General features: G+C 73.7%; 56 protein-coding genes (2 of these 56 cut by a window edge). 14 read left to right on the top strand and 42 right to left on the bottom strand.

The annotated features are described in order from the left end of the window. The 3 genes in view from H4O22_RS06570 to H4O22_RS06560 are tightly spaced (each overlapping or abutting the next) and all read right to left on the bottom strand, a layout consistent with a single transcriptional unit that may run on beyond the window. Positions 1 to 383 carry the start of an ABC transporter permease gene (locus H4O22_RS06570; RefSeq protein ID WP_182526216.1) on the bottom strand. Its footprint begins 580 nt before the window's first position, so only the first 383 of its 963 coding nucleotides appear in the window; its start codon is at positions 381 to 383; the stop codon falls past the left edge of the window. Continuing rightward, a complete protein-coding gene (locus tag H4O22_RS06565) occupies positions 383 to 1,537 on the bottom strand; it encodes an ABC transporter ATP-binding protein (RefSeq protein WP_244963133.1) in 1,155 nt (384 codons plus the stop codon). The genes H4O22_RS06570 and H4O22_RS06565 overlap by 1 nt, the downstream gene beginning before the upstream one ends. Then, positions 1,530 to 2,675 carry a polyamine ABC transporter substrate-binding protein gene (locus H4O22_RS06560; RefSeq protein ID WP_244963132.1) on the bottom strand — a complete coding sequence of 382 codons (1,146 nt, stop codon included), beginning with the start codon at positions 2,673 to 2,675 and terminating at the stop codon, positions 1,530 to 1,532. The genes H4O22_RS06565 and H4O22_RS06560 overlap by 8 nt, the downstream gene beginning before the upstream one ends. Before the next feature lie 214 nt (positions 2,676 to 2,889). Between H4O22_RS06560 and H4O22_RS06555 the strand changes: the two genes are divergently transcribed. From H4O22_RS06555 to ddaH, 3 genes are read left to right on the top strand one after another with little or no spacing between them, the layout of a single operon-like run. Further along, positions 2,890 to 3,363 carry an Lrp/AsnC family transcriptional regulator gene (locus H4O22_RS06555; protein WP_182526213.1) on the top strand — a complete coding sequence of 158 codons (474 nt, stop codon included), beginning with the start codon at positions 2,890 to 2,892 and terminating at the stop codon, positions 3,361 to 3,363. Beyond that, positions 3,348 to 4,751: an NAD(P)/FAD-dependent oxidoreductase gene (locus tag H4O22_RS06550; protein WP_220451308.1), complete on the top strand. Its 1,404-nt coding sequence runs from the start codon at positions 3,348 to 3,350 to the stop codon at positions 4,749 to 4,751. Before H4O22_RS06555 ends, H4O22_RS06550 begins: the two co-directional genes overlap by 16 nt. 44 nt (positions 4,752 to 4,795) lie before the next feature. Continuing rightward, positions 4,796 to 5,572, top strand: a complete 777-nt coding sequence (gene ddaH, locus H4O22_RS06545; protein WP_280530187.1) for a dimethylargininase — start codon at positions 4,796 to 4,798, stop codon at positions 5,570 to 5,572. Positions 5,573 to 5,685: 113 nt separating this feature from the next. Here ddaH and H4O22_RS06540 read toward each other — a convergent pair whose 3' ends face one another. Further along, positions 5,686 to 7,116 (bottom strand): M1 family metallopeptidase, encoded by a 1,431-nt coding sequence (locus H4O22_RS06540; RefSeq protein ID WP_182526211.1) that lies wholly within the window; start codon positions 7,114 to 7,116, stop codon positions 5,686 to 5,688. A 186-nt stretch (positions 7,117 to 7,302) separates the two neighbouring features. Between H4O22_RS06540 and H4O22_RS06535 the strand changes: the two genes are divergently transcribed. Both H4O22_RS06535 and H4O22_RS06530 read left to right on the top strand, forming a co-directional pair. After that, entirely contained in the window at positions 7,303 to 8,205 is a 903-nt protein-coding gene (locus H4O22_RS06535) for a serine protein kinase RIO (RefSeq protein WP_182526210.1), read from the top strand. A 9-nt stretch (positions 8,206 to 8,214) separates the two neighbouring features. Beyond that, the gene (locus H4O22_RS06530; RefSeq protein WP_220451307.1) at positions 8,215 to 9,327 is read left to right on the top strand and encodes an LOG family protein; all 1,113 of its coding nucleotides are present in this window, start codon (positions 8,215 to 8,217) and stop codon (positions 9,325 to 9,327) included. Here the strand turns inward: H4O22_RS06530 and H4O22_RS06525 are convergent. The 13 genes from H4O22_RS06525 to H4O22_RS06465 all read right to left on the bottom strand — a co-directional run bounded on the left by H4O22_RS06525 (position 9,297) and on the right by H4O22_RS06465 (position 22,845). Beyond that, a complete protein-coding gene (locus H4O22_RS06525) occupies positions 9,297 to 9,653 on the bottom strand; it encodes a hypothetical protein (RefSeq protein ID WP_182526209.1) in 357 nt (118 codons plus the stop codon). The genes H4O22_RS06530 and H4O22_RS06525 overlap by 31 nt on opposite strands. 73 nt (positions 9,654 to 9,726) lie before the next feature. Continuing rightward, positions 9,727 to 10,500, bottom strand: coding sequence for a GNAT family N-acetyltransferase (locus tag H4O22_RS06520; protein ID WP_182526208.1), 774 nt, complete (start codon positions 10,498 to 10,500; stop codon positions 9,727 to 9,729). Positions 10,501 to 10,510: 10 nt separating this feature from the next. Beyond that, a complete protein-coding gene (rlmN, locus tag H4O22_RS06515) occupies positions 10,511 to 11,662 on the bottom strand; it encodes a dual-specificity RNA methyltransferase RlmN (protein ID WP_182526207.1) in 1,152 nt (383 codons plus the stop codon). Positions 11,663 to 11,715: 53 nt separating this feature from the next. Then, positions 11,716 to 12,078, bottom strand: a complete 363-nt coding sequence (locus H4O22_RS06510; RefSeq protein WP_182526206.1) for a hypothetical protein — start codon at positions 12,076 to 12,078, stop codon at positions 11,716 to 11,718. Continuing rightward, complete coding sequence (locus tag H4O22_RS06505; protein ID WP_182526205.1) at positions 12,075 to 12,599, bottom strand: histidine phosphatase family protein; 525 nt, start codon at positions 12,597 to 12,599, stop codon at positions 12,075 to 12,077. The genes H4O22_RS06510 and H4O22_RS06505 overlap by 4 nt, the downstream gene beginning before the upstream one ends. Before the next feature lie 15 nt (positions 12,600 to 12,614). Beyond that, positions 12,615 to 13,481 carry a phosphatidate cytidylyltransferase gene (locus tag H4O22_RS06500; RefSeq protein WP_182526204.1) on the bottom strand — a complete coding sequence of 289 codons (867 nt, stop codon included), beginning with the start codon at positions 13,479 to 13,481 and terminating at the stop codon, positions 12,615 to 12,617. 25 nt (positions 13,482 to 13,506) lie between these two features. Continuing rightward, on the bottom strand, positions 13,507 to 14,061 hold the full coding sequence (gene frr, locus H4O22_RS06495) for a ribosome recycling factor (protein WP_220451374.1): 555 nt from the start codon (positions 14,059 to 14,061) through the stop codon (positions 13,507 to 13,509). Positions 14,062 to 14,126: 65 nt separating this feature from the next. Continuing rightward, entirely contained in the window at positions 14,127 to 14,840 is a 714-nt protein-coding gene (gene pyrH / locus H4O22_RS06490; protein ID WP_182526202.1) for a UMP kinase, read from the bottom strand. A gap of 126 nt (positions 14,841 to 14,966) precedes the next feature. Next, on the bottom strand, positions 14,967 to 16,088 hold the full coding sequence (locus H4O22_RS06485; RefSeq protein ID WP_182526201.1) for a hypothetical protein: 1,122 nt from the start codon (positions 16,086 to 16,088) through the stop codon (positions 14,967 to 14,969). 10 nt (positions 16,089 to 16,098) lie between these two features. Then, positions 16,099 to 17,220 (bottom strand): SPFH domain-containing protein, encoded by a 1,122-nt coding sequence (locus H4O22_RS06480; RefSeq protein ID WP_182526200.1) that lies wholly within the window; start codon positions 17,218 to 17,220, stop codon positions 16,099 to 16,101. A gap of 340 nt (positions 17,221 to 17,560) precedes the next feature. Beyond that, entirely contained in the window at positions 17,561 to 18,373 is an 813-nt protein-coding gene (gene tsf / locus H4O22_RS06475) for a translation elongation factor Ts (protein ID WP_182526199.1), read from the bottom strand. A 99-nt stretch (positions 18,374 to 18,472) separates the two neighbouring features. Continuing rightward, positions 18,473 to 19,468, bottom strand: coding sequence for a 30S ribosomal protein S2 (rpsB, locus tag H4O22_RS06470; protein ID WP_182526198.1), 996 nt, complete (start codon positions 19,466 to 19,468; stop codon positions 18,473 to 18,475). 305 nt (positions 19,469 to 19,773) lie between these two features. Next, positions 19,774 to 22,845, bottom strand: a complete 3,072-nt coding sequence (locus tag H4O22_RS06465; RefSeq protein ID WP_182526197.1) for an efflux RND transporter permease subunit — start codon at positions 22,843 to 22,845, stop codon at positions 19,774 to 19,776. An 80-nt stretch (positions 22,846 to 22,925) separates the two neighbouring features. Between H4O22_RS06465 and H4O22_RS06460 the strand changes: the two genes are divergently transcribed. Both H4O22_RS06460 and H4O22_RS06455 read left to right on the top strand, forming a co-directional pair. Next, positions 22,926 to 23,387 (top strand): MarR family winged helix-turn-helix transcriptional regulator, encoded by a 462-nt coding sequence (locus H4O22_RS06460; protein WP_182526196.1) that lies wholly within the window; start codon positions 22,926 to 22,928, stop codon positions 23,385 to 23,387. Between the two features lie 99 nt (positions 23,388 to 23,486). Then, positions 23,487 to 24,074, top strand: a complete 588-nt coding sequence (locus H4O22_RS06455) for a murein hydrolase activator EnvC family protein (RefSeq protein WP_182526195.1) — start codon at positions 23,487 to 23,489, stop codon at positions 24,072 to 24,074. A gap of 33 nt (positions 24,075 to 24,107) precedes the next feature. Here H4O22_RS06455 and H4O22_RS06450 read toward each other — a convergent pair whose 3' ends face one another. From H4O22_RS06450 to rpsP, 12 genes are all read right to left on the bottom strand, one after another. Beyond that, on the bottom strand, positions 24,108 to 25,037 hold the full coding sequence (locus H4O22_RS06450) for a tyrosine recombinase XerC (protein WP_182526194.1): 930 nt from the start codon (positions 25,035 to 25,037) through the stop codon (positions 24,108 to 24,110). 28 nt (positions 25,038 to 25,065) lie between these two features. After that, the gene (dprA, locus tag H4O22_RS06445; RefSeq protein ID WP_244963131.1) at positions 25,066 to 26,220 is read right to left on the bottom strand and encodes a DNA-processing protein DprA; all 1,155 of its coding nucleotides are present in this window, start codon (positions 26,218 to 26,220) and stop codon (positions 25,066 to 25,068) included. Further along, entirely contained in the window at positions 26,217 to 27,818 is a 1,602-nt protein-coding gene (locus H4O22_RS06440) for a YifB family Mg chelatase-like AAA ATPase (RefSeq protein ID WP_182526193.1), read from the bottom strand. The genes dprA and H4O22_RS06440 overlap by 4 nt, the downstream gene beginning before the upstream one ends. Next, positions 27,818 to 28,183 (bottom strand): YraN family protein, encoded by a 366-nt coding sequence (locus H4O22_RS06435; protein WP_182526192.1) that lies wholly within the window; start codon positions 28,181 to 28,183, stop codon positions 27,818 to 27,820. Before H4O22_RS06435 ends, H4O22_RS06440 begins: the two co-directional genes overlap by 1 nt. Before the next feature lie 111 nt (positions 28,184 to 28,294). Beyond that, positions 28,295 to 28,603, bottom strand: a complete 309-nt coding sequence (locus H4O22_RS06430; RefSeq protein ID WP_182526191.1) for a DUF2469 domain-containing protein — start codon at positions 28,601 to 28,603, stop codon at positions 28,295 to 28,297. Next, entirely contained in the window at positions 28,600 to 29,277 is a 678-nt protein-coding gene (locus tag H4O22_RS06425) for a ribonuclease HII (protein ID WP_182526190.1), read from the bottom strand. Before H4O22_RS06425 ends, H4O22_RS06430 begins: the two co-directional genes overlap by 4 nt. 37 nt (positions 29,278 to 29,314) lie before the next feature. After that, entirely contained in the window at positions 29,315 to 30,136 is an 822-nt protein-coding gene (lepB, locus tag H4O22_RS06420) for a signal peptidase I (protein ID WP_244963130.1), read from the bottom strand. Positions 30,137 to 30,164: 28 nt separating this feature from the next. Beyond that, a complete protein-coding gene (gene rplS, locus H4O22_RS06415; protein WP_182526189.1) occupies positions 30,165 to 30,515 on the bottom strand; it encodes a 50S ribosomal protein L19 in 351 nt (116 codons plus the stop codon). Between the two features lie 190 nt (positions 30,516 to 30,705). Next, positions 30,706 to 31,860, bottom strand: coding sequence for a tRNA (guanosine(37)-N1)-methyltransferase TrmD (gene trmD / locus H4O22_RS06410; RefSeq protein ID WP_182526188.1), 1,155 nt, complete (start codon positions 31,858 to 31,860; stop codon positions 30,706 to 30,708). Continuing rightward, positions 31,860 to 32,417, bottom strand: a complete 558-nt coding sequence (gene rimM / locus H4O22_RS06405) for a ribosome maturation factor RimM (RefSeq protein WP_220451306.1) — start codon at positions 32,415 to 32,417, stop codon at positions 31,860 to 31,862. The genes trmD and rimM overlap by 1 nt, the downstream gene beginning before the upstream one ends. A 75-nt stretch (positions 32,418 to 32,492) precedes the next feature. Next, positions 32,493 to 32,735: an RNA-binding protein gene (locus tag H4O22_RS06400; RefSeq protein WP_182526187.1), complete on the bottom strand. Its 243-nt coding sequence runs from the start codon at positions 32,733 to 32,735 to the stop codon at positions 32,493 to 32,495. Positions 32,736 to 32,740: 5 nt separating this feature from the next. Then, the gene (gene rpsP, locus H4O22_RS06395) at positions 32,741 to 33,292 is read right to left on the bottom strand and encodes a 30S ribosomal protein S16 (protein WP_182526186.1); all 552 of its coding nucleotides are present in this window, start codon (positions 33,290 to 33,292) and stop codon (positions 32,741 to 32,743) included. A gap of 181 nt (positions 33,293 to 33,473) precedes the next feature. Between rpsP and H4O22_RS06390 the strand changes: the two genes are divergently transcribed. Continuing rightward, the gene (locus tag H4O22_RS06390) at positions 33,474 to 34,007 is read left to right on the top strand and encodes a hypothetical protein (protein ID WP_182526185.1); all 534 of its coding nucleotides are present in this window, start codon (positions 33,474 to 33,476) and stop codon (positions 34,005 to 34,007) included. A gap of 108 nt (positions 34,008 to 34,115) precedes the next feature. On the opposite strand, the gene H4O22_RS06385 is transcribed toward H4O22_RS06390, so the two are convergent. Both H4O22_RS06385 and H4O22_RS06380 read right to left on the bottom strand, forming a co-directional pair. After that, complete coding sequence (locus tag H4O22_RS06385) at positions 34,116 to 35,195, bottom strand: amidohydrolase family protein (RefSeq protein ID WP_182526184.1); 1,080 nt, start codon at positions 35,193 to 35,195, stop codon at positions 34,116 to 34,118. A 40-nt stretch (positions 35,196 to 35,235) separates the two neighbouring features. Next, positions 35,236 to 37,227, bottom strand: a complete 1,992-nt coding sequence (locus tag H4O22_RS06380) for a glycoside hydrolase family 3 protein (RefSeq protein ID WP_182526183.1) — start codon at positions 37,225 to 37,227, stop codon at positions 35,236 to 35,238. A gap of 173 nt (positions 37,228 to 37,400) precedes the next feature. Between H4O22_RS06380 and H4O22_RS06375 the strand changes: the two genes are divergently transcribed. Further along, the gene (locus tag H4O22_RS06375; RefSeq protein ID WP_182526182.1) at positions 37,401 to 38,567 is read left to right on the top strand and encodes an ROK family transcriptional regulator; all 1,167 of its coding nucleotides are present in this window, start codon (positions 37,401 to 37,403) and stop codon (positions 38,565 to 38,567) included. 4 nt (positions 38,568 to 38,571) lie between these two features. On the opposite strand, the gene H4O22_RS06370 is transcribed toward H4O22_RS06375, so the two are convergent. The 5 genes from H4O22_RS06370 to H4O22_RS06350 form a co-directional block, all read right to left on the bottom strand. Further along, a complete protein-coding gene (locus tag H4O22_RS06370; RefSeq protein ID WP_182526181.1) occupies positions 38,572 to 38,940 on the bottom strand; it encodes an NYN domain-containing protein in 369 nt (122 codons plus the stop codon). 152 nt (positions 38,941 to 39,092) lie between these two features. After that, on the bottom strand, positions 39,093 to 40,676 hold the full coding sequence (ffh, locus tag H4O22_RS06365) for a signal recognition particle protein (protein WP_182526180.1): 1,584 nt from the start codon (positions 40,674 to 40,676) through the stop codon (positions 39,093 to 39,095). Between the two features lie 42 nt (positions 40,677 to 40,718). Beyond that, positions 40,719 to 42,938, bottom strand: coding sequence for a [protein-PII] uridylyltransferase (locus tag H4O22_RS06360; protein ID WP_182526996.1), 2,220 nt, complete (start codon positions 42,936 to 42,938; stop codon positions 40,719 to 40,721). Positions 42,939 to 43,022: 84 nt separating this feature from the next. Beyond that, positions 43,023 to 43,361, bottom strand: coding sequence for a P-II family nitrogen regulator (locus H4O22_RS06355; protein ID WP_182526179.1), 339 nt, complete (start codon positions 43,359 to 43,361; stop codon positions 43,023 to 43,025). Continuing rightward, positions 43,358 to 44,650 (bottom strand): ammonium transporter, encoded by a 1,293-nt coding sequence (locus H4O22_RS06350; RefSeq protein WP_244963129.1) that lies wholly within the window; start codon positions 44,648 to 44,650, stop codon positions 43,358 to 43,360. The genes H4O22_RS06355 and H4O22_RS06350 overlap by 4 nt, the downstream gene beginning before the upstream one ends. 274 nt (positions 44,651 to 44,924) lie before the next feature. On the opposite strand from H4O22_RS06350, the gene H4O22_RS06345 reads away from it, so the two are divergent. From H4O22_RS06345 to H4O22_RS06330, 4 genes are read left to right on the top strand one after another with little or no spacing between them, the layout of a single operon-like run. Continuing rightward, the gene (locus H4O22_RS06345) at positions 44,925 to 45,680 is read left to right on the top strand and encodes a class I SAM-dependent methyltransferase (RefSeq protein WP_182526178.1); all 756 of its coding nucleotides are present in this window, start codon (positions 44,925 to 44,927) and stop codon (positions 45,678 to 45,680) included. Between the two features lie 49 nt (positions 45,681 to 45,729). Then, the gene (locus tag H4O22_RS06340) at positions 45,730 to 46,740 is read left to right on the top strand and encodes a glycosyltransferase (RefSeq protein ID WP_244963128.1); all 1,011 of its coding nucleotides are present in this window, start codon (positions 45,730 to 45,732) and stop codon (positions 46,738 to 46,740) included. Continuing rightward, a complete protein-coding gene (locus tag H4O22_RS06335; protein ID WP_182526177.1) occupies positions 46,727 to 47,677 on the top strand; it encodes an NAD-dependent epimerase/dehydratase family protein in 951 nt (316 codons plus the stop codon). Before H4O22_RS06340 ends, H4O22_RS06335 begins: the two co-directional genes overlap by 14 nt. Next, positions 47,674 to 49,137 carry a hypothetical protein gene (locus H4O22_RS06330; RefSeq protein ID WP_182526176.1) on the top strand — a complete coding sequence of 488 codons (1,464 nt, stop codon included), beginning with the start codon at positions 47,674 to 47,676 and terminating at the stop codon, positions 49,135 to 49,137. The genes H4O22_RS06335 and H4O22_RS06330 overlap by 4 nt, the downstream gene beginning before the upstream one ends. A gap of 13 nt (positions 49,138 to 49,150) precedes the next feature. On the opposite strand, the gene ftsY is transcribed toward H4O22_RS06330, so the two are convergent. Next, positions 49,151 to 50,323 carry a signal recognition particle-docking protein FtsY gene (ftsY, locus tag H4O22_RS06325; protein ID WP_182526175.1) on the bottom strand — a complete coding sequence of 391 codons (1,173 nt, stop codon included), beginning with the start codon at positions 50,321 to 50,323 and terminating at the stop codon, positions 49,151 to 49,153. 44 nt (positions 50,324 to 50,367) lie between these two features. Then, positions 50,368 to 50,544: a hypothetical protein gene (locus H4O22_RS06320; RefSeq protein ID WP_182526174.1), complete on the bottom strand. Its 177-nt coding sequence runs from the start codon at positions 50,542 to 50,544 to the stop codon at positions 50,368 to 50,370. A gap of 163 nt (positions 50,545 to 50,707) precedes the next feature. Between H4O22_RS06320 and H4O22_RS06315 the strand changes: the two genes are divergently transcribed. After that, positions 50,708 to 51,169 (top strand): GtrA family protein, encoded by a 462-nt coding sequence (locus H4O22_RS06315; protein WP_182526173.1) that lies wholly within the window; start codon positions 50,708 to 50,710, stop codon positions 51,167 to 51,169. A 9-nt stretch (positions 51,170 to 51,178) separates the two neighbouring features. Here H4O22_RS06315 and H4O22_RS06310 read toward each other — a convergent pair whose 3' ends face one another. From H4O22_RS06310 to mutM, 4 genes are all read right to left on the bottom strand, one after another. Continuing rightward, on the bottom strand, positions 51,179 to 51,634 hold the full coding sequence (locus H4O22_RS06310; protein ID WP_182526172.1) for an acyl-CoA thioesterase: 456 nt from the start codon (positions 51,632 to 51,634) through the stop codon (positions 51,179 to 51,181). Continuing rightward, positions 51,631 to 55,200 (bottom strand): chromosome segregation protein SMC, encoded by a 3,570-nt coding sequence (smc, locus tag H4O22_RS06305; RefSeq protein ID WP_182526171.1) that lies wholly within the window; start codon positions 55,198 to 55,200, stop codon positions 51,631 to 51,633. The genes H4O22_RS06310 and smc overlap by 4 nt, the downstream gene beginning before the upstream one ends. A gap of 138 nt (positions 55,201 to 55,338) precedes the next feature. Then, positions 55,339 to 55,548, bottom strand: coding sequence for an MreC domain-containing protein (locus tag H4O22_RS06300; protein WP_182526170.1), 210 nt, complete (start codon positions 55,546 to 55,548; stop codon positions 55,339 to 55,341). A 77-nt stretch (positions 55,549 to 55,625) separates the two neighbouring features. Then, on the bottom strand, positions 55,626 to 56,206 hold the 3' portion of the coding sequence (mutM, locus tag H4O22_RS06295; protein ID WP_182526169.1) for a bifunctional DNA-formamidopyrimidine glycosylase/DNA-(apurinic or apyrimidinic site) lyase. The gene runs 346 nt beyond the window's last position; only the last 581 of its 927 coding nucleotides appear in the window; its start codon lies beyond the right edge, outside the window — the gene reads right to left on this strand; it ends in the stop codon at positions 55,626 to 55,628.

The following is a 56,206-nucleotide window of genomic DNA, read 5'->3' as shown; positions in this document are numbered from 1 at the left end:
GTGTACGCGAGGACGTAGCCGAGCACCAGGCAGATCAGCGTCGCGATCGCGCCGTACCCGAGCGAGCGCAGCAGCGGGACCTTGAACTCCGAGATCGCGTCCCAGTAGTTCGCCCAGTGGTAGGTCATGTCGTAGCCGCGGAAGTCCGACCCGGCGGGGTCGTACAGGCTGGTCGCCAGCAGGCTGTAGAACGGGATGACGAAGAAGACGATCAGCCACAGCAGGCCCGGGAGCAGCAGCAGGTAGCCGACCCTCCCCCGGCGCCGCCCGCTGCCGTCGGAGCCCGGGTCGGCGCCGGTGTCGACGCCCGGCCCGGAGCCCGGTCCGGAGCCCGGGTCTGGGTCCGTGACCGCGACCGGGGCGACGCCCGCCGTGCTCGACATCAGTGGTCGTCCCTCTGCGCCCCCGCCGACGCGTCCTGGGAGATGTCGAGGACGAAGGCGTACTCGGGCCGCCACGAGAGCTCGACCTGCTCGCCGGTGCGGAACATCCGGACCCGGCCGGTGTTCTGCTGGAAGACCTGCAGTTCCTGGCCCCACGGCATCCGGACGAGGTACTGGGTGCTGACGCCGTTGAAGCTGACGTCGCTGACCACGCCGCCCGGGATCGCGTTGCCGGGGGCGTCGAGCGCCTCGCCGACCTCGCCGATCAGCACCTTCTCCGGCCGGATGCCGATCCAGCCCTTGCCGCCGTCGGTGTGCGTGCGGGCCACCGGCACCGAGACCGCGATGCCGTGCATGTCGAGGGTCGTGAGGTCGGCGTCGCGCCCGGTGACGCTGCCCTCGATCAGGTTGGACTGGCCGAGGAAGTTCGCCACGAACGTCGACCGCGGGTTCTCGTACAGCTCGGCCGGGGCGCCGAGCTGCTCGATCACCCCGGCGTTCATCACCGCGACGGTGTCGGCCATGGTCATGGCCTCCTCCTGGTCGTGGGTGACGTGCACGAAGGTGAGCCCGACCTCGACCTGGATCCGCTTGATCTCGATCTGCATCGCGCGGCGCAGCTTGAGGTCGAGCGCGCCGAGCGGCTCGTCGAGCAGCAGCACCTCCGGCCGGTTGATCAGCGCCCGGGCCAGCGCGACCCGCTGCTGCTGGCCACCGGAGAGCTGCGCCGGCTTCTTCCGCGCCTGCGTCTGCAGCTCCACCAGCTCGAGCATCTGCTGCACCTGCGCGTCGACGTCGCGGACCTTGCGCCGCTTGAGGCCGAACGCGATGTTCTCGTGGATGTCGAGGTGCGGGAACAGCGCGTAGTTCTGGAAGACGGTGTTCACCGGGCGCTGGTACGGCTTGGCCCGGGTGATGTCCTGGCCGGCCAGCGTGATGGTGCCCGACGTCGGCGTCTCCAGCCCGGCGACCATCCGCAGCGTCGTGGTCTTGCCGCAGCCCGACGGGCCGAGCAGCGCGATGAACGACCCGCGCGGCACGTCGAGGTCGAGGTCGTCCACCGCGGTGAACGAGCCGAAGGACTTGGTCACCCCGCGCAGCCGCAGCCCGTCGTACGCCGTGTCGCCGGCTGGTGCGCCCGCCGTCTCAGCCACCTGTGACATTGGCCCAGTCTCCTTCGTACTCGATGCTCTGGCGGTCGTCGAGCGGCATGAAGTCGAACGTCGTCGCGAGCATCTCGTCGTCGGGGAAGATCAGCTTGTTGTCGACCAGCGACGGGTCGATCTTCTCCATCTCCTCGCGGGCGCCCTGGACGGGACAGATGTAGTTGACCCAGGCGGCGAGCTTGGCGGCGACCTCGGGCTCGTAGTAGTAGTCGATCCACGCCTCGGCGTTGTCCTGGTGGGTCGCGAGGTTCGGCACCAGCATGTTGTCGCTCCAGAGCGACAGCCCCTCCTCGGGCGCCACGAACCTGATGTCGGGGTTCTCGAACTGGAGCTGGATGACGTCGCCGGACCACGCCTCGCAGGCGTGGATGTTCCCGGCGGCGAGGTCCTGGGTGTAGTCGTTGCCGGTGAAGGCGCGCACCTGGCCGTCGGAGACGACCTGCCGGAGCCGGTCGATCGCCTGGCCCCACTCCGCGGAGGAGAACTGGTCGGGGTCGGCGCCCTCGACCCTGAGCATGAACGCCATGGTGTCGCGCATCTCGGAGAGCAGCGTGACGCGGCCCTTGAGGTCGGGGCGGGTCAGCAGCTCCTCGAAGCTGCGCACCTCGCCGGTCTTCGCGGCGTTGTAGGCGATGCCGGTCAGGCCGGTCTGCCAGGGAGCGTGGAACTCCAGGTCGGGGTCCCACTGCACCCCCCGCAGCGGCTCGATCAGGTTGGCGTGCAGGTTGGGGACCTTCGCCTTGTCCAGCGGCTGGATCCACCCGAGGCCGATCATCCGCGCGGCCATCCAGTCGGTGAGCATCACCATGTCGCGCTCGGTGGACTGGCAGTCGCCCATCTGGTTGCGGACCTTGGCGTAGAACTCGGCGTTGTCGTTGACGTCGTCGGAGTAGTCGACGCTGATGCCGGTGCGCTCCTGGAAGACCGAGAGCGTCGAGGTCGCCTTCTTGCGGGGGTCGATGTACTGCGGCCAGTTGGAGACGACCAGCTCCTTCTCCGAGGACGACAGGTCCCCCGCCCGGCAGGACGCCGGGTCCTGCTGGGCGCCCTCGGTGGCGAAGAACGGCAGCTTCAGCGCCCCCACGCTGGCCCCCGCGAAGGCGACGGCGCCCACACCGCGGAACACGGTCCGACGGGACACCCCGGACCGGGGTCCGGGCGACACGGACGACATGCGGCTCCCCTCGGGACGTCCCTCATGAATGCTCGGATCGTGCCACGCGGGGCGGGTCGCGACAAGCGATCCCGTCGATCGGAAACCTGTTCGCAACGAAATCGCTCGTGCGAAGGCGTGCGCGCCGATGCTTGGTCCAGTCCGCCGAGCCTGGGAGCATGAGCGCATGAGTCCCCAGCGGGAGCGCGGTGCGGTGCACCTCGACGACGTCTCCAAGGCCATCATCGAGCAGCTCCAGCAGGACGGACGGCGCTCGTACGCCGCGATCGGCAAGGTCGTCGGCCTCTCCGAGGCGGCGGTGCGCCAGCGCGTCCAGCGGCTCATCGACGGCGGCGTCATGCAGGTGGTGGCCGTGACCGACCCCCTCGAGCTGGGCTTCGCCCGGCAGGCGATGGTCGGCATCCGGGTCACCGGGCCGCTCGAGCCGGTCGCCGACGCCCTCGCGGAGCTGACCGAGGTCGACTACGTCGTCATCACCGCCGGCAGCTTCGACCTGCTCGCCGAGGTGGTCGCCGAGAGCGACGAGCACCTCCTGGAGATCATCTCCCGGCGGATCCGCGACATCGAGGGCGTGGTCGCCACCGAGACGTTCATGTACCTGAGCCTGCACAAGCAGACCTACTCGTGGGGTGTGCGCTGAGCGAGAGGTACGCCGGGCTGTCGCTCTGGCACGAGACCGCGGGCACCGACTGGGCCCCGCGGCCGGCGCTCGCGGGCGACCTCGACGTCGACGTCGCGATCGTGGGCGGCGGCCTCACCGGCCTGTGGACGGCGTACTACCTCATCGACGCCGACCCCACCCTGCGGGTCGCGGTGCTCGAGGCCGAGGTCGCCGGGTACGGCGCGTCCGGACGCAACGGCGGCTGGTGCTCGGCGCTCTTCCCGGCCTCGCTCGGCAGCCTCGCCGCGATGGCCGGTGGCGGCGCGGCCGGGAGGGCGGCGGCCCTCGCCCAGCACGCGGCGATGCGGGCCACGGTCGACGAGGTGGTGCGGGCCGCGGCGGCCGAGGGCATCGAGGCCGACGTGGCCAAGGGCGGCACGGTCGTGGTGGCGCGCAGCCGGGCGCAGCTGGCCCGGGCGCACGCCGAGGTCGAGGACGCGCGGACCTGGGGGCGCGGCGAGGACGACCTGCGGCTGCTCGGCGCCGACGAGGCGCGGTCGGTGCTCGCGGCCACCCGCACCCGCGGCGCGACGTACACGCCCGACTGTGCGGCGGTGCATCCCGCGCGCCTGGTGCGCGGGCTCGCCGACGTCGTGGAGCGGCGCGGCGTCCGCGTGCTGGAGCAGTCGCCGGTCACGCGGATCGAGCCCGGGGTCGCGCGCACCGAGCACGGCCGGGTCCGCGCCGAGGTCGTGGTGCGCGCCACCGAGGGGTACACCCCGCGGCTGCCGGGCCACCGGCGGGCGGTCGTCCCGGTCTACTCGCTCGTGATCGCGACCGAGCCGCTCCCCGCGGCCACCTGGGAGGAGATCGGGCTGGCCCGGCGCGAGACGTTCAGCGACCACCGGCACCTCATCGTCTACGGCCAGCGCACCGCCGACGACCGGCTGGTCTTCGGCGGCCGCGGCGCGCCGTACCACCTCGGCTCGCGGATCCACCCCGACCACGACCGCGACGAGCGGGTCTTCGCGAAGCTCTACGCCACCCTCACCGACCTGTTCCCGGTGCTGGCCGGCACCCGCGTCACGCACGCGTGGGGCGGCGCGCTCGGCATCGCCCGCGACTGGACCGCCTCGGTGGGGCTGGACCGGACGACCGGGCTCGCGTGGGCCGGCGGGTACGTCGGCGACGGGCTCTCGACCACCAACCTGGCCGGCCGGACGCTGCGCGACCTGGTGCTCGGCCACGACACCGAGCTGGTCGGCCTGCCGTGGGTCGGGCACCGCTCGCCGCCGTGGGAGCCCGAGCCGCTGCGTTGGCTCGGCATCAACGCCGGCCTGCGCGCGATGACGCTCGCCGACGCCGAGGAGACGCTCACCCGTCGACCCAGCCTGGTCGCCAAGGTCGTCGCCCCGCTCCTGCACTGAGATTTCACTCGGCGGCCACGCGCCGTCCGGTCCATGATGTGCCCGTGACCCTGCGCGCCCTCGTCCGCCGACCGAGCCCGCTCCTCGCCAAGGGGCTGCTCACCCATCTCCCCCGCACGTCTGTGGACGTCGCGTTGGCGCAGCGCCAGTGGGAGGGGTACGTCGCCGCGCTGCAGGCCGAGGGCTGGGAGACCGTCGAGGTGCCGCCCGCGGAGGACTGCCCCGACGCGGCGTTCGTCGAGGACACCGTCGTGGTGCTGGGCGACCTCGCGGTCGTGACCCGTCCCGGCGCCGTGGAGCGGCGGCCGGAGACGGCCGGGACCGAGGAGGCCCTGCGCGGCCTCGGCTACCGGATCGCCCGCATCGAGGCGCCCGGCACGCTCGACGGCGGCGACGTCCTCAAGCACGTGACACCACACGGGGTCACGGTCTGGGTCGGTCAGGGCGGCCGCTCCAACGCGGCGGGGCTCGAGCAGCTGACCGCCCTCCTGGCGCCGCTCGGGGCGGAGGTGATCGGCGTGCCGGTGACCAAGGTGCTGCACCTGAAGTCGGCCATCACCACGCTCCCCGACGGCACCGCGATCGGGTTCGCGCCCCTCGTCGACCACCCCGACGCCTGGGACCGCTACCTCCCGGTCCCCGAGGAGGCCGGCTCCCACGTCGTCCTGCTCGACGACAGCACGGTGCTGATGTCCGCCGCCGCCCCGCTCACCGCCGCGCTCCTCGAGGAGCGCGGCCTGCGCGTGGTGCCCGTCGAGATCAGCGAGTTCGAGAAGCTCGAGGGGTGTGTGACCTGCTTGTCGGTGCGGTTGCGGGGCTGAGGGGTCGCCCGCGGGGGGACGATTCACCGGTCGACCGGTGAATCGTCCGCTTGACCGACGGAGCTTCGTCGGTCAAGCGGAAGGTTTCTCGGTCCAGTACGCCGTCCCGCGGGTCAGAAGCCGTTCGCGGCGGTCCGGGCCGGCCGCTCGGGGGTACGCAGCCAGGCGTCGAAGAACTCGTCGAGGTCCTCGCCGCTGACCTCCTCGGCGAGCGCCGTGAACTGCGCGGTCGACCCGGTGGTGCCGGCGCGGGTGCGCAGCCAGGTGCGCAGCAGCGCCATGAAGTCGCGGTCGCCGATCCGGTGCCGCAGCGCCTGGAAGGTCATCCCGCCGCGCAGGTAGACCTCGAAGGAGAAGAGGTCGCGCCGGCCCGGGTGGTCGATCCGGAGCCTCCAGAAGTCGGGGTCCCTCGACAGCCCCGCGTGCGTGGTCTCCAACCACTGCTGGCCGCTCTGGCCGCCGTGCGTCTCGCGCCAGAGGGCCTCCATCCAGGTGGCCGCGCCCTCGTTGAGCCAGACGTCGCGCCACCGCTCCACCGACACCGAGTCGCCGAACCACTGGTGGGCGACCTCGTGGACGACGATCGAGCGGCCGCCGCGGCCCAGCACGGGGTACGTCGGCCGCGTCTGGTTCTCCAGCGCGAAGCCGGGGTTCAGCGAGGTGGTGATCCCGCCGGTGCTCTCGAACGGGTAGCGGCCGAGCCGGCGCTCGGCCCACGCGGTGATGCCCGGCGTCCTGCGCATCAGCCGCATGCTCCGCTGCTGCTGCGGCGCGGTCAGCCGCTCCGAGACCGCGACGTACCAGGGCAGCCCGCGGTGCCGGCCCTGCTTGACCCGGAAGTCCCCCGCCGCGAAGAAGGCGAGGTAGGGCACCATCGGGTCGCTCGAGCGCCAGTGCGTGGTCGCGCGCTCCCCGCGGACGGTGCGGCCGACGCGGCGGCCGTTGCTCACCACCTGCTTCTCGCGCGGCACGGTGACGTGCACGTCCATCCGGGCGCGGTCGGTCGGGTGGTCGTTGGCGGGGAACCACCACGGCGCCATGTGCGGCTCGGCCATCGTGACCACCTCGTGCCGGTCGGCGAGCCACGGGCGGGACCCGGCGTACGACACCGAGCCGGGGCGGCCGCCGTACTCCACCACGACGTCGACGGTGCGCCCCGCGCGCAGCGGCCGCCGCGGCGTCACCTGCAGCTCGTGGGGGTCGGGCTTGCGGTACGCCGCGGGCCGCCCGTCGACGCGCACCGAGCGCACCGGCAGCACCAGGTCGAGGTTGAACCGGCTCAGGTCGCGCTCGGCGGTGAGCGTGACCCGGGTCCGGCCGCGCAGCTCGGCGCTCTCGAAGTCGTAGGAGACGTGCACCTCGTAGCGGCGCACGTCGATGCCGCCGTTGCCGTCGAGGGGGAAGTACGGGTCGCCGACGCCGCTCGCGCCGGGTCGCGGGTCCGCGGGTGCCGGACGCGCGGTCGCGGACGGCGACCCGAGGAGCGTGCCCCCCAGCGCCACCGAGACCAGCAGGACCAGGCCACGGCGGGCGGGCGTCAGCACCGGGGCAACCTAACGGACCGGGGCGGTACGCCGTAATCCGGTTGCCGCGGTCCCGGGCCGGGCCCCAGCATGGCGGGAGCCGGCCGCGTCCGCAGCCCGCCCGTCGAGAGGAGCGTGACATGTCCATGACCGTCCCTGGCCTGTCCGCAGACCACCCCCTCACCTCTCGATGGAGCACCGTCACCCATGACCCACCACCCGCCCGACGCCCACGCCCCTGACCGACCCGACGACCCCGACCCCGATCCCCTCGCCGGGATCGACGAGCGCTTCGTCTTCGACTTCCGCGCCTACGACGAGGTGGGCGAGGGCCAGCGCTGGACGACCTGGTACGACGTCGAGCCGCTGTCGCGCGGGCCCGAGCCGCGGCCCGCGTGGGTCGTGACCTCGCGCGGCGCCGTCGACACCGAGCTCGGCATCCTCAAGACCGGCAAGGAGGCCGACGTCTTCCTCGTGGAGCGGGCCGACCCCCTCGATCCCGGCGGCGGCGTCGTGATGGCGGCCAAGCGCTACCGCAGCAGCGAGCACCGCACCTTCCACCGCGCCGCGGCGTACACCGAGGGCCGCAGCATGAAGCGCTCCCGCGACGAGCGGGCCGTCAAGCGCAACAGCACCTTCGGCCGGCAGGTCGCCGCCGGCGAGTGGGCGGTCTCGGAGTGGGACGCGCTGCGGCGGCTCTGGAAGCTGGGGTTGCCGGTCCCCTACCCCGTCCAGGTCGACGGCACCGAGATCCTGATGGAGTGGATCACCGTCGAGTCCGAGGACGGCGTGGACACCGCGCCCCGGCTGGCGCAGACGCGACCGGAGCCGGCGCTGCTCGCGTCGTACTTCGACCAGCTGCGCGAGGCGCTGGCCACGATGGCCCGGCACGGGATCGTCCACGGCGACCTCTCGGCGTACAACCTCCTGGCGGCGGGCGACCGGCTGGTGATCATCGACCTCCCGCAGATCGTCGACCTGGTCGGCAACCTCCAGGGGATGGACTTCCTGATGCGCGACTGCGCCAACGTCTGCTCTTGGTTCCGCGCGCGGGGGCTCGCGGCCGACGAGCACGCGCTGTTCGGGGAGCTGGTGGCCCAGGCGTTCTAGGGTGCCCGGGTGAAGCGCACCCGGGGCCGCATCGTCCACGTCGAGTCGCTCGACGACCTCGACCACCGGCTCGCGGCCGGCGCGACCTCGATGTCGGGGTGGCGGGTGCGGTCGGTCGACCTGACCGGCCGCTCCGCCGAGCTCCGGCGGAGCCGGGTCGACGGCGCGACGTTCCTGGGCTGCACCTTCGCCTCCGGCGACGCGGAGCGGGTCGCTGCCGCCGGCGCGCTGGTGCTGCCCGCCATCCCCGACGTGCCGGTCGACGTGCACCGCTCCGCGCTCTACACGGCCGAGGAGCTGGTCGACGCCCCGGCGTACGAGGACTCCCTGGACGCCCGCGCCTACGCCTGGTCCCAGCGGCCCTGGGAGCCCGAGCAGGAGCTCGCCCAGACCCTGCACGACCACGCCGTCGACCAGGCGCTGCAGGAGTGGGTGCGCGGCCGGCGGCTCGTGGGCGTGATGGGCGGGCACGCCGCGCTGCGCGGCGACCCGACGTACGCCGCGGCCGCGCGCCTGGGGCAGCTCGTCGGGGCCGGGCTCACCGTCGCGACCGGCGGCGGACCCGGCGCGATGGAGGCCGCCAACCTCGGCGCCCGGCTGGCCGACCGCCCGGCGGCCGACCTCGACGACGCGCTGGCCGAGCTCGCGGAGGTGCCGTCGTTCCGCCCGTCCGTGACCGACTGGGCCCGCTCGGCGCTCACCGTCGCCGCCCAGTTCCCCGACGGCCCGGAGTCCCTCGGCATCCCGACCTGGCACTACGGCCACGAGCCGCCGAACCTGTTCGCCAGCGCGATCGCGAAGTACTTCCGCAACGCGGTCCGCGAGGCGGTCCTCCTCGAGACGTGCGACGCGGGCATCGTCTTCCTCCCCGGTGCCGGCGGCACCGTCCAGGAGGTCTTCCAGGACGCCTGCGAGAACTACTACGCCGACGAGTCGTCGGTGGCGCCGATGGTGCTGGTCGGCGAGGAGTACTGGACCCGGGTGCTGCCCGTCTGGCCGCTGCTCCGCGCGCTCGCCGCGGGCCGGGTGATGGAGCCGCACGTGCACCTCGTCGACACCGTCGAGGAGGCGGCGGCGCTTGTCGGCGGCGGTCAGCTCCACCACTTGCCGAGCGAGACGTAGCCCCGGACAGCCTCCTCCCCCATCCGGTAGCCCACGCAGAGCGGGCGCCGATCCACCAGCGAGCGGGCCGAGCAGTCCTCGGTCGACGGCAGGCGGGCGAGGATCGACGCGGGCGCCTCGCCGGGGGCGCCCACGACGTCGAACTCACGGAAGCAGTTCCCGGAGCCGCAGCCATCGGTCTCGTTGACGATCTCGAGCCCGGACGGCAGCTGCGGAAGCTCGTCCCTCGGCGGGACGGAGGCTTCCAGGTAGACCGTGAGGTTCAGCAGGGCGACGACAGCCAGCACGCCGACGACCACGCCGGCAGCGACACCCAGTGCGCGCACGAGCCGCCTTCTCACGGCGCCAGCGTGGCACACGTCGGACGGGAACGCGGTCGGACGCAAGCGCCGACGTCGGTCAGAGCGACAGCCGGTAGGACCTCTCCTGCCCGTACGGCGCGAACCCGGCGCGCCGCAGGATCGGCCCGGAGGTCTCGACCCGGCCCTTGACCAGGGCGACCGACGCGCCGTGCGCCGCGGCGTACTCCAGCCGGGCGGCGAGCAGCGCGCGGTAGACCCCGCGCCCGCGGGACGCCTCGAGGACGGCACCGCCCCAGAGCCGGGCCACGCCGTCCGCGACGGTCAGGCCGCCCGAGCCGACCGGCTCGCCGTCGACGTAGGCCACCATCCGCGCGGCCCGGCCGGCCGCCAGGTCGGCGGCGGCGCGGACGGACTCCGCCTCGACGTGCTCCTCCGGCGGGAGCTCGCCGCCGAAGACCTCGACGTTGACCGCGTCGAAGTCACGGAGCAGGTCGGGACCGTCGACGGGACGCACCTCCGAATCCGGGGGTACGCCGAGGTCCGGAGTGCCGGGGCGCAGGTCGAGGGCCAGCACGTCGAGGGTCTCGACCGGTGTCGCGCCGCGCGACCGCAGCAGGTCCTCCCATCCCGGCGGGGCGTCGAGGCGCACCCAGCACAGCAGCTCGGGCCAGTCCAGCGTGCGGGCGGCCGTGAGCGCCGCAGCGAACGCCTCGCCGAGCGGGCGGCGCGGGGTGAACCGCGCCAGCACGAGCGGGGTGAGGAACCAGTCCGGGTAGCGCACGAGCAGCAGCTCGTCGTCCTCGACCGTGCGCGCCTCGTCGGGGACCCACACCCACGCGGCCGAGGCCGCGGCGACCCGCTCGGGAGTCATCCAGCCGGGCTCAGGACTCGGTGGCTGCCAGCTGGCCGCAGGCGCCGTCGATCTCGCGACCGCGGGTGTCGCGGACGGTCGTCGGGACGCCCTTGGCCTCCAGGCGCCGGACGAACTCGCGCTCGTCGGCGGGGTCGGAGGCGGTCCACTTGCTGCCCGGGGTGGGGTTGAGCGGGATCAGGTTGACGTGCACCCAGCCCCAGTCGCCGTAGGAGCGCAGCACGTCGCCGAGCAGGTCGGCACGGTGGGCCTGGTCGTTGATGCCGCGCATCATGGCGTACTCGATGGAGACCCGGCGGCCGGTGACCTTGGCGTAGTTCCAGGCCGCGGCGACGGTCTCGTCGACGGAGTAGCGGGTGTTGATCGGCACCAGCTCGTTGCGCAGCTCGTCGTCGGGCGCGTGCAGGCTCAGCGCGAGGGTGACCGGGATGCCCTCCTCGGCGAGCTGGAGGATGCGCGGCACCAGGCCGACGGTCGAGACGGTGATCCCGCGGGCCGACATGCCGAGCCCGTCGGGCGTGGGGTCGACCATCCGGCGGACGGCGCCGATCACGGCCTTGTAGTTGGCCAGCGGCTCGCCCATGCCCATGAACACGACGTTCGAGACCCGGCCGGGTCCGCCGGGGACCTCGCCGCGGGCCATGCTGCGGTGCGCGGCGACGACCTGCTCGACGATCTCGGCGGTCGACATGTTGCGCTGCAGGCCGCCCTGGCCGGTGGCGCAGAACGGGCAGGCCATGCCGCAGCCGGCCTGGCTGGAGACGCAGACGGTGGCGCGGTCGGGGTAGCGCATCAGCACCGACTCGACGAGCGCGCCGTCGAAGAGCTTCCACAGGGTCTTGCGGGTGGTGCCGCGGTCGGCCTCGAGCGTGCGCAGCGGGGTCATCAGGGTCGGCAGCAGCGCCTCGACGAGCTCGGCGCGCTGGGCGGCCGGCAGGTCGGTCATCTGCGCCGGGTCGTCGACGAGCCGCCCGAAGTAGTGGGTGGAGAGCTGCTTGGCGCGGAAGCCGGGCAGTCCGTGCTCCTCCAGCAGCGCCTTGCGGCCGGCGGCGTCGAGGTCGGCGAGGTGCCGCGGGGGCTTCTTGCGGCCGCGGGGCTCGTCGAAGACCAGGGGCAGCGCGGTCGCGCCGGCCGGCGGCTCGGGAGTGGTGGTGGAGGACATCGCCTCGATTCTCCCACTCCCGGCGGGTCAACCGAAAACGGCGGCGGGAGCGCTCAGGAGTCGAAGTGGTAGAGGTACCAGAGCACCAGCGCCGCGGAGGCCAGCACCACGACCGCGGTGGTGACGATCCCGAGGAGCATGAAGCGGCCGAACCGCCGGGTGCGCGGCGCCACCGCCAGCCCGATCGGCACCGCCAACGCGACCAGCACGAGCGGGAACAGCCCCTCGGCGGTGTCACTGTCGACCAGCACGCTCAGCAGCGCGGCGTACGTGCCGGGGACGACGATGACGAACAGCAGCCCGGTGAAGAACCCGGCGAGCGAGCTGAACGTCGGGTGGTCGCGGTGCCACCGGCCCGGCTCGGTGTCCGGGGCGGACGGCGCCGTCGCGGCCCGCTGGCCCTCCTCCGTGCTCACCCGGACGACAGTAGTGGTTCGGGGAGCGCCACCACGGCGGGCATGCCGAGGCGCGCCCAGCGGTCCGGATCCGGCTGGGCACCGGTCAGCGCGGCCTCGACGAGCGTCCACGCCGTCCCGTGGCCGACCAGGACGACGTCCTCCCCCGCGTGCACGTGCCGCACGGAGCCGACCGCGCGCAGCACCCGCTCCCGGGTCCGCGCGAGCGGCTCCCACCCGGGGTGCGCCGGTACGTCGGGCTCGGCGAACGCCCGTCGTACCGCCCCCTCGAAGTCGTCGACCCACGCGGACCCGCGCTCCTGCTCGCGCAGGCCGTCGACGACGCCGACCTCGCCCTCGGTGAGCAGCTGGCAGGTCGCGACGGCCTTGGGCTCCGGCGAGCTGAACCACGCCGCCCCCTGGGGCAGCCGGTCGCGCAGCGCCCAGATCTCGTCGAACCCCGCCGGGTCGAGCTCCCACGTGGCGGCGGGCTCCCCGGGCACGACCAGGGGCCGGCCGTGGCGGACGAGGAACAGGGTCACGGCCGGTCGCCGTCCCTAGAAGACGAGGTAGTGCAGCATCAGCCACACCGGCGCGATGGTGGCGAGCAGCGAGTCGAGCCGGTCCATCAGGCCGCCGTGGCCGGGGATCACCTGGCTCATGTCCTTGATCCCGAGGTCGCGCTTGATCACCGACTCGCACAGGTCGCCGAGGGTGGCCATCACGACCGCGACCAGGCCCAGCAGCAGGCCGACCCACCAGTCGCCGTCGAGCAGGTAGACCACCAGCGCCATGCCGCCCAGGGTCGTGGCGACCAGTGAGCCCGCGAACCCCTCCCAGGACTTCTTGGGAGAGATGACCGGGGCCATCGGGTGCCGGCCGAACAGCACGCCCGCGGCGTACCCGCCGGTGTCGGAGGCGACGGTGATGAGGATGAAGACGAGGATCCCCTTGACCCCGTCGTCGTCGAAGCCGCCGCCGGTGCGGCCGCCCTCGGCGAGCAGCAGGGCAACGAAGGAGCCGAGGAACGGCACGTAGACGAGCGTGAAGACGGCGGCGGTGGCGTTCTTGACGTAGCCGTCGATGCCGCGGCGCAGCAGCCAGAGCATCACCCCGAGCGCGGTGACGGCGGTCGCGGTGACCAGGGCCGGCGCGCCCCAGACGTAGGCGACCACGACCATCACGACGCCGCCGACCATCAGCGGCTGCTCGGGGATGTCGATGTCCTTGGTGAGCAGCGCGCGGTGCAGCTCCCAGATCGCGACGACCACGGCGATCGCGACGATCACCATGAACGCGGTCTTCCAGAACGCGAGCGAGGCCGCGATCGCGGCGAGGAGGACGAAGGCGGAGCCGATGGCCGCGGGCAGGTCGCGGCCGGCCCGGCCGTGGTCCTTGACGGGGGCCGGCGTGGAGTCGGTCATCGAGAGGAGTGCGAGCGGGAGGTCCTCAGACCTCGAGCAGCTCGGCCTCCTTGTTCTTCAGCATCTCGTCGATGGCGTCGGTGTGCTGCTTGGTCATGCCGTCGAGCCGCTTCTCGGCGCCGGTGACGTCGTCCTTGCCGACCTCGCCGTCCTTCTCGAGCTTCTCGAGGTTCTGCTTGGCGGTACGGCGCAGGTTGCGGACCGAGACCCGGCCGTCCTCGGCCTTGCTGCGGGCCACCTTGATGTACTCCTTGCGGCGCTCCTCGGTCAGCTCGGGGAACACGCAGCGCAGCACCTTGCCGTCGTTGGACGGGTTGACGCCCAGGTCGGAGTCGCGGATCGCCCGCTCCACGTTGGCCATCGCGCCCATGTCGTAGGGCTGGATCAGGATGACCCGCGCCTCGGGGGCGGTGAACGACGCCAGCTGCTGCAGCGGGGTCGGCTGCCCGTAGTAGTCGACGACGATCTTGCTGAACATGCTGGGGTGCGCGCGCCCGGCGCGGATCGCCGCGAACTCCTCGCGCGTCGCCTCGACGGACTTGTCCATCTTGCCGTCGGTCTCGTTGAGGATGTCGCTGATCACGGCTGCTCCTGGTTGCTCGTCGGTGGTGCGCTGCTGGTGCTCGCGGGTGTGGCGGGCGGGACTCAGCCCGCGCTCACCAGCGTGCCGATCTTCTCACCCCGCACGACGCGCAGGATGTTGCCCTCCGGCTCCATGCCGAAGACGACCATGGGCAGCTTGTTCTCGCCGCACAGCGCGAACGCCGTCTGGTCCATGATCCGCAGCCCGCGGGAGATCGCCTCGTCGTAGGTGAGCTCGTCGAACTTGGTCGCGGTCGGGTCCACGTTCGGGTCGGCGGTGTAGACGCCGTCGACGCCGTTCTTGGCGACCAGGACCACGTCGCAGCGCGACTCCAGCGCCCGCTGCACCGCGACGGTGTCGGTGGAGAAGAACGGCATGCCCATGCCGGCGCCGAAGATCACGACCCGGCCCTTCTCCATGTGCCGGATCGCGCGGCGCGGGACGTACGGCTCGGCGACCTGGCCCATGGTGATGGCGGTCTGCACGCGGGTCTCCACGCCCATCTTCTCCAGGAAGTCCTGGAGGGCGAGGCAGTTCATGACGATGCCGAGCATGCCCATGTAGTCGGCCCGCACGCGGTCCATGCCGCGCTGCTGGAGCTCGGCGCCACGGAAGAAGTTGCCACCGCCGGTGACCACCGCGACCTGCACCCCGGCCCGGGCGACGTCGGCGATCTCGCGGGCGATCTTCTGGACGACGTCGGGGTCGACCCCGACGTTCCCGCCGCCGAACACCTCGCCGGACAGCTTGAGGAGCACGCGCTGGTAACCGGTCACCGAGGACCTCCCTGGTCGACATCGAGGTCGGGCCCGGCGAATCCGCGCCCAGCCCGAGGAGCAACCTATCGGATCGCGGCGTAGCCACCGAACGCCGCGGTGCGGCCCCGGCGTACGACGGGGACGTCAGGCGCTGCTGTCGGACCCCGACATCACCAGCGCCACCACGATCCCGATCAGCACCAGGGCGGCGAGCACCGCGGCGACGATCTTCGGGACGCTCCAGGGCCGCTCCCCCACGACCTCGCCGGTGTTGGCGTTGACCATCACCTGCCAGGTCTTGCCGCCGTAGAGGTAGGTGGCGATCCACAGCGGCATCAGCACCAGCTTAAACATCGCCTGGGAGTAGGTGACGTCCATGTCGGAGACCCGCTGCTCGTCGCCGCCGATGTCGTGCTCGCAGTCGTCCTCGATGACCGCGCGCATCGTGCCGCGCGCCTGGTCGGACCCCTGCTGGGGGTCGATGTCGTAGCGCAGCGCGGAGTAGCCGGTGAGGTACTCCTGCTGGAAGGGCCGGGCGTCCTCGAGCTTCCAGGGGCCCATCTTCTCGAGCTTCTCGGGGTCGAGCCGGCCGGTGCCGACTACGACCACGTCGTCGAAGGACCGGGCCACGTGCCCGGACGCGTGGCGCCAGCGGGTACGCCGCTCCTGACGGGTCTCGGTGCGGGTGCCGCCCTTGCCATCGGAGACCTGGTGGCTGACGGTCACGTAGTAGTAGTCGCCGCGCTGGCCCTCGTAGTCGGTCTCGGTGTGCGCGTCGTAGGTCCAGTGCGGGACGTAGGTGCCCTGCAGCCCCTCGGTGGAGCCGACCTTCTTCAACGCCCCCGGCGCGAACCGGCGGGAGCTGACCCAGTCGCCGAACGCCTTCTCCGCCGCACGGCGGTCGAGGTGGAAGGGGACGACCGCCTCGGGGGCGACCAGCCCCTCGGGGTGGGCGACGGCGACCAGGGCGCCGCCGCAGAACTGGCAGGTGCCGGCCAGGTCGGTGGTCTCGGTGCGCGCGCCGCACCCGCGGCACTGCAGGTCGTGGGCGCCCAGCGACGCCAGCTCGACCGCGCCGTGCCGGCTGGTCCACTCGTCGAAGGAGTGCTCCCGGATGACGGCGCCGGTCTCGGCGATCGCCAGCTCGCCGCCGCAGGAGGAGCAGCGCAGCGACGTCGTCCCCGGGGCGTACGCCGTCTGGGCGCCGCAACCGGGGCAGGTGGAGCTGAGCGGGGCAGGCGCGGGCGCGGTCTCGTCGTGGGGCACGGCGTGCTCCTCAGGCCTGCGGGGGAAGCGGCGGCGGGGTGGCGGCGAACAGGCCCTGGAGCTCGGGGAGCTCGGAGGCGGCCGTCCAGGCGGCCATGCCCTGCTGCCACACCAGCGTGGTCGGCGTCAGCTCGCCGGCGGCGACCCGGCCGGCCAGGTCGGCCGCGGCCAGCGGCCCGACCTGGGCCCCGCCCAGCGCGAGGAACCACGGCTGTGCGGCGCCCGCGCCCGGCAGCGGCGGGGGCCCGCCGGCGGGCGCCTGAGCCTGCTGGGGCTGCTGCGGGGAGAGCGCGTTGGCCATCTGCTGGCCCATCGCCACGCCCATCCCGAGGCCCATGCCCTCCCCGGCGCCGCCGGGGTTGTTGGCGGCGTCGCCGATGGCGGTGGCGGCCTGGAACTTCGCGTACTGGTCGAGGTTGCCGAGCACCCCCATCTGGGTGCGCTTGTCGAGCGCCTCCTCGACCTCGGCGGGCAGCGAGATGTTCTCGATGACGAACCGCGGGATGCTGATGCCGAAGTCGGCCAGGTTGCTGGTGAGGGTGCCGGCCAGGGTCGCGGCGATCGTCTGCTGGTTGGCCGCGAGGTCGAGCATCGGGAGGTTGGAGTTGCCGAGCGCGGTGCCGACCTGGCTGACGATGTTCTGGCGCAGGAACTCCGCGACCTCGTCGGTGCGGAACTGCGGGTCGGTGCCGACCAGCTGGCGCAGCAGCTTGGCGGCGTCGACGACCTGGAGCGCGTAGGTGCCGAAGGCGCGCAGCCGGACCATCCCGAACTCGGCGTCGCGGACCGTGACGGGGTTCTGGGTGCCCCACTTCATGTCGGTGTACTGCCGCATCCCGACGAAGTAGACCTCGGCCTTGAAGGGCGAGTTGAAGCCGTACTTCCAGCCCTTGAGGGTGGAGAGGATCGGGAGGTTCTTGGTCTCCAGGGTGTAGGTGCCGGGCGTGAAGACGTCGGCGATCTGGCCCTCGTTCTCGAAAACCGCGACCTGCCCCTCGCGCACGACGAGCTGGGCGTTCATCTTGATCTCGTTGCCCTGGCGCGGGAACCGCCAGACGAGGGTGTCGCGGCTGTCGTCGAGGAACTCGACGATGTCGATGAACTGGCCGCGCACCTTGTCGAACAGACCCATGGGTTCCCCTCGTGACGAGACGGCCGTTGCGACCGCACCGGGACACTACTGGACCCCGGGGCTCCCCCGCGGGCCATTCGCACAGCCCCCTCCCCGCCCCCGTTGCACGCCGAGTCGGCGCTTGTGTCCGCCCGTTCGGCTCGGGGACGTCATACGTCCTGGCGGCGACGACCACCACCTCGTACGACGTCCCGCGGAACGTCATCCGTGCCGGTCGCTACCGCCGCCAACTCGTATGACGTCCCGCCGCCCCGAGCGCAGCGACGACACCGCGGCAAATGACAAGAGGCCGGGACGGAGCGTTGCGCTCCGTCCCGGCCTCGTCGGCGGGTGCCTGGGGTCAGGCGCCGACCTCGAAGCGGACGAACTGCTTCACGGTGGTGCCGGCCGCGTCGAGGACCGCCTTGACGGTCTTCTTGTTCTCGGTCACCGACGGCTGCTCGAGCAGGACGACGTCCTTGAAGAAGCCGTTGAGCCGGCCCTCGGTGATCTTGGCGATCGCCTGCTCGGGCTTGCCCTCCTCGCGGGAGGTCGCCTCGGCGATCTCGCGCTCCTTGGCGACGACGTCGGCGGGGACCTCGTCGCGGGTGAGGTACTGCGGGCGCATGGCGGCGACCTGCATGGCGGCAGCCTTCGCCGCGGCCTCGTCGCCGGCGTACTCGACGAGGACGCCGACGGCCGGCGGCAGGTCGGCCGCGCGGCGGTGCAGGTAGACGGTGGTCTCACCGTCGAAGTACGCGACCCGGCCGAGCTCGATCTTCTCGCCGATGGAGACGGCGAGGTCGTCGACGATCTGGCCGATGGTCTTGTCGCCCACGGTGACGGCCTTGAGGGTCTCCGCGTCCGCGGCCTTCGCCTCGTTGGCGGCCTCCGCGATCTGCTGGGCGGCGGCGACGAACTGGTCGCCCTTGGCGACGAAGTCGGTCTCGCAGTTGAGCTCGACGAGAGCCCCACCGGCGGTGGCGACCAGGCCGGCGGAGGCCTCGCGCTCGGCGGCGCGCTCGGCCATCTTCTTGCCACCCTTGATCCGGAGGATCTCGACGGCCTTGTCGAAGTCGCCGTCGGCCTCGGTGAGGGCCTTCTTGCAGTCCATCATGCCGGCGCCGGTCTGCTCACGGAGCTTCTTGACGTCAGCGGCGGAGATGTTCGCCATGTGTCTCTTCCCTCTGGTTCGAAAGTGGTGGGCAGGCCGTCACCGGCGCGACGGGGCCCGGGTACGTCGTACCCGGGCCCGCGCCGCGGTCGGGAACGATCAGGCCTGGGCCTCGTCAGCAGCAGGCGCCTCGGCCGCGGGGGCCTCGGCGGCGGGGGCCTCGGCGGGCGCCTCGGCCTCGGTCGCCTCAGCGGCGGGCTCGGCAGCCGGCTCGGCGGCAGCGGCGGCGACCTCGGTCGCGGCGACGCCCTCGCTGGACGCGCCGGTGGCCTCCGAGGCAGCAGCGCCGTCGGCGCCGGTGGCGGCCTCGGCGACCTTCTCGGCGTCACCGGTCAGGAGCTCGCGCTCCCACTCGGCGAGCGGCTCCGCAGCGGCGGGGGCGGTGCCCTCGCCGGTCTTGGCGCCGGAGCGGGCGATGAGGCCCTCGGCCACGGCGTCAGCGACCACGCGGGTCAGCAGCCCGACGGCGCGGATGGCGTCGTCGTTGCCCGGGATCGGGAAGTCGACCAGGTCGGGGTCGCAGTTGGAGTCCAGGATGCCGATGATCGGGATCCGCAGCTTGCGGGCCTCCTCGACGGCGAGGTGCTCCTTGTTGGTGTCGACGATCCAGACCGCGTTGGGCGTCCGGCTCATCTCACGGATGCCGCCGAGCGACTTGTTGAGCTTGTCGCGCTCGCGACGCATCTGCAGCAGCTCCTTCTTGGTGCGGCTGCTGCCGGCGACGTCGTCGAAGTCGACCTCGTCGAGCTCCTTGAGGCGGTTGATCCGCTGGTGGACCGTCTGGAAGTTGGTGAGCATGCCGCCGAGCCAACGCTGGTTGACGTAGGGCATGCCGACGCGGGTCGCCTGCTCGGCGATCGCCTCCTGCGCCTGCTTCTTGGTACCGACGAACATGATCGTCCCGCCCTTGGCCACCGTCTCCTTGACGAAGGCGTAGGAGCGGTCGATGTAGGCCAGCGACTGCTGCAGGTCGATGATGTAGATGCCGTTGCGCTCGGTCATGATGAAGCGCTTCATCTTGGGGTTCCAGCGACGGGTCTGGTGCCCGAAGTGGACGCCGCTCTCGAGGAGCTGGCGCATGGTGACGACTGCCATGATCTTCTCTTCTCCTGGTGGTCGAGCCCCGTGAGCGTGTCCTTGAAGCAGGGCACGCCGGGAACCCGGGCCGTATCGTTTTCAGTTCCGTGCGACCGACGGGTGCCGGTCGCCCTGACGCCTGCACGCGGTCCGACCCGCATCTCTGCGGGACCAAGGACCGTCGCCCGCGGGTGGTCGACCCCGGAGCGGGGCCGTCGCGGTCTGCCGACGTGCGAAGTCGATCTGTGTGCGGACACACCGATCGCGTCCTCCAGCGTACGGGACGGCGAGCGCGCACCGCCAATCTGCGCGCCCGCCCCCGCTCAGCCGGCCTCCGCCACCGGACCGCCCTGGCCGCCGGCGACGCGGGCCGCGCGCTTCGCGGCCCGGCGCTCCTTGCGCCGCTCGACCAGCAGGTAGAGCGTCGGCACGAGGAGCAGGGTGAGCACCGTGGAGGAGATCAGCCCGCCGATCACCACGATCGCGAGCGGCTGGGAGATGAACGCGCTCCCGCCCGTCACCCCGAAGGCCATCGGGGTCAGCGCCAGGATCGTGGCGGCGGCCGTCATCACGATCGGCCGCAGCCGCTTGCCTCCGCCCTCGGTCAGCGCCTCCCGGACGCCGGCGCCGTCCTCGCGGTACTGGTTGACCAGGTCGATCAGGACGATCGCGTTGGTCACCACCACGCCGATCAGCATCAGCGCCCCGATCAGGGACGCCACCCCCAGCGGGACCCCGGTGACCACCAGCAGCAGCAAGGCGCCGGTCGCCGCGAACGGGACCGAGACCAGCAGGATCAGCGGCTGCACGAGGGAGCGGAACGTGCCGACCATGACCAGGTAGACGATCGCGATCGCGACGAGCAGGGCGAGACCGAGCTGGGCGAACGCCTCGGCCTGCTCCTCGGAGACGCCGCCGAGCGCGACGTCGGTGCCCTCGGGGAGGTCGAGGTCGTCGAGGAGCGCCTCGACGTCGGCCGTGACCGATCCGAGGTCGTCGGCCTCCGGCTCGGCGGTGATGGTCACCGTCCGCTCGCCGTCGGCACGGGTGATGGTCGTGGCGACGCGCTGCTCCTCGACCTCGGCCACCTGGCCCAGGGTCGCCGAGCCGTCGCCGACGGGCAGCCCGCGCAGCGCCTCGACCGAGGCCGGCTTCTCCCCCGCCGCCATCACCACGTCGAGCTGCTCGCCGTCGACCGACGCACGGGCGATCGGCGGCTGGCTGAGGGTCTGGGCCAGCAGTTGCCCGAGGACCGACGGCGTCAGGCCGGAGGCGGCCGCCTGCTCGCGCGGCTGCACCGAGAGGATCGGCTGCGCCGCGGCGGCGTCCGAGGTCACGACCCCGATGCCGTCGACCGTGGCGAGCTCCTCGGCGACCAGCGTCGCCGCCTCGTCGAGGGACTCCTGCTCGGTCGCGGTGACCACGACCTCGAGCGCGGAGCTGAACGAGGAGTCGCTGGCGCTCACGGTCACCTCGCCGTCGGCGGACCCGAGCTGCTCCTCGAGGTCGTCGGCCACGGCGTCGGCGTCGGCCTCCTCGTCGAGGGTCAGGGCGAAGGAGGTGGCGCCGCCGTCGAACGCCGCCATCGGCCCGGCGCCGACCGAGGTCTGGACGGTCTCGACCTCGTCCACGCCCAGCAGGGTCTCCTCGACCTCGCGGGCCGCCTCGTCCTGGCGGCCCAGGCTCGCGCCCGGCTCGAGCTCCTGGGTGACCGTCAGCGTGTTCTGCCCGCTGCTGCCCAGGAAGTTGGTCTTGATGAGCGGCGCGAGCGCGAGGGTGCCGAGCAGCAGCGCGAACGCGAGACCGACCGTGAGCCACGGGCGCCCGAGGACCCAGCCCAGGGCCGGGTCGTAGATCCGGCGCAGCCAGCTGCGCTCCTCCTTCGCCTCGGCCTCGGCCTTGACCGCCTGGACGTCGACCGGGCCGTCGGGGGCCTTCAGGAACCAGAACGCCAGGACCGGGATGATCGTGAGCGCGACCAGCAGCGAGGCCATCAGGGCCAGCGCCACGGTCACCGCGAACGGCCGGAAGAGTTCCCCGACCTGGCCGCCGACGATGCCGATCGGCAGGAACACCGCGGCCGTCGCGATCGTCGAGGACGTGATCGCCCCGGCCACCTCGCGCACGGCGGTGGTGATCGCCGCGAGCTTCTCCTCGCCGTACGACAGGTGCCGCTTGATGTTCTCGATGACGACGATCGAGTCGTCGACGACGCGTCCGATCGCGACCGTCAGCGCCCCGAGCGTGAGGATGTTGAGCGTGTAGCCGCCGAGGTGGAGCCCGATCAGGGTCACCAGCAGCGAGAGCGGGATCGAGATGGCGGTCACCAGCGTCGAGCGCACGGAGAACAGGAAGATGAGGATCACGACCACGGCGAAGAAGAGGCCGAGACCGCCCTCGGTCGTCAGGTCGTGGACGGACTGCTCGATGAACGGCGCCTGGTCGAAGGCGACCGCGAACGACGCGTCGTCGCCGAGCTTCTCCTCGAGCTCCGGCATCAGGTCGGCGACCGCGTGGGAGATGTCGACGGTGTTGCCGTCGGGGGTCTTGGTGATGCCGATCGAGAGGCTGGGCGAGCCGTCGGTCCGCGCGTACGACGTGGGCGCGGCCTGGCCGACCTCGACCGTGGCGAGCTGGGCCAACGGCTGCGTGCCGCCGTCGGGCAGCGTGACCGCGACGGCCTTCAGCCCGGCCAGCGTGGTCGGCGTCGCCCCGACCTGCACCGAGAGCGAGGTGTCGCCGTCGTCGATGCTCCCCGCGGGCACCATGGAGGCGTTGCTCCCGAGGGCCTGCGAGATGGTCGCGGCCGTCACCCCGCTCGCGGCGGCGGTCGGCCGGAGGGTGATCTCGACCCGGTCCTCCGGCGCGCCGGTCACCGTCACCTGGCGCACGCCCTCGACGTCCTCGAACTCCGGGACCACGATCCGGTCGACCGCGTCGGCGAGGCTCGCGGGGTCCTCGTCCGAGGTCACCGAGAGCTGGACGACCGGGAACTGGTCGAAGCTGCCGGCGAAGACGACCGGCTCGACCCCGTCGGGCAGCGTCTCCAGGTCGGCGACCGCGGACTCCACCTCCTGCTGGGCGACGTCGAGGTCGGTGCCGTACTCCAGGGTGACCAGCACCAGGGCGGAGCCGCTCGAGGACGTCGAGGAGACCTCCTCCAGCCCGTCCACGCCGGCGACCGCGTCCTCGACGGGCGCGGCGATCTCCTGCTCCACGGCCTCGGGCGAGGCCCCGGCGTACGGCACCACGACGCCGACCGCCGGGAACTCCAGGTTGGGGATGAGCTCCATCTTGAGCGAGCCCAGCGAGATGCCGCCGAAGATCGCGACCATGACGGTCGCGAGGGCCACGAGGGCGCGGTTGCGCAGGGAGAACGAGGCGAGATTGCCCACGAGCGGGACTCCTGTGTGGTGCAGACGTGGATCACCCGGGGGCGATAGTTAGCCTGAGCCTAACGGGTATTCTCGAGGTCGTGAGCGACCGCCCTCAGCACCTCGACTCGCTCGACGCGAGCCTCCGGATGGTCGAGGAGCTCAGCATGAGGGTGCGCATCGACGCGGTGGTCGCGACCGAGCTCTCGATCCAGCAGCTGAAGGTGCTGCTGCTCGCGGTCCACCGGCCGCCGCTGACCGCCCACGACGTGGCCGACGAGCTGGGCGTGAGCGCCGCGACCGTCTCCGGGCTGGTCGGCCGCCTCGTCGACCACGGTCTCCTGCGCCAGGAGCCCTACGCCGAGGACCGCCGGGTCAAGCACCTGCGCGCGACCGAGGCCGGCGAGCTGGCCGTCAGCGAGGTCGCCTCGATCCAGCTGCAGCACCGCCAGGCCGTGCTCGAGAGGCTCGCCGACGACGAGCTGGAGGCGCTGGCCGTCGGCATGGCGGCGGTGGAGCGGGCGCTGCGGGGACTGGTCGAGGACGGCGGGTTCTCGGGCTGACCGCCCGGGAGTCGTCCACAGGGGCGGTCCGCGACGGGGATCTCCCGAGGTCAGCACGCGCCGGCGACCGACGGCGCCGGTCGCGCGCACGCTGACCGCATGCGCACCCTTGCAGCCCTCGTCCTGACCCTGGTCCTGCTGGGCGCGGCCGTCCCCGGCGCCGGTGCCGGCCCCGAGGAGGAACCGGTCGGCACCTGGCCGCTCGCGCCCGAGCCCGAGGTCGTCGCGCCGTTCGACCCCCCGGCGGACCCGTGGGGGCCGGGCCACCGGGGGGTCGACCTGCTCGGCAGCGTGGGCCAGCGGGTCCGGGCGGCGCTGCCCGGCACGGTCTCCTTCGCCGGTTCGCTGGCCGGTCGGGGGGTGCTGGTCGTCGACCACGGCGGGACCCGCACGACGTACGAGCCGGTGACCGCCTCGGTGACGGTCGGGACCCAGGTCGCTGCGGGCGCTCCCCTCGGCGTCCTCCAGGCCGCCCGCTCGCACTGCGCCCCCCGCGCGTGCCTGCACTGGGGGTGGATCGAGGGCGCCTCGACGTACCTCGACCCGCTGCGCCTGGTCGGCGGCGGCCCCGTGCGCCTGCTGCCGCTGTGGCGCGACGAGCCGGTGGCGCGGGCGGGCCGGGCCGGTCCGGGGAGCACCGCGGCGTACGTCGCGTGGCGGCCGCCGCTGCTGGCGCTCGACTGGTGAGGCCTCGCGACGCCCGCTGACGCGTCCTTGTCGTCAGGCGCGGGGGTGCGCCTGCTGGTAGGCGCGGCGCAGCCGGTCGGTGGTGACGTGCGTGTACCGCTGGGTGGTGGCCAGCGAGGCGTGCCCGAGCAGCTCCTGCACCGAGCGCAGGTCGGCGCCGCCCTCCAGCAGGTGCGTGGCCGCACTGTGGCGCAGGGCGTGCGGGCCGATGTCGGGGGCGCCGGGGACGTCGGCGATCCGCCGGTGCACCAGCGTGCGGACGGCACGCTGGTCGATCCGGCCGCCGCGGGCGCCGAGGAACAGGGCCGCTCCCGACCCCTCGCGGGCGACCAGCGGCCGGCCCTGCTTGAGCCAGAACTGCAGGGCCCGCGCCGCGGGACGCCCGTAGGGCACCGTGCGCTCCTTGCGCCCCTTGCCGAACACGCGAACGACGTTGCGGTCGGCGTCGACGTCGTCGACGTCGAGGCCGGCGAGCTCGCCGACGCGGATGCCGGTGGCGTAGAGCAGCTCCAGCATGGCCACGTCGCGGAGCCCTAGCGGGCTGCCGTCGTCGGCGATCTCGGTGGCGGCGGCGATCAGGTCGCGCGCCTCGTCGACGCGCAGCACCGACGGGAGGACCGAGTGCGCCTTCGGCGAGCCGAGGCTGGCTCCGGGGTCGACCTCGACCCGGCCGGTCCGGGCGAGCCAGGCGGTGAAGACCCGCGCCGCGGTCGCCCGCCGGGCGAGGGTGGTGCGGGAGCGGCCGAGGGTCTGCTGCTTGGCCAGCCAGCTGCGCAGCGTCCGCAGGTCGAGCTCGGTGACGTCCTGGATGCCCATCCGGTGCGCGTGCTCGAGCAGGCCGGCGAGGTCGGTGAGGTAGGCCCGCACGGTGTGCGGCGCGAGGTCGCGCTCGGAGACGAGGTGGCGCTCGTACTCCCCCAGCAGCCGCGCGAACGCCTCGGGCAGCTCACGCTCGTCGGTCACCTCCCGAGTCTAGGAACGACAGCACCCCCTAGTCGTGAGCGAGCGCGGCGAGCCGCCATCCGCCCTCGTCCTTCTCGACATAGCCGCCCCCGCGCAGCCGCTCCAGCGCCGAGGCCACGGTCAGCATCGCCAGGCCGGCGGCCCGGGCGATCGAGTGGGTGCCGGCTCCGTGCCGGACGGGCACCGCGTCGAGCACCTGCCGGTCTTGGGAGGACAAGCGGTCGCGGGACCGCTCACGTCCCCGTGGCTCCTCCACGACGTGCTCCCCGGCGGGCGACACGACGTCCAGGACCTCCGACCCGGAGGTGACCAGGGTCGCGGCCCCGCTGCGGAGCAGCTGGTGCACCCCCTGGGACGGGGCACTGGTGATCGGCCCGGGCACCCCCATCACCGGCCGGTTCAGCCGGCCCGCCCAGTTGGCGGTGTTGAGGGCCCCGCTGCGGACCGCCGCCTCGACCAGCACGGTGCCGGCAGCGAGCGCCGCGATGATCCGGTTGCGGCTCAGGAACCTGATCCGCATCGGCGCACCACCGGGCCGGGTCTCCGAGATCACGGCCCCCTCCCGGGCCAGGTGCTCCAGCAGGTCGCGGTGACCCTCGGGGTAGATCCGGTCGGCTCCGCACGCGAGCACGGCGACGGTGGTGCCACCACCTCCGAGCGCGCCCCGGTGCGCGGCCTGGTCGATGCCGTAGGCGGCCCCGGACACGATCGGGCATCCTGCGCGGGCGACCACGGCCGCGATCAGCCCGGCGGCGTCGCCGCCGTACGACGTCGCCGAGCGGGAGCCGACGACGGCGACGGACCCGGCGAGCGTGTCCAGGCGGACCGGTCCGCGCACCCACAGCCCCAAGGGCGGCCCGCCGCGCTGCTGCAGGGCGGGGGCGTGCGCGAGGTCCTCGAGCTGGGAGGGCCACTCCTCGTCGCCGGGAACGACGAAGCGCAGGCCGGCCTTGGCGGCGTCCGCGAGCTCGTCGGCCGGGTCCCTGCCGCCCAGCCTGCTCTCCGCGTCCTCCCGGATCTGCCGGGTCGTGCGGTCGGCACGCTGGCGGAGGACGTCGGCGTACAGCACCTGCGCCCCTGCCTCGGCCACCACGGCGGCGACCCGGGGATCGCCCGGCTCGGTCAGCTGGGCCAGGCCGACCCGGGCCAGCCGCTCGGCCTCGGGCGCCAGGGCGGCGCTCACGACGCCCGCCGCTGCAGGACCCGGAGCGCCAGCGCGTCACCTCGGCGCAGGGCGAGGGCGGTCTCGACCTCCTCGGCCCCGGGTCGCCGCCGCGGATCGCTCGGCCCCTGGAGGTCGAGGATCGTCCAGGCCAGGCGGTGCACGCGGACCGCGCCGCGTGAGGTGATCTTGGCGTCGTAGACGTCGCTGTCGAGCCGGTCGCGCCCGGCGGCGTCCAGCGGCCAGCGATCGCGCAGCGCCGCCCCGGGGACGTGGGCGTTGAGCCGCCATCCCTCCCCGTCGTAGCGCTCTCGCTGGCGGGCTCGGGCGGCGGCCACCCGCACCCGCACGGCTGCCGACCCCTCCGGCACGGAGAAGCGGTCGCTGCGCTCGAACGGCTGCAACGGCTCCACGTGGCGCAGGATGTCGACGCGGTCGGCGACCGGGCCGGTGATCTTGGCGCGGTAGTCGCGGCGGGCGACCTCCTTGCACCGGCACCGGTTGGTCGTCGCGTTCGGCGTGAAGTCCCCACACGGGCAGGGGTTGCACGCGAGCACGACCATGCCGCGAGCCGGCAACCGGACCTGCTCGTCGGTGCGGGCGATCACCACGTCGCCGTTCTCGAGGGGTTGTCGGAGCGCCTCGATGGCGTCGCTGCGGAACAGCGGGAACTCGTCGAGGAAGAGCACGCCGGCGTGGGCGAGACTGACCGCGCCCGGTCGCACCTGGCCGGTGCCGCCGCCGACCAGGGCGGCCTTGCTGGCGTCGTGGTGCGGTGCGAGGAAGGCCGGGCGGCGGATCATGCCGTCGCTCGGGTCGAGCACCCCGGCGAGCGAGTGCAGGGCGGTGAGCTCCAGCGACTCCTCGGGGGTCAGGTCGGGCAGCACGGTCGGGATCCGCTCGGCGATGCTGGTCTTCCCGGCGCCCTGGGGTCCGGAGAGCATCACGTGGTGGCCACCCGCGGCCGCCACCTCGATCGCGAACCGGCCGTCGACCATGCCGACGAGGTCGGCGAGATCCATCTCGTCCATCCGCTCCTCGCCCCGCCACGACAGCAGCCGGCTGCCCGACGCGGCCGCCACCGGCGGAGCGGGCGGCACCTCCTCGCCGCGGAGCTCGGCGACGACCTGGGCCAGCGACCGCACCCCGAGCACCTCCATCCCGGGCACCATCGCTGCCTCCGCGGCCTGCGGCTCGGGCACGAACACGCGGTGGATGCCGCGGTCGGCTGCGGCCAGCACCATGGGCAGCACCCCCGCGACCGACCGCAGCCCTCCGTCGAGCGTCAGCTCCCCGATCAGCACCGTGCCCCCGAGAGCGGTGCCCGGCAGCCGCCCGTCGGCCGCCAGCACCGAGACCGCGATGGCCAGGTCGAAGTGCGTGCCCCTCTTGGGCAGGTCGGCCGGGGAGAGCAGGATCGTGATCCGCTTGGTCGCCGGCCACGTGAGCGAGGAGTTGACGATCGCCATCCGGCACCGGTCCCGGGCCTCGTGGATCGAGGCGTCCGGCCGCCCCACCAGGGTGGTGCCGACCTGACCGGGCGACACGTCGGTCTGCACGTCGATCAGGTGGCCGAGCGCGCCCTGCAGCGACACCGTGCGGGCGGTCGCGAACGGCATCAGCCGATCCCCCGCACGTGGTCGACGCTCGAGGCCCCGCGGCGCGGGCGGATGATCGCGACCAGGTCGAGACGGATCTCCACCGCCCCGATCCCGTGCGCCTCGCGCCAGCGGACCGCCAGCCGGCGCAGCCGCGCGAGCTTGGGCTCGGTGATCGCCTCGTGCGGGGTCCCGCACCGGTCGCTGCTGCGCGTCTTGACCTCGCACACGACGAGCACGTCGCGGTCGCGCAGGACCAGGTCGAGCTCGCCCTCGTCGCAGCGCCAGTTGCGGTCGAGCAGGACCATGCCCTGCGCCGTCAGGTGCCGCGCGGCGAGCGACTCGCCGTACGCGCCCAGCGCCTGCTTGGTGGTAGTTCCCGTCATCGCTGACCTCCTGCGGTCAGCCTCGCCGGGGGCGGGGACGGCAGGCGTCCGGCCGCCTCGGCCTGGGGACGAACCCCTCCAGGGGAGCCCCTGTGGACGACTGGTGGCCCGCTACGGCTTGGGCGGGTCGATCTCCGCGGGGGTGAGCTCCTCGACGTTGACGTCCTTGAACGTCAGCACCTTGACGTTCTTGGCGAAGCGCGCCGGGCGGTACATGTCCCAGACCCAGGCGTCGCTCATCGAGACCTCGAAGAACACCTCGCCGGCCTCGGTGCGCGCCTTCACGTCCACCTGGTTGCACAGGTAGAAGCGGCGGTCGGTCTCGACGACGTACTTGAAGATGCCGACGACGTCGCGGTACTCGCGATAGAGCGTCAGCTCCATCTCGGTCTCGTACTTCTCGAGGTCCTCGGCGCTCACGAGTGCGACTCTAGCGGCGACTCCAGGCCGGCGGCCCGACGCACGTTGACGAACCGCATCCGGTGCACCGGCGACGGGCCGTGCTCGGCCAGCGCGGCGGTGTGCACGTCGGTGATGTAGCCCTTGTGGGTCTTGAAGTCGTACGCCGGCCACTCGCGGTCCAGCTCGGTCATCAGCCGGTCGCGGGTCACCTTCGCGAGCACCGACGCGGCCGCGATGCACGCGGCGACCCGGTCGCCCTTCCAGACCGCGAGGCCGGGCACGCCGAGCCCGTCGACGGGGAACCCGTCGGTGAGCACGTACGCCGGGGGCAGGTCGAGCAGCGCGACCGCGCGCCGCAGGGCCTCGATGTTGGCGACGTGCATGCCCAGCCGGTCGCACTCCTCGTGGCTGATGACCACCACCGACCAGGCCAGGGCCCGCCGCACGATCTGGTCGTAGCAGCGCTCGCGTGCCCGCTCGGTGAGCAGCTTGGAGTCCGCGAGCCCCGGGACCACCCCGGCCGGCCCGGCGGGCAGGATCGCCGCGCCGGCGACGAGCGGCCCGGCGCACGCTCCGCGACCGGCCTCGTCGACGCCGGCGATCGGCTCGATGCCGTGGCGGCGCAGCGCGCGCTCGTAGCCGTAGAGACCGGCGTCGCGTCGTACGGTCGCACCTCGGGGGAGGAAGCTCATCGGGGATCCAGCGCGTCGTGGGTGGGGCGGGACGGGGTCAGGACGGGTCGGGGACGTCGGCGAACGCGTCGACGCCGTCGGTCACGTCGAACCGGTCGGCCGGCCACACCCGGGCCAGCAACCGGCCGACGACGAGGTCCTCGTCGACGAACGGGTCGGTCGCGCAGCTCTCCCGCCCGGGCCGGCACAGCCGCGCCGAGGAGTCGGCGGAGTGCGCGCGGTTGTCGCCCATCACGAACAGCTCGCCCTCGGGCACCGGGCCCGCGGTCCAGCCCTGGCGGCAGCCGCTGCCGCCGTTCGGCATCGGGCCGAAGCACTTCTCGCCGTCGGTCACGGCGTACTCCGACTCCTCGACCGGCACGCCGTTGACCAGCAGCCGGCCCTCGTCGTCGCAGCACTCGATCACGTCGCCCTCGACGCCGATCACGCGCTTCACCAGGTGGCCGCCGGTGGGGTAGAGCCCGACCGCGGCCAGCGCCTTGCTGAGCGGGCTGGTCGGCCCGGACGAGCCGGCGTCCAGCCAGCCGCCCGGGTCCTCGAAGACGACGACGTCGCCGCGCTGCGGCTCCCCGCCGAACCAGTACGACGGCTTCTGCACCACGATCCGGTCGTTGCGGACCAGGCCGGGCTCCATCGACTCCGAGGGGATGTAGAAGGACTGCACGAGGAACGCCTTCACGAACGCGGCGAGCGCCACGGCCACCACCAGCAGGACGACGGTCTCCTGCCAGGCCGAGAGCTTGCGGCGCTTCGCCGGCCCGGCGGACGACCCGGAAGACGACCCGGAAGACGACGAGGACCGCGGGTCCCCGGCGCCGTCGTTGTCGACAGGCGGGGTCCCGCGGTCCTCGGTGGTCACGCGCAGATCCTAGGCAGGTGCCCGGAGCTCAGGACTCGCGGCGCTCCTTGATCTTGGCGGCCTTGCCGCGCAGGTTGCGCAGGTAGTACAGCTTGGCGCGGCGGACGTCACCGCGGGTGACGATCTCGATCTGGTCGAAGATCGGGGAGTGCAGCGGGAAGGTCCGCTCGACGCCCACGCCGAAGGAGACCTTCCGGACGGTGAAGGTGCGGCCCACGCCGGAGCCCTGGACCCGGATGACGACGCCCTGGAAGATCTGGACGCGGGACCGGTTGCCCTCGACGACCTTCACGTGGACCTTGATGGTGTCGCCCGCGCGGAAGGCGGGGACGTCGGTGCGCAGCGATGCGGCGCCGAGCTCGGCGATGACGTTGGTCATGATTCTCCTCGCGAGTGCCACAGGTCAGTCGCGGTGTCGGATGCGGTGCTGTTCAGGTGTGTGGTCCGGCGTGGGTGGCCGGCGGCGCTGGGCTCCCCCTGTGGCAGGGGCCCGGCGCAGACCCTCCGTGCGATCCTCGGAGCGGTCCTTCGGCCCGGCTGGACCAAGGCACGAGTGTGCCACAGGAGGATCAGCGGCCCGAAATCCGCTTGGTCAGCACGACGGCCCCCGGCGGGGCGGGCAGGTCGGGCCGGAGCCGGAAGCCCGCCTTCTTGTACATCCGCTGGTTGGCGTGGCTCCCCTCCCCCGTGAACAGGGAGTACGACGCCGCCGCGGGCGGCGCAACGCGCTGCACGTGGTCGAGCAGCAGCCGGCCGAGCCCGTGCCCCTGCAGGTCCGGCGCCACCATCACCCGGCCGATGTGCCAGGTGTCGCCCTCGAGCCGGCCGCGCACCGCGCCGACGAGCCGGCCCGCGGCGCGCACGACGTACCAGCTCCAGGTGTCGAGGGACGCGGTGAGGTCGGCCAGCGACTCGTGCAGCGCCGGGATCTCCAGGGAGTCGTTGGCGAGCGCCTCCTGCACCCAGCAGGCGCGCTGCAGGACCAGCAGCTCGGGGGCGTCGGCGCGGACCGCCGGCACGACCGCCCACTCCCCGTCCGTCGCGCTCGCGTGCAGCAGGTCGGGACGACGCTCAGCGGTGCGCCGCAGCGCCTGGTCGCGGCGCCAGGCGGCGATCGCCGCGTGGTTGCCGCCGAGCAGCACCGGCGGCACGTCGAGGCCCCGCCAGCTCGCGGGCTTGGTGTAGACCGGGTACTCCAGCAGGCCGTCCTCGTGGGACTCCTCCACCAGCGACGCGGCGTTGCCCATGAACCCCGGCAGCAGCCGTACGACGGCCTCGGTGATCGCGAGCGCCGCGACCTCTCCCCCGTTGAGCACGTAGTCGCCGACGGAGACCTCGCGCACCTCCGTGCGGGCCGCGGCGTGGTCGAGGACGCGCTGGTCGATGCCCTCGTAGCGGCCGCACGCGAAGACCAGCCGCTCGCGGGTCGCGAGGTCGCGCGCCAGCGCCTGGGTGAACGGCTCCCCCGACGGCGTCGGCACGACGACCGTGGCGCCCTCGACGGCCAGCGCGTCGAGCGCCTCCCCCCACGGCTCGGGCCGCATCACCATGCCGGCGCCCCCGCCGTACGGCGTGTCGTCGACGGTGCGGTGCCGGTCGTGGGTCCAGGTGCGCAGGTCGTGGACGTGGACCTCGATCAGCCCCGACGCCACGGCGCGGCCGGGCAGCGAGAGCGACAGCGGCGCGAGGTAGTCCGGGAAGATCGTGACGTAGTCGAGCCGCACTACCCCTCCTGCTCGTCCTCGGGCAGCGGCGTGACCAGGCCGGGCCGGTCGGCGACGACGACGCGGCCGCCGGCGAGGTCGACCTCGGGCACGAGGGCCTTGACGAACGGCACCAGCGTGTCGCGGCCGTCGGGGGTGCGGATGGTCAGCAGGTCCTGGGCGCCACCGTGCACGAGGGCCGTGACCTCGCCCAGCGCGCGCCCGTCGACGTCGCACGCCGCGAGCCCGACCAGCTGGTGGTCGTAGAACTCGTCGGGGTCCTCGGGGGTCTGGTCGAGCGGGACGGTCGCGTGCAGCACGGTGCCGCGGACCGCCTCGGCGGCGTTGCGGTCGGGCAGCTCGGCGAAGGTGACCAGCAGCGTGGACTGGTGCCAGCGCGCCCGGTCGACGGTCAGCGACCGCAGCGGCGACGCGGAGCCGCTGGGCGGCTCGGCGCGCAGGACGGCGCCGGGGGCGTAGCGCCGCTCCGGCTCGTCGGTGCGGACGTCGACGGTCACCTCACCCTTGAGGCCGTGCGGCTTGCCGATGCGGCCGACGACGAGCTCGATGGTCTCCACAGGATCCTCTCGGGGCGGTAAATGCAGGATGGGTGCCGCCCCGAGGGGCGACACCCATCCTGGCGAACAGTGTGCTCAGCGACGCTTGTCGACGTCCACGAAGTCGACCCGGGCGCCGTCCTTGCCGGCCAGCGCCGAGACGACCGTGCGGAACGCCGACGCGGTGCGGCCTCCGCGGCCGATCACCTTGCCGAGGTCGTCAGGGTGCACCAGGACCTCGAGGACGGAGCCGCGACGCAGCTGCTTGTCGCGGACCACCACGTCGTCCGGGTTGTCGACGACACCCCGGACGAGGTGCTCGAGCGCGTCGGCGAGCATGGTGCTCAGGCCTCGCTCTTGGTCTCGGCCGCCTCGGCCTCGACGGTGGCGTCCTCGGGGGTCTGACCCGCGGTGACCGGGACCTCGGCGGCAGGCGCCTCGGCCGGGGTCTCCTCGGCCTTCGGCTCCTCAGCCTTGGGCTCCTCGGCCTTGGCCTTGGACTCGCCCTTCTTGGCGGCGGTCTTCTTGGTCACGGCCTCCGACGAAGCGGAGCCGTGGGCCTCCTTGAGCGCCTCGTTGAAGATGTCGAGCTTGGCGCGCTTGGCCTCCTTCACCTGCAGGGTGCCCTCGGTGCCCGGGAGACCCTTGTGGGTCTGCCAGTCACCGGTGATCTTGAGGATGGCCTCGACGGCCTCCGTCGGCTGCGCGCCGACGCCCAGCCAGTACTGCGCCCGCTCGGAGACGACGTCGATGTACGACGGGTCCTCCTTGGGGTGGTACTTGCCGATCTCCTCGATGACCCTGCCGTCGCGCTTCTTGCGGGAGTCGACGACGACGATGCGGTACTGGGGCACCCGGACCTTGCCCAGGCGCTTCAAACGAATCTTGACGGCCACGTCTGTGGTGTCTCCTCGGAATATGGGTGTGGGTGGCGGCCCCGCCGCCAGGTGGGGAAACACCGGGTGGGGACTGCCGACGGGCACTGGACGACCGGTTGAGAGGGGCCGGACGCACAGGACTCAGCGAGCAAGTCTGCCAGATGCGGGGCGGCACGAGGAAATCGGGCATGCTCCGCCCATGACCGGCCGGCCCCGCCCCTCGTCCTGGTGGTTCGTCCTGGGCGGCGGGTTGCTGGTGGCGGCCGCCGCCACGGGGGTCGCGCTCTTCGTGGGGACGCTCGGCGGGTTCCTCGCCGTCGACGCCACCGTCCCCGTCGACGGCGACCCGCACCGCGTCGAGGTCGGCACCGACGGCGACCGCCTGCTGTGGGTCGAGGGGCCCGCGCCCGACTGCACGGTCGTCGATGCCGAGACCGGTACGGCGATCGCGCTGGACCGGGTCGGCGCCAGCTACCGGCGCGAGGTCAACGGCGTCGAGCGCACCGGACGGGCGCGCTTCGACCCCGGCTCCGGCGAGCTCGAGGTGACCTGCACCGGCGCGCCCGGAATGGCGAGCACCGAGGTCGAGATCGGGCCCACCCCGCGGGTCGGCAACCTCGCCGGCGGGATCGTCGCCACCATCCTGGTGCCGCTGCTCCTCGCCGGCCTCGGCCTCGCCGTGCTGCTCGCCGCCGGGCTGGTCTGGTCGGCGCGGGCGACGACCCGGCGTTGAGCGGGTCGCGGGCCGGGACAATTCACCGGTCGACCGGTGAATCCGGCACTTGACCGACGGAGCTTCGTCGGTCAAGCGGAAGGTCCGTCGGTCCCAGTACGCCGCCGCTCAGACGACCACGCGGCCGCGGAGCACCACCCGGCTCGGGGCGTAGAGCACCGACGGGTCCAGCAGGGGGTCCCGGTCCAGGACGACGAAGTCCGCGGCGGAGCCCTCGCCGAGGGCGGGGTCGAAGCCGAGCCACTGGCGCGCGCGCCAGGAGGCCGCGCCGACGACGTACTCCGCGGGCAGCCCCATCTCGACCATGGCGAGCACCTCCCCCGCGAGGTGGCCGTGCCGCGCGGGACCGCCGCCGTCGCTGCCGACGTAGAGGGGTACGCCGGCCTCGAAGGCGCTCATCAGCACCTCGCGGCGGCGGGCGTAGAGCTCCTCCATCGTCGCGGCGTACGCCGGGAACCGCTCCCGGCCGGCGTCGGCGAAGCCCGGGAACTTCGCGGTCTGCATGACCGTCGGCACCAGCGCCACGCCCCGGTCGGCCATCAGCGCGACCTGGTCGAGGGTGAGCCCGGTGCCGTGCTCGATGCAGTCGATCCCGGCCTCGAGCAGGCCCGGCAGCACCTCGTGGCCGAAGCAGTGCGCGGTGACCCGCGCGCCCTCCGCGTGGGCGGCGGCGATGGCGGCGGCGAACGCCGGGGCGGGGAAGGACGGCGCCAGGTCGCCGTCCTCGCGGGAGATCCAGTCGCCGACGAGCTTGACCCAGCCGTCGCCGGCGCGCGCCTCCCGGGCGGCGTACGCCGGCAGCTCGTCGGGCTCGACCTCGTGGCCGTAGTCGCGCAGGTAGCGCCGGGTGCGCGCCAGGTGGCGCCCGGCCCGGACTAGCCGCGGCAGGTCCTCGCGCTGCTGGACCCAGCGGGTGTCGGCGGGCGAGCCGCAGTCGCGGAGCAGCAGGGCGCCGGCGTCGCGGTCCTGGAGCGCCTGCCGCTCGACCTCGTCGTCGTCGACCGCTCCCCCGTCGTCGAGGCCGAGGTGGTTGTGGGCGTCGACCAGGCCCGGAACGATCCAGCCCTCGGCGGCCGTCTCGGCGCCGGCCTGGCGCTCGTAGGTGACCCGGCCGTCGACGACGTACAGGTCGCGCGCCTCCCCGTCGGGGAGCACCGGGCCATGGAAACGGAGCACGGGAGCCGTCATGCCCCGGACGGTACCGGCCGCCCGGGGCACGACGGGTGCGTCAGCGACCCCGTCCGGTCCTCGGGCTCAGCCCGTGGCCGTAGCGGAAGAGCGGGTCGTAGCGACGGTCCCCGACGTTGACCGGCTCGTCCACGCGGCGCGGCCAGCTCACCGGCAGCCGGCCGGTGAAGCGCCGCTCCCCGAAGAGCACGTCGGCGACGCCGGTGCCCTCGCTGCCCGGCAGCCAGGACGCGACGAGCGCGTCGATCTTCCTGCGCAGGCCGTCCGGGAGGACCAGCGGCCGGCCCGAGACCACCAGGACGGTGCAGGAGGCGGCGCGGGCGCAGACGGTGCGCACCGCCGCCTCGTCGGCCTCGCTCAGCCGCATCGTCTGCTCGGGCCGCGGGACGCCGGCGTCGCCCGGGTCGTAGGCCCACTCGGGACCGCCCACGTCGCCGAAGCCCTCGGCGTACGGCGTCTCGCCGACGACGACGACGCCGGCGGCCCCGCGCGGGACCCGCTGCGACGCCGTCTCGCTGAAGGTGACCGGCGACCGCGACGCCTTCCGGATGCCGTCGAGGACGGTGTCCCCGGGGATCACGTTGGTCGACCCGCCCTGCCAGGTCAGGGTCCAGCCCCCGGCCTGGTTGCCGATGTTGTCGGCGTTGCTGCCCGCGACGTACACGGGCTGCCTGCGCGGGCTCAGCGGGAGCGTGCGTCCCCGGTTGGTGAGCAGGACCTGCGACTTCGCGACCGCCTTCCGGGCGACCGCCCGGTGCTGGCGGCTGCCGATCTCGTCGAGGTGGCGCCGGTCGGTGAGCGGCTTCTCGAACAGCCCGAGCTCGAACTTGGCGGTGAGGATCCGCGAGACCGCGTCGTCGATGCGGCTCATCGGCACCTCGCCGTCCGCGACCAGCGCGAGGAGCGTCTCGATGAACTGCTGGTAGCCGACCGGCTCGGTGGTCGTCGGCTCCATGAACATGTCGACGCCGGCGTTCACCGACGCCTTGACCTGGGCGCGGTAGTCACCGGGGATCTGGTGGATCGCGCGCCAGTCGGAGATCACCAGGCCGTCGAAGCCCATCTCGCCCTTGAGGACGTCGGTGAGCAGCTCCCGGTTGGCGTGCATCTTCACCGGGTTGCCGATCCCGTCCTCGGTCCAGTCGACGCTGGAGAACGACGGCATCACCGACCCGACGTGGTGGCGGTCGATGGCGACGCGGTACGGCGCCAGCGCGAGCCGCTCGAACTCGGCTCGGCTGACCCGGGCGATGCCCTGGTCGAGGGTGTAGTCGCCCTCGCCGGTGTCCCAGGCGGTGAGGCCGTCGCCCGCGAAGTGCTTGGCGGTCGCCAGCACCCGGTCGGGCCGGTCGAGCTGGCCGCGCCTGCCCTGGAGGCCGTCGATCACCGTGGCCATCCGGGCGACCAGGCGGGGGCTCTCCCCGAAGGACTCGTAGGTACGTCCCCAGCGGTCGTCGCGCGCGATGCAGAGGCACGGCGCGAAGTTCCAGTTCGGTCCGCTGGCGCGGGTCTCCTTCGCCGTGATGTACCCGATCCGGCGCACGAGGTCGGGGTCTCGGGTCGCCCCGAGGCCGATGTTGTGCGGGAAGACGGTGGCGCCGAGCAGGTTGGCGTGGCCGTGGACGGCGTCGACGCCGTACAGCAGCGGGATGCCGAGCCGGGTGTCGAGCGCCGCCTCCTGGAAGGTGTCGACCATGTCGGCCCAGCCCTCCGGGGTGTTCTCGGCCGGGGTGGAGCCGCCTCCCGACAGCACGCTGCCGAGTCCGTAGGTGGTGACCAGGGACGGGTCGGCCGCGACGTCGATGCGCTCGGCCTGGGTCATCTGGCCGACCTTCTCCTCGATCGTCATCCGCGCGAGGAGGTCCTGGACCCGCTGCTCCGTGGGCAGCGAGGGGTCCTGGTAGGGCAGCGGGTCCGCGGCGCCGGCCGAGGACGGCTGGACCGGGACCAGGGTGGTGGCGACCAGGCCGGCGAGCCCGGCCAGGAGCGCGGCGGCGCGACGGCGCCCTCCGCGGGATGGGTGCTGGGTCATGCGGGGTTCTCCTTGCCCGAGCATGCGAGCCGGCCACCGGGAGGAGGAGCCGGCACGCGCGGTCCGCGCGCTCCGCCCACAGTGGAACCGCCATTCCGCCGGGTCAATGCACAAAGAGCCTGCTCAGCGGACATATTCGTCCGGTCTCCGGACGAATCGGTTACCGTGGCGACATGCCCCCGCCGGGCTCGTTGGAACGCCTGCGCGTCGCTAACCGCCGCGCGATCACCGGGCTCCTCGCCGCCGAGGGGCCGATGAGCCGTGCCGACCTCACCCGGGCGAGCGGGCTCTCGCGCACCACCGTCTCCAGCCTGGTCGGCGCGCTGATCGCGAGCGGCCAGGTCCGCGAGACCGCCGGGCGCGGCCGGCCGCACAAGGGCGGCAGCGGTCGCCCGCCGGTGCTCGTCGCGCTGAGCACCCCCGCGGGCGGCGTGGCCGGCGTCGACGTCGGTCACCGGCACGTGCGGGTGGCGGTCGCCGACCGCGGAGGCACCGTGCTCGCCGAGGACCTCGCCGAGCTGGACGTCGACGCCCACGGCGCCGAGGCGCTCGACCGCGCCGCCGCCATGGTGCGGACCCTGCTGGACCGGGCCGGGGTGCCCCGAGCCGACCTGCACGCGGTCGGCATGTGCGTGCCCGCGCCCCTCGACCGGCGCTCCGCACGGATCAGCACCGGCATCATGCCGGGCTGGCGGCACCTCCGGCCGGCCCGGGAGCTCGCCCGGCGCCTCGGCGTACCCGTGCACGCCGACAACGACGCCAACCTCGGCGCGCTCGCCGAGCTGCACCACGGCGTGGCCCGCGGGGTCGCCGACCTCGTCTACCTCAAGGTGGCCAGCGGCCTGGGCGCCGGGATCGTGCTCGGTGGACGGCTGCACCGTGGCGTCTCGGGCATCGCCGGGGAGCTCGGCCACGTGCAGGTCGGCGAGGACGGCCTCGTCTGCCGCTGCGGCAACCGCGGCTGCCTGGAGACCGTCGTCGCCGCGCCCCGCCTCATCGACCTGCTCGCCCCGGCGTACGACGAGGAGCTCACGACCGAGCGGGTCCTCGAGCTCGACGACGCGGGCGACCCCGGCGTACGCCGCGTGCTCGACGACGCGGGGCGCACGGTCGGCCGCGCCGTGGCCGACCTGTGCAACAGCCTCAACCCCGAGGCCGTCGTGGTCGGGGGCTCGCTCGGCACCGCACCCTCGCTGGTGTCCGGTGTCCGCCACGCCGTCGACCGCTACGCGCAGCCCGACACCGCCGCCGCGGTCCGGGTCGTCCCCGGCGCGCTCGGCGACCGGGCCGAGGTCGTCGGGGCGGTCGCGCTCGCGATCGCCCGGGTTGCCGCCGCCTGACCTGTCAGAGCTGGTCGAGGAGCCAGGCGGGGCCGAGGGCGAGGGCGCCGACGCCCTGGACCCGGGCCTGGAGCATCCGGTCGGCGGTGACCACCGTGACCCGGTCGCCGCGCTCGGCGGCCGCCCGGGCCTCCGCGACGATGGTCGCGTCGCCGTCGCGGGGCGCGTGCACCGTGCGGACGTGCGCGTCGCGGCCGGCGCGGACGCCGCCCTTCGCCGCGCCCTCGAGCACCAGCACCACCACGTCGTACGGCGTGTCCGCGACCAGCAGCCCCTCGTGCAGGCGCCGGGCCGCGCCGGCGCGGTCCTTCCACCACCCGTCGGGGCGGCTGCCGACGACGTTGGCGCCGTCGACGATCAGGACTGTCGCCATGGCTGCCGCCTCTCGTCTCGCCGCTCTCAACCGGTCTCGACGCGCTCACCGGGTCTCGACGCGCTCGTGCGACTTCGTTCCTCAGTCGCGTCGCTTGCTCGACCTGGCCGAGCCCACGCCCTGGCCTCGTGCCTCGGCCAGGGCTGCTCGGCTCACTTCAGGAACTTGGAGAAGTCCTTGGGCAGGTCGAGCTCGGCGGCGGCCTTCTCGTAGTCGATGCCCTCGCCCGGCAGCCCGAACGGGTTGCCGGCGCCGGCGGCCGCCTTGTCCTTCTCGGCCGCCGCCTGCTGCGCGGCCTTGGCGGGGTTGCCGGAGCGCTTGGCGCCCTTGCCCTTCTTGGGCTGCGCCTTGGCCTTGCCGCGCTTGCCGCCGCCTCCGAGCCCCGGCATCCCCGGCATGCCGGGCATCCCGGGCATGCCCGGCATCCCGCCGCCGCGGGCCATCTGCATCATCATCTTGCGGGCCTCGAAGAACCGGTCCACGAGCTGGTTGACGTCGGAGACCTGGCGGCCGGAGCCTCGGGCGATCCGCGCCCGGCGCGAGCCGTCGATGATCTTGGGGTTGGCGCGCTCGGCCGGCGTCATCGACTGGATGATCGCCTGGAGGCGGTCGATCTCGCGCTCGTCGAAGTTCTCCAGCTGCTCGCGGAACTGCCCCATCCCGGGCAGCATCCCCATGATCTTCGACATCGAGCCGAGCTTGCGCACCTGCTGCATCTGCTGCAGGAAGTCGTCGAGGGTGAACTCGCCGCCCTGCCCGCTGAGCTTCTGCGCGGCCTGGAGCGCCTGCTCGGAGTCGAAGGTCTTCTCGGCCTGCTCGATCAGGGTGAGCATGTCGCCCATGTCGAGGATGCGCGAGGCCATCCGGTCGGGGTGGAAGAGGTCGAAGTCGGTCATCTTCTCGCCGTTGGAGGCGAACATGACCGGCTTGCCGGTGACCGAGGCGATCGAGAGCGCCGCACCACCGCGGGCGTCGCCGTCGAGCTTGGTGAGGACGACGCCGTCGTACCCGACCCCGTCGAGGAACGCCCGCGCGGTGGACACCGCGTCCTGGCCGATCATCGCGTCGACGACGAAGAGCACCTCGTCGGGGCGGACAGCGTCGCGGATGTCGGCGGCCTGCCGCATCAGCTCGGCGTCGACGCCGAGCCGGCCGGCGGTGTCGATGATGACGACGTCGTGCAGCTTGCGCTTGGCCTCCTCGACCGACGCGCGCGCGACCGCGACCGGGTCGCCGACGCCGTTGCCGGCCTCGGGCGCGAAGACGGGCACGCCGACCCGCTCGCCGTTGACCTGCAGCTGGGTGACGGCGTTGGGGCGCTGCAGGTCGCAGGCCACGAGCATCGGGGTCTTGCCCTGCTCCTTGAGCCAGAGCGCGAGCTTGGCGGCCAGCGTGGTCTTGCCGGCGCCCTGGAGGCCGGCGAGCATCACGACGGTCGGGCCGGTCTTGGCGTAGCGCAGCCGCCGGGTCTCGCCGCCGAGGATGCCGACGAGCTCCTCGTGGACGATCTTGATGATCTGCTGCGCCGGGTTCAGCGCGCCGCTGACCTCCTCGCCGCGGGCCCGCTCCTTGACCGCGGCGACGAACTCCTTGACCACGGGCAGGGCGACGTCGGCCTCGAGCAGCGCGATGCGGATCTCGCGCGCGGTGGCGTCGATGTCGGCCTCGGAGAGCCGACCCTTCCCCCGGAGGTTCTTGAAGGTGTCGGCAAGCCGGTCGGAGAGTGTGGCGAACACGGAAGGGGGTCCTCGCTGAAGTCGGCTGGATCGAGGGCCAGCCTAACTTCCCTCCCCCGCCAGGACCGCACGGACGGCGTGCGCGGCCTCCGCCGCCCGCCGGTCGCCCAGCACCCCCGCGGCCGACTCCTGCAGGTAGAACACGTCGACCGCCTGCGGACCCAGGGTGTCGACGTGCGCGGAGCGCACCGCGACGTCGAGGCGCGCGAGCGCCGCGCAGACCAGGTAGACCACGCCCGGCTTGTCGTCGGCGCGCACCTCCAGCACCGTGGCCTGGTCCGACGCCTCCGGGCGGATGACGACCGTCGGGGCCAGCGAGCGACCGGCGGCCGGGCGCAGGCGGGAGGCCGGGTCGAGGCGGCCGTCCCGCAGGCCGTCGTACGTCTGGCGCAGCACCGCGGGGTCGAGCCGGTCGTCCGCGACCTCCCACACCGACACGCCGTACCGGTCCTGCGACCAGGCGCGCGCGGCCCGCACCGGGACCCGCCGGAGCGCGAACAGCGCGGCCAGGTCGGCGAGCAGGCCGACCCGGTCGGGGGCCACGACCACCACCCGCGACCCGCCCTCGACCGGCTCCACGCTGATCGAGATCCCGCCCTTGCGGACCTCCCGCGGCACCGGGACCTCGTCGCTGACGACCGGCGGGAGCGCGTGCCCGCTGTCCAGCGCGGCCCGGGTACGGCGGGCGAGGTCGCGGACCAGCCCGGCCCGCCACGAGGACCAGGCCTGGGGCGAGGTGGCGCGGGCGTCCGCCTCGGTGAGCGCGGTCAGCAGCCGCATCGTCTCGGCGTCCCCGACCCGCGAGGCGACCAGCTCGACGGTCGCGGGGTCGTCGGGGTCGCGCGTGGTCGCGGTCTGGGCGAGCAGTAGGTGCCAGCGCACCAGCGTCGCGATCCGGGCGACGTCGGGCGCCTCGAAGCCCATCCGGGTCGCGATCGTCCGTGCGATCGGCTCGCCGGCGACGCTGTGCTCGGTCAGGCTGCCCTTGCCGATGTCGTGGAGCAGCGCGGCCACCATCAGCACGTCGGGCCGCCCGACGTCCCGGATGAGCGACGAGGCCTCGATGCAGGTCTCCACCACGTGCCGGTCGACGGTGAAGCGGTGGATGACCGACGCGTGCGGCAGCAGCCGGATCCGCTCCCACTCCGGCAGCACCTGGGCGAGGGCGCCGGTCTCCTCCAGCGTCTCCCAGACCGGGAGCAGGCCGCGCCCGGAGGCGAGCAGCCGCACCAGCAGCCGCCGTGCCTCGGCGGGCCAGGGATCCGGGAGGGGGGCGCACTCGCGCGCCAGCCGCGCCGCGGTCGGCGGGGCGAGCAGCGCGTCGTGCTCGGCGGCCGCCGCCGCGGCGCGGAGCAGCAGGACGGGGTCCTGGTCCGGGCGCGCCCCGCGGTCCAGCACCACCTCGCCCGCCGACAGCGCGACGCCCGGGGCGAGCGGCGTCAGGGACGGACGGCGGGCCCCGACCGCGGCCGGCCGGGCGAGCCGGTCGTCGACGCGCCGCCAGGTGAGGCGCGAGAGGTGGGTGAGCCGCCGCCCCAGCTCGCGCACGTGCACCTGCGCGGCCCGGGCGTCGGCGACGTCGAGCCCGGCGGCCAGCTCGCCCCAGATCTCCGGCGCGACCCGGTCGGTGGCCCGCCCGGCCGCCGCGTGCAGCAGGTCGCGGACGTCGAGCAGCGTCTGCCGGCTCTGCTCCAGGGCGACGTGCGGGACGTCGACGAGCCAGGTGGCGACCAGCGCCTTCAGCACGATGGCGTCGCGCAGCCCGCCCTCGGCCTCCTTGAGGTCGGGGACCGAGAGGTGCGCGAGCTCCCCCACCCGCTGGTGCCGGGCGCGCACCAGCTCCTGGAGCGCCGGGAGCTTCTCCAGCGCGCGCCGGCGCCACTGGGCGAGCATCGTGGTCCGCAGCCGCAGCGTCAGGTTCGGGTCCCCGGCGAGGTGCCGCACGTCGAGCAGGCCGAGCGCGACCCGCAGGTCGCCGTCGGCCGCCGCGACCATCTCCGGGAAGGTCCGCACGGCGTGGTCGATCGCGGACCCGGAGTCCCAGAGCGGGTACCAGAGCCGCTCCCCCAGGTCGCCCAGCGCGACGCCCTCGTCGCAGACCAGCACCACGTCGAGGTCGGAGTACGGCGCCAGCTCGCCGCGGCCGTAGCCGCCGACCGCCACCAGCGCCGCGCCCGTCTGCGGCCCGCCGCACCCGTCGTACGCCGTGGTGCACAGCGCGTCGGCCGCTGCGGTGCGGGCGGCGCGCTCCGCGGCGCTCAGGGCGCCACGACCGCGGTCGCGAGACGGCCGACGGCCCGGCCCCCGTAGAGGGGGACCGGGCCGCCGGTGCTCACGGGGTCACCGTCACAGGGCGTTCTCGTCCCGGTCGCCGGTGCGGACCCGCACGACGGTCTCGACCGGGCTGACCCAGACCTTGCCGTCGCCGATCCGGCCGGTCTGCGCCGTCTTCACGACGATCCCCACCACGTCGTCGGCGTCCCCGTCGTCGACGACGATCTCGATGCGGATCTTGGGGACCAGCGCGATGTCGTACTCCGCGCCCCGGTAGACCTCGGTGTGGCCCTTCTGGCGGCCGTAGCCGCTGACCTCGCTGACGGTCATGCCCGTCACGCCGAAGGTCTCGAGGGCCTCGCGGACGTCCTCCCACTTGTGCGGCTTGATGACCGCGGTCACGAGCTTCATGCGTGCGCTCCTTCCGAGTCGGCCGGGCGGGTGTTGAGGACGCCGGTCTTGCCGCCGCCCCCACCGCTCATCCCGGTGTGCAGGTCGTAGGCCGACTCACCGTGCGCGGCGAGGTCGATGCCCTCGACCTCGTCCTCCTCGGTGACCCGCAGGCCCAGGGTGTACTTGATCGCCAGGGCGATCACCGCGGTGATCACCGCGGAGAAGACGACCGCCACCAGGACGCCGAGCGTCTGGTCGCCGAGCGACCCGGCGCCGCCGCCGTACAGCAGCCCGTCGATGCCGCCCGCGCCCTCGGAGGTCGAGAAGACGCCGATCAGCACGGTGCCCACGATGCCACCGACGAGGTGGACCCCGACGACGTCGAGCGAGTCGTCGTACCCGAGCTTGTACTTCAGGCCGACCGCCCAGGCGCAGACGGCACCCGCGATCGCACCGATCGCGACGGCGCCCGAGAGGTTGACCGCACCGGCCGCCGGCGTGATGGCGACCAGGCCCGCGACGATGCCGGACGCGGCACCCAGCGAGGTGGCCTTGCCGTGCATCAGGCGCTCGATGACCAGCCAGCCGAGGATCGCGGCCATCGTGGCCAGGGTGGTGTTGGCGAAGGTGCGGCCCATCTCGGCGGTGATGTCCTGGTCGACGATCACGATCGAGCCGACGTTGAAGCCGTACCAGCCGAACCACAGCAGGCCGGCACCGAGCATGGTCAGCGTCAGGTTGTGCGGGCGCATCTGGTCCTTGGGCCAGCCGATCCGCTTGCCGAGCAGCAGCACCAGCACGAGGGCGGCGACGCCGGCGTTGATGTGGACGGCCGTGCCGCCGGCGTAGTCCTGCGCGCCGATGCGGCCGCAGATCAGCGAGTCCTCGGTGCAGCTGAACACCATGTGCGCCATCGGGAAGTAGCACAGCAGCGCCCACAGCGGCACGAAGACCAGCCAGGCGGAGAACTTCATCCGGTCCGCCACCGCGCCGCTGATCAGCGCGACGGTGATGATCGCGAACGTCATCTGGAACATCACGAAGATGTAGTCGGTCGTCCCGACGCCGTCGAGCCAGAACAGCTCGAACGGGTTGGCGAAGAACGTGCCGTCGCCGCTCCAGCCCATCGACCAGCCGACCGCGACGTACAGGATGCCGACGATCGCCGCGGCGACGTACGACATCATCATCATGTTCAGCACGGACTTCGAGCGGGACATGCCGCCGTAGAAGAGCGCCAGTGCCGGCACGGTCATCATCAGGACCAGGGCTGTCGCCACGAGCATGAAGGCGTAATAGCCGTCCACGGAACCTCCAGGAATACATTCGGGAGGGGCGACGTGGACCGACCGCGCTGTCGGCCCGGGCTCGCCCCGTTCGAGGGAAACCCTGTGCGGCCGAGGTTTCCTGGCACCTCGCCGGATGTTGCGAACAGGAAACGAGTTCCCGACGAGTGTTACTTCCGTGTTACGGCGAGGGCGGCCGAGCGACCCGGGTGCACGCGCTCCGTGGGACGCTACGATCCGACCGCTCCTGGGAGGTCCCGAGGCGCCCCGACGGCGGCGCGACCGAGAGGAAACGATGGACGCACAGACGGTGGCGGGTCACGGCGGGTCCGCGTCGATCCTGCAGGCGGACTACTGGTGGTACCGGGTGCGCGCGGACCTGCTCCGCACCGTGCTCGCCGACCACGTGGGACGGCCCGGCCGGCTCCTGGACGTCGGCAGCGCCGACGGCCCCAGCGTCGACTGGCTGCGCGGCCACGCCCGGCAGCACGTCGCTCTCGACGTCGACCCGCGCGGGCTCGGCCCCGGCGGCGTGTGCGGGTCGGCGACCGCGCTGCCGTTCGCCGACGGCACCTTCGACGCCGTCGGCGCCTTCGACGTCGTCGAGCACTGCGACCCCGAGGACCTCGCGATGTCGGAGCTCGCCCGGGTGCTGCGGCCCGGCGGGACGCTGATGATCTCGGTGCCGGCCTACCAGTGGGCGTGGTCGGAGTTCGACGACGCCAACGGCCACCACCGCCGCTACACCCGCGCCCGGGCGGTCGCCGCCTGCGAGCGCGCCGGGCTGCGGGTCGACCGGGCGACGTACGCCTTCTGCGCCGTGTTCCCGTTCTTCGCCGCGCAGCGCGTGGCCAGCCGGGTCTCCGGGGCGCTCTCCCGCCGGACCGCCACGACCCCGGCCGACGTGGTCGAGCTGCCGCAGGTGCCGGCGCTGCTCGACCGGGTGTTCACCGCCCTCGGGCGCGTCGACCGCCGGCTCCTCGCCCGCCACGACCTGCCGTTCGGGTCCTCGGTCGTGGTGGTCGCGACCAAGCCGCGCACCACTGACTGAGGCCCGACCTGCCCGGGAAACCCCGGTCCAGCCCCTATAGTCACGCTCTGTGACGACCCTCGACGGTGCGGCCGTACCCGTGCACACCGTGTCGGTGGTCGTCCCGGTCTACGGCGGCGAGTCCCACCTGCGGCAGCTGGCCGAGGAGGTCGCGGAGTCCACGACCGACCGGGTCAGCCCGGACGGGCACGTCTACCGCGTGAGCGAGCTGCTCCTCGTCGACGACTGCGGCCCCGACCGGTCCGACGAGGTGATCCGCGAGCTCGAGGCCACCCACTCCTGGGTGCGCGGCGTGTGGCTGAGCCGCAACTTCGGGCAGCACGCCGCGACGATCGCCGGCATGGCGTCCTCCGGCGCGGAGTGGATCGTGACCCTCGACGAGGACGGGCAGCACGACCCCGCGGAGATCGGCGTCCTCCTCGACTCCGCGATGCGCCACCAGTCCACCCTCGTGTACGCCGCCCCGGTCAACGCCGCCCCGCACACCTGGTTCCGCCGGGTGACCTCCCGCGTCGCCAAGCGCGTGGTCAACGTCCTCTCCGGCGGGCAGGACGCGTCGGTCTTCCAGAGCTATCGGCTGATGACCGGCGAGGTCGGGCGCAGCGTCGCGGCGTACGCCGGCTCCGGCATCTACCTCGACGTCGCGCTGGGCTGGGTGGCCTCCGTGCCGAGCACCGCGCCGGTCCACCTCCGCGAGGAGGCGGGCCGGCCCTCGGGCTACCGCACCCGCACGCTGCTCTCGCACTTCTGGCGGCTGGTCGTCTCCAGCGGCACCCGCAGCCTGCGCCTCGCGAGCCTGCTCGGCGTCGCGTGCGCGACCCTCGGCCTGCTGCTGGCCGGCACGCTGGTGCTGATGCGGGTCTTCGGCGACGCCCCCGTGCAGGGCTGGACCTCGCTGATGGTCGTGATGCTGCTATGCACCGGGCTCCTGCTGTTCGTGCTCGGCATCGTCGCGGAGTACCTCGGGGTCGCGGTGGGGATGGCGATGGGCAAACCGCTGTACGTGATCACCCAGGACCGCGCACGCGGGCCCTTGGGGCGGGGTCGTGGCCGCCCCTGACCCGCTCACCTGGGTCGTCGGGTCACGCGGGCTGCTCGGCAGCGCGGTGGTCCGGGAGCTCGGTCGCCGTGGCACCGAGGCACACCGGGCGACGGTGCCGTGGAGCGACGAGGACGCCGCCGTCACGGCGCTGGTGGCGCAGGCGCACGCCCTCGCGGGGTCCGGGAGACCGTGGCAGGTGCTGTGGTGCGCCGGGGCGGGGGTCGTCGCCACCGCGCCCGAGGCGCTCGAGGTCGAGGTGCGCACGCTGCGCCGGTTCCTCGCCGGCACCGGGGACCTGCCCGCGGGCGCCCGGCCGCGGGCCCTGGTGCTGGCCTCCTCGGCCGGGGGCGTGCACGCCGGGTCGAGCCCCGCGCCGTTCGACGAGACGAGCGAGCCGGTGCCGATCTCGCCGTACGGGCAGGCGAAGCTGCAGGCCGAGGACGAGGTGCGCGCCCACGCGGAGCGCACCGGCGTCCCGGTGGTGGCCGCGCGGATCGCCAACCTCTACGGCCCCGGCCAGGACCTCTCGAAGGCCCAGGGCCTGGTCACCCACCTGTGCCGCGCGCACCTCCTGCGCCAGCCGCTGAGCATCTACGTCGCGCTCGACACGGCGCGCGACTACGTCTTCGTCGACGACGTCGCGCGGGTGCTGCTCGCGCTCGCCGACCGGGCGGCCGAGCAGCCCGCCGGCTCGGCCACGGTCAAGGTCGTCGCCAGCCAGCGCTCCACCACCGTGGCGGCCCTGCTCGGGGAGCTGAGACGGCTCACCAAGCGCCGCCCCCCGGTCGTGCTCGGGACCTCGCCCCTCGCGGCGTACCAGACCGCCGACCTGCGCTTCCGCTCCCACGTCTGGACCGACCTGGACGGGCTGATGACCACCAGCCTGCCGGCCGGGATGGCGGCCACCATGGCCGACCTGAGGCTGGCGGTGGCCGCGACCCGGGCTGCGTCGTGAGCCTGCGGTCCCGGGTCCTCGCCGACCGCTGGCTGCTCGGCCTCCTCGTCGCCCACCTGGTCCTCAAGGTGCTCTGCTACCTGCGGGTCGACGACGTCGCCTTGCGCGGCGACGAGACGGCGTACGCCGAGAGCGCGGCGGCGCTGGCGGCCTTCCTGCGCGGCGACGCGGACGCCGGCCTCCTGGAGCGCGAGGTGGTGGGCGCCGGCTGGTTCATGCCCGGGATGGCCGTGCTGCTGACCCCGCTCTTCCTGGTGCTCGAGAACCCCTCGGTCGCGGTGATGCGCCTGTACCTGGGGGTGGTGAGCACCGGCCTGCTGCTGCTCGCCGTCGCGGTCGTGCGCCGTCACGTGGGGCCGGCGTACGGCACCGCCCTGCTCGCGTTCCCGGGCCTGGTGCCGATCTGGGTGCTCTTCTCCTTCAGCGGGTGGGGCGACCTGGACGCCGGGCTCCTCGGCGTCGTGCTCGTCGCGCTCCTGGTCGGCGCCGGACGGCGTGCCGTGGCCGGGCAGCCACCGTCCCTGCGCTGGGGCCTCGTGGTCGGCCTGACCTGCGCCGTCACCCTCTACCTGCGCTCCAACACGCTGCCCCTGGTCGTCGGCCTGCTCGGGCTCGTGCTCCTCGGGGCGCTGGCCTGGCTGCGCGGCCCCGCCCGGCGGCGCGGCGTGCTCGCCGGTGTCGTCGCCGGCGCCGTCCTGCTCGGGCTGCTGCTGCCGTGGTCCTACGCCGCCAGCCGCACGCTCGGCGACCGGGTGGTGACGACCTCCACCGTCCCCCTCTCCCTCGCCGTGGCCTTCGGCGACGTCGACCGCCTCTGCTTCGGCCCGTGCCCCGAGGGGAACATCTGGGTCTCCGCGGTCGACTACTCCCGTGAGGTCGGGCGCGGCCTCGGCGTGAGCGAGCTCGAGGTGCAGCGGCGGATGTCGGAGTACGCCCTCGAGGGCGCCACGGCGCACAGCGTCGCCGCCGACATCGAGGGCAACGTCGGTCGCTACGTCCTCGACCCCGGGGGCTTCGAGTCGCGGTTCCGCACGTTCAGGACCCCGCCGGACGGGTGGAGCACCGTCGTGACCCGGAGCACCGAGGTGTCCTACTTCCTGGTCCTGGCCCTCGCGGTGGTCGGCCTGCTCGTCGTCGTGCGCCGGAGCGTGCGGGAGCAGCTGCTCTCCCTCGTCGCGAGCCTGGCGCTGGCGGCCACGATGGTGCAGCCGTTCGTGCACATCTCCACGTCGCGGTACTGGCCGACGTTCGCCCCGCTGCTGATGCTGCTCGCTGTCCTGGCCGTGCGCACCCTCGGCCCGCCGCTCCTGGCCCGGGTCCGCGGCCGCCCGCCGGACGCGGACGAGATCACCTGGACGCCGGCGGAGCCGGGCGTCGTGCGGTGGTTGACCAGGCTCCAGGTCGTCGTCATCGCCGGGTACGTCGCGGTCGCGCTGACCGTGGTCGTGCTCGCGCGGTGACCCGGCCCGCGGGCTAGCCGAGCAGGGCGTCGACGAACGCGCCCGCGTCGAAGGGCGCGAGGTCGTCGGCGCCCTCCCCCAGGCCGACCAGCTTGACCGGCACGCCGAGCTCGCGCTGGACCGCGACCACGATGCCGCCCTTGGCCGAGCCGTCCAGCTTCGTCAGCACGATGCCGGTCACGGCGACGGCCTCGCTGAAGACCCGCGCCTGGATCATGCCGTTCTGGCCGGTGGTCGCGTCGAGCACCAGGAGCACCTCGGTGACCGGGGACTGCTTCTCGATGACCCGCTTGACCTTGCCGAGCTCGTCCATCAGCCCGGCCTTGTTCTGCAGCCGTCCGGCGGTGTCGACGATGACCGTGTCGACGCCCCGGCCGACGCCCTCCTTGACCGCCTCGAAGGCGACGCTCGCGGGGTCGGTGCCCTCCGGGCCGCGGACCACCTCGACGCCCACCCGCTCGCCCCAGGTCGCGAGCTGGTCGACCGCGGCGGCGCGGAACGTGTCGGCGGCGCCGAGCACCACGCTGCGGTCCTCGGCGACCAGGATCCGGGCGATCTTGCCGACCGTGGTGGTCTTGCCGGCGCCGTTGACGCCCACGACCAGGACCACGCCCGGAGCGCCGTCGGCGCCGCTGACCTGGAGCCGCCGGTCCATGGACGGGTCGACCAGCCGCAACAGCTCCTCGCGCAGCACCGCGCGCGCCTCGGCGGCCGAGCCGCCCTCCACCCGCAGCCGGGCGCGGAGCGCCTCGACGACCTGCTGGGTCGGCGCGACCCCGAGGTCGGCGGTCAGCAGGGTGTCCTCGATCGACTCCCAGGTGTCCTCGTCGAGGCGGTCGCGGCTGAGCAGCGCGAGCAGCCCCCGGCCCAGGCCGCCCTGCGAGCCGGCGAGCCGCTGGCGCAGCCGCACCAGGCGGGACGCGGTGCCCTCGGGCCGCTCCAGCGCGGGGGCGGTCGCCGCCTCCGCGGCGTCGACGGCGTCGACGCCCGGCTCGATCGTGGCCGGCGGCGAGCTCAGCTCGACCGGCGGCTGGCCCTCGACCGGCGGGGCGCCCAGCACGTCGGTGTGGGTGTTCGGGAGCACCCCCGGCTTGCGCCGGCGGGTGACCACCAGGCCCGCGACGGTCGCCACCAGGGCGAGCCCGGCCAGCGCGATGACCAGGATGATGATCGAGAGGGCTTCCATGCCTCCATCCAATCAGTACGTCGGGTCGGGCCGTGCCGGTGGCCTCAGCCCCGCTGGTCCTCCCGGTGCCGGTCGCCCTCCTCCTGGGTGATGGTCGGCAGCCGGCCGACCGCCCGGGTCATCGCCTTGCCGAGCCAGGGCGCCGTCGGCACCTCCTCGCCCCGGTGGGGGTAGGCGGCGTACACGACGACGGCGGCGGCGATCACCACGACGACGATCATGGCCAGAACGATGTAGAGCACGAGTGTCCTCCCGAGAACACGTGGAGCAGGACCGGTCGATCCGGCGTTCGACGGTGCCACACCGGCGCGGCCGATCCGGCACCCACACCGGGAGGCGGTGGTGACCTTCGTGACCTCCGCCTCGGTGCCGTACCGTGACGGCGTGGATCGGGGAGGGACTGTCGCTCCCCTGGCGTGGCTCGGGCGGTTGCTCGCCCGCCCGGAGATCCGGTTCCTCATCGTCGGCGGGCTCAACACCGCCGTCGGGCTGGTCGCCTTCGCGCTGCTCTACCTGTGGTGGGGCGATGTCCTGCACTACCTTGGTGCCCTGATCATCGCCTACACGATCGGCAGCGCCCTGGGCTTCGTGCTGCACCGCCGGTTCGTGTTCCGGGTCCGCGGCAGGGTGCTCCTGGACCTGGTGCGGTTCGTGGGGGTGCAGGCCGCGTCGCTCGCGCTCAACTCGCTGCTGCTGCCGGTGCTCGTCGAGGTCGCCGGGCTGCCGGTGCTCCCCGGCCAGGTGGTCGCGCTCGCCCTCGTGGTCGTGGCGACCTACTTCGGGCACACCTGGATCTCGTTCCGCCGGCCGACCGCGCCCGAGACCACGCCCGAGACCACGTCCTGATCCACGCCCCTAGGGCGGCGGGGCCGCCGTCGGGGACAGCAGCCGGGTCACGACGGCGCGGATCTCGTCGGGCATCGGGGCGACCGGGCGCTCGGGGACGGTGTTGTCGACGTACACGTGCACGAACCGGCCCTCGGCGGCCGCCTCGGGGCTGTCCCCCTGGAACAGGCCGATCCGGTAGACGATGCTCGACCGGCCGACCTTGTCGACCACCAGGCCCGTCTCGATCGGGGCGGGGAAGCCGAGCTCGCGGTAGTAGCGGCAGCCGGTCTCGGCCACCACCCCGATCTGCGGCAGGGACCGGACGTCGAGCCCGGTCTCCTCGTAGAGGTGGGCGTTGACCGCGGTGTCGAAGAGCTCGTAGTACGTCGCGTTGTTGAGGTGGCCGTAGGCGTCGTCGTCGCGCCAGCGGGTCGTGACGGTGCGCCACGCGACGTAGTCGTCGCGGGTGGGTCGGTCGCTCATGCGGGCTCGGCCTCCCGGAGGCGCTGGCTGATGACCGCGGAGACACCGTCGCCGCGCATGGTCACGCCGTACAGCGCGTCGCCGACCTCCATGGTCCGCTTCTGGTGGGTGATGACGAGCAGCTGGGAGCTCTCGCGGAGCTCCTCGTAGATCTCCAGCAGCCGACCGAGGTTGGTGTCGTCGAGGGCGGCCTCGACCTCGTCGAGGATGTAGAACGGCGAGGGCCGGGCCTTGAAGAGCGCGACCAGGAAGCAGACCGCGACCAGGGAGCGCTCGCCGCCGGAGAGCAGCGAGAGCCGCTTGACCTTCTTGCCGGCGGGCCGCGCCTCGACCTCGATGCCGGTGGTCAGCATGTCGTCGGGGTTGGTGAGCACCAGGCGCCCCTCGCCGCCGGGGAAGAGCCGGGCGAAGGTCGCGTCGAAGGCCCGCTCCACGTCGGCGTACGCCTCGGTGAAGACCTGCTGCACGCGCGAGTCGACCTCGCGGACGATGTCGAGCAGGTCCTTGCGGGTGCGGCGCAGGTCCTCGAGCTGCTCGGTGAGGAACTTGTGCCGCTCCTCCATGGCCGAGAACTCCTCGAGCGCGAGCGGGTTGACCTTGCCGAGCATCGCGAGCGCCCTCTCCGCGGACCGCAGCCGCTTCTGCTGCTCCTCGCGGACGAACGGCACCGGCGCGGGCGGCTCGGCGTCCTCGGGGGCGTCGGGGTCGGCGGCGACCGGCACCGGCTGGTCGGGGCCGTAGTCGCCGACCAGGGCGTCGGGGGCGAGCCCCAGCTCCTCGATCGCGCGCTCCTCGAGCTGCTCGATCCGCATCCGCTGCTGGGTGCGGGCCATCTCGTCGCGGTGCACCGAGCTGACCAGCTCGTCGTGCTCCCGGGCCAGGTCCCGCAGCCGGACGCGGACGTCGCGCAGCTGCTGCTCGCGGCCGCCCCGAGCTGCCTCGACGGCCGCGCGGGCCTCGGCCGCGCGGTGCACCGACACCTCGAGCCGGGCGAGGACGTGGGCGACGGCGAGGCCGACCGCCTCGGCGGCGCGCCCCTCGCGGAGCAGCCGCTCGCGTCGCTCGGCGGCCCGGGCGCGGGCCTCCCGCTCACCCCGCGCCGTGCGGCGCAGGGAGTCGGCGCGTCCGTGCAGCGCCCGGGCCCGCTCCTCGGAGGTGCGCAGGGCGAGGCGGGCGTCCATCTCGGCCTGGCGGGCGGCGCGGGCCGCCTCGGCGAGCTGCTCGCGGACGGTGGTGTCGGGCTCCTCGTCGGGCGCGTCCTCGGCGCCGGCGAGCCGCGCCTCGAGGTCGGCGAGGCCGGCGATCGCCTGGGCGCGGGCCTCCTCGGCGGCGGCGATGGCCGTGGTGAGGCGGTCGGCCTCGCCGCGGGCGGCGCGCGCCTGTGAGCCGTACTGGCCGAGCTCCTCGGCGACCGCCGCGAGGGTGGCGTCGGACTCGTGCAGCTTGGCGAGCGCGACGTCGGCCCGCTTCTGGGCCTCCAGCCGCTCGGCCTCGAGGCGGCTGATGTCGAACCCGAGCCGCTCGCTGGCCGCGACCGCCTCGGCGAGCATCGAGGTCGCCTCGTCGACCGCGGCCTGCACCTCGATCAGGCTCGGCTGGTCCGAGGACCCGCCGGAGGCGAAGTGGGTGCCGATGACGTCGCCCTCGCGCGTGACCGCGGTGACGTCGGGGGCCTCGGCGACGAGGGCCCGCGCGGCGTCCAGGTCGTCGACGACGGCGACCTTGAACAGCAGCCGGGCGAGGGCGGGCGCCAGCGGGTCGGGGCACTCCACCGCGTCCACGGCGTACGTCGCCCCGGCCGGCAGGCCGGGCCAGTCCCGGTCGTCGAGGAGGCCGGCCGACGGCGCCCCGCCGAGCAGCATCCCGGCCCGGCCGAGCTCGCCGCTCTTGAGGTGGCCGATCGCGTCGGCGGCGGCGTCGGCGCCGGTGACCGCGACCGCGTCGGCGGCGGAGCCGAGCGCGGCGGCGACGGCGGTCTCGAACCCGCTGCGCACGCTGAGCAGCGCCGCGACCGAGCCGAGCAGTCCCGAGACGTCCTCGGTGGCGGCCAGCAGCGCGCCGGCGCCGTCCTTGCGCGCCAGGCCCATCTCGAGCGCGTCCTTGCGGGCCGCGAGGGTGGAGCGGTCCCGGTCGGCCTGCAGCGCCTCGTCGCGCGCCTTGGCCAGCCGCTCCTCGACGTCGTCGAGCGCGCCGACCGCGGCCTCGTGCTCGGCGTCGAGGCCCTCCTCGCCGGCGTCCAGCCCGGCGACCCTGGTCTCCAGGGCGGTGAAGTCGCGCTGCGCGCGCTCGGCGCGCGCGACCGCCTCCTCGCGGGCCAGGCCCAGCCGGCCGACCTCCTCGTCGGCGGCGGCGGCGCGGGAGCGCAGCGCGTTGACCTGCCCGTGCAGCCGGGCCAGCCCCTCCCGCCGGTCGGCCGCGGCCCGCTGCAGCCCAGCGACCCGGCGCTCCTCCTCCGCGGCGGCGTCCTCGGCCGCCTTCCGCGCGGTGACCGCCTGCTCGAGCGCCGTGCGGTGCCCGTCGACCTCGGCCCCGATCTTCTCCTCCTGGGCCTGGACCTGCTCGGCCTGCCGCTCCAGCTCGTCGGGGTCGCGGCCCGAGGACAGCTCGGTCTCGGCGGTGCCAGCGGCGTTGCGGACCCGCTCGGCGGCCAGCGACTGGGTGCCGCGCAGCCGCTCGCGCAGCCCGGACAGGGCGAACCAGGTGTCCTGGGCGCGCGAGAGCGCCGGCAGGTCCTCGCGGAGCGCGGCCTCGAGCGCCGCCTCCTGCTCGCGGGCCGCGGTGGTCGCGGCCTCCACCTGCTCGCGCCGCTCGAGCAGGATCGTCTCGTCGGACATCTCCTGCTCCAGCGCGGTGCGCGCCTGCACCAGGTCGTCGGCGAGCAACCGGGCCCGGGCGTCGCGCACGTCGGCCTGCACGGTCGCCGCCCGGCGCGCGACCTCGGCCTGGCGCCCCAGCGGCTTGAGCTGGCGGCGGATCTCGGTGAGCAGGTCGCCGAGCCGGGTCAGGTTGCCCTCGGTGGAGTCGAGCTTGCGGAGCGCCTTCTCCTTGCGCTTGCGGTGCTTGAGGACGCCCGCCGCCTCCTCGATGAACCCCCGGCGGTCCTCGGGGGTCGCGTGCAGGATCGTGTCGAGCTGGCCCTGCCCGACGATCACGTGCATCTCGCGGCCGATGCCGGAGTCGGAGAGCAGCTCCTGGACGTCGAGCAGCCGGCACGAGCTGCCGTTGATGGCGTACTCCGACCCGCCGCTGCGGAACATGGTCCGGCTGATCGTCACCTCGGCGTACTCGATCGGGAGCGCGCCGTCGGCGTTGTCGATGGTGAGCACCACCTCGGCGCGGCCCAGCGGCGGCCGGCCCGACGTGCCGGCGAAGATGACGTCCTCCATCTTGCCGCCGCGCAGCGACTTCGCGCCCTGCTCGCCCATCACCCAGGCCAGCGCGTCGACGACGTTGGACTTGCCCGAGCCGTTGGGCCCCACGATGCAGGTGATGCCCGGCTCGAGCTGGAGGGTGGTCGAGGAGGCGAAGGACTTGAACCCCTTCAGGGTCAGGCTCTTCAGGTACAACGGGGCTCCCTCACCGGTGGGCGGTCGAGCGGACGCGGAGCGTGCGGGGTCGCAGCACTGCGCGGGGGAAGCTCAGCGACGCCGAGCGTACCCGCTCCGGGCGGTCCGCCCGGGGAGCCCGTCCGGGGACGGGGCCGGTCAGGCGGGCTGCATCTCCTGCAGGGACGCCGTCTTGATGTCGAGCAGGTCGGCGGCGCGGGCCGCGACGAGCCTGTCGTTGTCCTCCGAGAGCCTGAGGACCAGCGCCTCGAGCTCACCCACGCGCGCCCGCAGCCGGGCGTTCTCGGCGACCAGCCGCGTGGGGGTCCGGAGGTCCCTGTTCAGGTGGCCGATCAGTGCCTTGGCCATGAGTGGACCTTCCGCATGTCGATGGTCGGCCCGCTCTGTCGGACCGTCTTCAAGAGTCCCACCGAGGGACCTCCCGGTCAATCCAGGACGGGCGGCGTCGGGGACGTCGTCCGGGGCCGCCTCGGCGCCGGCTGGCAGCGCGGGCAGAAGTACGACGAGCGGTTCATGAAGGCGACCCGGCGCACGGGCGTCCCGCACCGGTCGCACGGCTCGTCCTCGCGCCCGTAGGCGTGCAGGGACCGGTCGAAGTAGCCCGACTCCCCGTTGACGTTGACGTAGAGGGCGTCGAAGGACGTGCCGCCCTGGCCGAGCGCCTCGCTCATCACGTCGCGGGCGTGGCCGAGCAGCTCGCGGACCTGCGCGGCGGTGAGCCGGGTGCCGGGCCGCTCCCCGTGCAGGCGCGCCCGCCAGAGCGCCTCGTCGGCGTAGATGTTGCCGACCCCCGAGACCAGTCCCTGGTCCAGGAGCTGCCGCTTGACCCCGGAGGCGCGCTTGCGCACCCGGGCCACGAACGCGTCGTCGTCGAACTCCGGGTCGAGCGGGTCCCGGGCGATGTGCGCGATCTCCGGAGGCAGCTCGGCGCCGCCGGCGGACACCGACAGGCCCCCGAACATCCGCTGGTCGACGAAGCGGGCCTCCTTGTCCTGAGTAGGCGAGG

Source organism: Nocardioides dongkuii, assembly GCF_014127485.1.
Lineage (GTDB): Bacteria > Actinomycetota > Actinomycetes > Propionibacteriales > Nocardioidaceae > Nocardioides > Nocardioides dongkuii.
Note: the sequence above shows the minus strand (reverse complement) of the source record. Positions and strands in the feature narration are given on the sequence as shown.

Bases quoted from the DNA above. Each gene is read 5' to 3' on its own strand.
- H4O22_RS06375 (WP_182526182.1), top strand. From the start codon at position 37,401: ATGCCCCCGCCGGGCTCGTTGGAACGCCTGCGCGTCGCTAACCGCCGC.
- H4O22_RS06380 (WP_182526183.1), bottom strand. From the start codon at position 37,227: ATGACCCAGCACCCATCCCGCGGAGGGCGCCGTCGCGCCGCCGCGCTC.
- H4O22_RS06500 (WP_182526204.1), bottom strand. From the start codon at position 13,481: ATGACCGACTCCACGCCGGCCCCCGTCAAGGACCACGGCCGGGCCGGC.
- tsf (WP_182526199.1), bottom strand. From the start codon at position 18,373: ATGGCGAACATCTCCGCCGCTGACGTCAAGAAGCTCCGTGAGCAGACC.
- ftsY (WP_182526175.1), bottom strand. From the start codon at position 50,323: ATGGAAGCCCTCTCGATCATCATCCTGGTCATCGCGCTGGCCGGGCTC.
- H4O22_RS06535 (WP_182526210.1), top strand. From the start codon at position 7,303: ATGACCCACCACCCGCCCGACGCCCACGCCCCTGACCGACCCGACGAC.
- H4O22_RS06400 (WP_182526187.1), bottom strand. From the start codon at position 32,735: ATGCTCGCCGACGCGCTCGAGCACCTCGTCCGGGGTGTCGTCGACAAC.
- H4O22_RS06355 (WP_182526179.1), bottom strand. From the start codon at position 43,361: ATGAAGCTCGTGACCGCGGTCATCAAGCCGCACAAGTGGGAGGACGTC.
- H4O22_RS06440 (WP_182526193.1), bottom strand. From the start codon at position 27,818: ATGCCGTTCGCGACCGCCCGCACGGTGTCGCTGCAGGGCGCGCTCGGC.
- H4O22_RS06385 (WP_182526184.1), bottom strand. From the start codon at position 35,195: ATGACGGCTCCCGTGCTCCGTTTCCATGGCCCGGTGCTCCCCGACGGG.
- H4O22_RS06390 (WP_182526185.1), top strand. From the start codon at position 33,474: ATGACCGGCCGGCCCCGCCCCTCGTCCTGGTGGTTCGTCCTGGGCGGC.
- rlmN (WP_182526207.1), bottom strand. From the start codon at position 11,662: ATGTCCTCCACCACCACTCCCGAGCCGCCGGCCGGCGCGACCGCGCTG.
- rpsB (WP_182526198.1), bottom strand. From the start codon at position 19,468: ATGGCAGTCGTCACCATGCGCCAGCTCCTCGAGAGCGGCGTCCACTTC.
- H4O22_RS06520 (WP_182526208.1), bottom strand. From the start codon at position 10,500: ATGACTCCCGAGCGGGTCGCCGCGGCCTCGGCCGCGTGGGTGTGGGTC.
- H4O22_RS06425 (WP_182526190.1), bottom strand. From the start codon at position 29,277: ATGAGCTTCCTCCCCCGAGGTGCGACCGTACGACGCGACGCCGGTCTC.
- H4O22_RS06300 (WP_182526170.1), bottom strand. From the start codon at position 55,548: ATGGCCAAGGCACTGATCGGCCACCTGAACAGGGACCTCCGGACCCCC.
- H4O22_RS06320 (WP_182526174.1), bottom strand. From the start codon at position 50,544: ATGATCGTCGTCGTGGTGATCGCCGCCGCCGTCGTCGTGTACGCCGCC.
- rplS (WP_182526189.1), bottom strand. From the start codon at position 30,515: ATGACCAACGTCATCGCCGAGCTCGGCGCCGCATCGCTGCGCACCGAC.
- H4O22_RS06310 (WP_182526172.1), bottom strand. From the start codon at position 51,634: ATGAGCGACCGACCCACCCGCGACGACTACGTCGCGTGGCGCACCGTC.
- H4O22_RS06480 (WP_182526200.1), bottom strand. From the start codon at position 17,220: ATGGGTCTGTTCGACAAGGTGCGCGGCCAGTTCATCGACATCGTCGAG.
- H4O22_RS06555 (WP_182526213.1), top strand. From the start codon at position 2,890: ATGAGTCCCCAGCGGGAGCGCGGTGCGGTGCACCTCGACGACGTCTCC.
- H4O22_RS06435 (WP_182526192.1), bottom strand. From the start codon at position 28,183: ATGACGGGAACTACCACCAAGCAGGCGCTGGGCGCGTACGGCGAGTCG.
- H4O22_RS06455 (WP_182526195.1), top strand. From the start codon at position 23,487: ATGCGCACCCTTGCAGCCCTCGTCCTGACCCTGGTCCTGCTGGGCGCG.
- H4O22_RS06345 (WP_182526178.1), top strand. From the start codon at position 44,925: ATGGACGCACAGACGGTGGCGGGTCACGGCGGGTCCGCGTCGATCCTG.
- H4O22_RS06370 (WP_182526181.1), bottom strand. From the start codon at position 38,940: ATGGCGACAGTCCTGATCGTCGACGGCGCCAACGTCGTCGGCAGCCGC.